This window comes from Klebsiella sp. CN_Kp113 (assembly GCF_040064585.1).
GTDB lineage: Bacteria > Pseudomonadota > Gammaproteobacteria > Enterobacterales > Enterobacteriaceae > Klebsiella > Klebsiella michiganensis.
Genome location: NZ_JBEAID010000069.1, coordinates 1 through 56,717 on the forward strand (window position 1 = coordinate 1; position 56,717 = coordinate 56,717).

General features: G+C 56.6%; 53 protein-coding genes, 1 tRNA gene, 1 pseudogene and 1 riboswitch (1 of these 56 running past the window's edge). Of the genes and pseudogenes, 22 read left to right on the forward strand and 33 right to left on the reverse strand.

The window, feature by feature from the left end:
• Positions 1-133 precede the first annotated feature (133 nt).
• The 4 genes from ABLV30_RS27005 to dhaK form a co-directional block, all read right to left on the reverse strand.
• Entirely contained in the window at positions 134-1,783 is a 1,650-nt protein-coding gene (locus ABLV30_RS27005; RefSeq protein WP_348865700.1) for a glycerone kinase, read from the reverse strand.
• A gap of 67 nt (positions 1,784-1,850) precedes the next feature.
• On the reverse strand, positions 1,851-3,269 hold the full coding sequence (dhaM, locus tag ABLV30_RS27010; RefSeq protein WP_134897546.1) for a dihydroxyacetone kinase phosphoryl donor subunit DhaM: 1,419 nt from the start codon (positions 3,267-3,269) through the stop codon (positions 1,851-1,853).
• A 10-nt stretch (positions 3,270-3,279) separates the two neighbouring features.
• Complete coding sequence (gene dhaL / locus ABLV30_RS27015) at positions 3,280-3,912, reverse strand: dihydroxyacetone kinase subunit DhaL (protein ID WP_014226902.1); 633 nt, start codon at positions 3,910-3,912, stop codon at positions 3,280-3,282.
• Positions 3,913-3,923: 11 nt separating this feature from the next.
• Entirely contained in the window at positions 3,924-4,994 is a 1,071-nt protein-coding gene (gene dhaK / locus ABLV30_RS27020; protein ID WP_046876560.1) for a dihydroxyacetone kinase subunit DhaK, read from the reverse strand.
• A gap of 596 nt (positions 4,995-5,590) precedes the next feature.
• Here dhaK and ABLV30_RS27025 point away from each other — a divergent pair.
• From ABLV30_RS27025 to ABLV30_RS27035, 3 genes are all read left to right on the forward strand, one after another.
• The gene (locus ABLV30_RS27025) at positions 5,591-6,688 is read left to right on the forward strand and encodes a glycerol dehydrogenase (protein WP_009651847.1); all 1,098 of its coding nucleotides are present in this window, start codon (positions 5,591-5,593) and stop codon (positions 6,686-6,688) included.
• Positions 6,689-6,792: 104 nt separating this feature from the next.
• On the forward strand, positions 6,793-8,706 hold the full coding sequence (gene dhaR / locus ABLV30_RS27030) for a dihydroxyacetone kinase operon transcriptional regulator DhaR (protein ID WP_219539031.1): 1,914 nt from the start codon (positions 6,793-6,795) through the stop codon (positions 8,704-8,706).
• A 139-nt stretch (positions 8,707-8,845) separates the two neighbouring features.
• Positions 8,846-9,169 (forward strand): DUF1889 family protein, encoded by a 324-nt coding sequence (locus ABLV30_RS27035; RefSeq protein ID WP_071532228.1) that lies wholly within the window; start codon positions 8,846-8,848, stop codon positions 9,167-9,169.
• Between the two features lie 95 nt (positions 9,170-9,264).
• Here ABLV30_RS27035 and ABLV30_RS27040 read toward each other — a convergent pair.
• A tRNA-Ile gene (locus ABLV30_RS27040) sits at positions 9,265-9,340 on the reverse strand.
• Positions 9,341-9,464: 124 nt separating this feature from the next.
• Between ABLV30_RS27040 and mug the strand changes: the two genes are divergently transcribed.
• Positions 9,465-9,971, forward strand: coding sequence for a G/U mismatch-specific DNA glycosylase (gene mug / locus ABLV30_RS27045; RefSeq protein ID WP_009651862.1), 507 nt, complete (start codon positions 9,465-9,467; stop codon positions 9,969-9,971).
• A 69-nt stretch (positions 9,972-10,040) separates the two neighbouring features.
• Here mug and ABLV30_RS27050 read toward each other — a convergent pair whose 3' ends face one another.
• The 4 genes from ABLV30_RS27050 to rpsU all read right to left on the reverse strand — a co-directional run bounded on the left by ABLV30_RS27050 (position 10,041) and on the right by rpsU (position 15,260).
• Positions 10,041-10,703 carry a TetR/AcrR family transcriptional regulator gene (locus ABLV30_RS27050; protein WP_064358278.1) on the reverse strand — a complete coding sequence of 221 codons (663 nt, stop codon included), beginning with the start codon at positions 10,701-10,703 and terminating at the stop codon, positions 10,041-10,043.
• Between the two features lie 244 nt (positions 10,704-10,947).
• Entirely contained in the window at positions 10,948-12,792 is a 1,845-nt protein-coding gene (gene rpoD, locus ABLV30_RS27055; protein ID WP_004105908.1) for an RNA polymerase sigma factor RpoD, read from the reverse strand.
• Between the two features lie 273 nt (positions 12,793-13,065).
• Positions 13,066-14,811: a DNA primase gene (gene dnaG, locus ABLV30_RS27060; RefSeq protein ID WP_014226898.1), complete on the reverse strand. Its 1,746-nt coding sequence runs from the start codon at positions 14,809-14,811 to the stop codon at positions 13,066-13,068.
• A gap of 233 nt (positions 14,812-15,044) precedes the next feature.
• Positions 15,045-15,260: a 30S ribosomal protein S21 gene (gene rpsU, locus ABLV30_RS27065; protein ID WP_001144069.1), complete on the reverse strand. Its 216-nt coding sequence runs from the start codon at positions 15,258-15,260 to the stop codon at positions 15,045-15,047.
• Between the two features lie 237 nt (positions 15,261-15,497).
• Between rpsU and tsaD the strand changes: the two genes are divergently transcribed.
• Positions 15,498-16,511: a tRNA (adenosine(37)-N6)-threonylcarbamoyltransferase complex transferase subunit TsaD gene (tsaD, locus tag ABLV30_RS27070; protein ID WP_025105907.1), complete on the forward strand. Its 1,014-nt coding sequence runs from the start codon at positions 15,498-15,500 to the stop codon at positions 16,509-16,511.
• A 47-nt stretch (positions 16,512-16,558) separates the two neighbouring features.
• Here the strand turns inward: tsaD and ABLV30_RS27075 are convergent, their stop codons facing one another.
• The 8 genes from ABLV30_RS27075 to ABLV30_RS27110 form a co-directional block, all read right to left on the reverse strand.
• Positions 16,559-18,166, reverse strand: a complete 1,608-nt coding sequence (locus ABLV30_RS27075) for a cytosine permease (RefSeq protein WP_025105908.1) — start codon at positions 18,164-18,166, stop codon at positions 16,559-16,561.
• A 151-nt stretch (positions 18,167-18,317) separates the two neighbouring features.
• Entirely contained in the window at positions 18,318-18,935 is a 618-nt protein-coding gene (gene ureG / locus ABLV30_RS27080; RefSeq protein ID WP_004105899.1) for an urease accessory protein UreG, read from the reverse strand.
• Positions 18,936-18,943: 8 nt separating this feature from the next.
• Positions 18,944-19,618, reverse strand: a complete 675-nt coding sequence (locus ABLV30_RS27085; protein WP_014226895.1) for an urease accessory protein UreF — start codon at positions 19,616-19,618, stop codon at positions 18,944-18,946.
• Complete coding sequence (gene ureE / locus ABLV30_RS27090) at positions 19,619-20,092, reverse strand: urease accessory protein UreE (RefSeq protein WP_148849810.1); 474 nt, start codon at positions 20,090-20,092, stop codon at positions 19,619-19,621. It abuts the gene before it with no gap.
• Between the two features lie 9 nt (positions 20,093-20,101).
• Entirely contained in the window at positions 20,102-21,805 is a 1,704-nt protein-coding gene (gene ureC / locus ABLV30_RS27095) for an urease subunit alpha (protein WP_014839580.1), read from the reverse strand.
• Positions 21,798-22,118: an urease subunit beta gene (locus ABLV30_RS27100; protein WP_014226892.1), complete on the reverse strand. Its 321-nt coding sequence runs from the start codon at positions 22,116-22,118 to the stop codon at positions 21,798-21,800. Before ABLV30_RS27100 ends, ureC begins: the two co-directional genes overlap by 8 nt.
• A 9-nt stretch (positions 22,119-22,127) precedes the next feature.
• Positions 22,128-22,430 carry an urease subunit gamma gene (locus tag ABLV30_RS27105; RefSeq protein WP_025105909.1) on the reverse strand — a complete coding sequence of 101 codons (303 nt, stop codon included), beginning with the start codon at positions 22,428-22,430 and terminating at the stop codon, positions 22,128-22,130.
• 9 nt (positions 22,431-22,439) lie between these two features.
• Positions 22,440-23,264 carry an urease accessory protein UreD gene (locus tag ABLV30_RS27110; RefSeq protein WP_048260458.1) on the reverse strand — a complete coding sequence of 275 codons (825 nt, stop codon included), beginning with the start codon at positions 23,262-23,264 and terminating at the stop codon, positions 22,440-22,442.
• On the opposite strand from ABLV30_RS27110, the pseudogene ABLV30_RS27115 reads away from it, so the two are divergent.
• A pseudogene (locus tag ABLV30_RS27115) lies at positions 23,254-23,337 on the forward strand (short-chain dehydrogenase); the annotation flags it as partial. The gene ABLV30_RS27110 and the pseudogene ABLV30_RS27115 sit on opposite strands and share 11 nt — an antisense overlap.
• Positions 23,338-23,433: 96 nt before the next feature.
• Here ABLV30_RS27115 and plsY read toward each other — a convergent pair.
• Positions 23,434-24,054 (reverse strand): glycerol-3-phosphate 1-O-acyltransferase PlsY, encoded by a 621-nt coding sequence (gene plsY, locus ABLV30_RS27120; RefSeq protein WP_004854283.1) that lies wholly within the window; start codon positions 24,052-24,054, stop codon positions 23,434-23,436.
• 221 nt (positions 24,055-24,275) lie between these two features.
• On the opposite strand from plsY, the gene folB reads away from it, so the two are divergent.
• Together folB and bacA are read left to right on the forward strand one after the other, a co-directional pair.
• On the forward strand, positions 24,276-24,659 hold the full coding sequence (gene folB / locus ABLV30_RS27125; protein ID WP_014226889.1) for a bifunctional dihydroneopterin aldolase/7,8-dihydroneopterin epimerase: 384 nt from the start codon (positions 24,276-24,278) through the stop codon (positions 24,657-24,659).
• Positions 24,660-24,861: 202 nt separating this feature from the next.
• Entirely contained in the window at positions 24,862-25,683 is an 822-nt protein-coding gene (gene bacA, locus ABLV30_RS27130; RefSeq protein ID WP_004854277.1) for an undecaprenyl-diphosphate phosphatase, read from the forward strand.
• A 10-nt stretch (positions 25,684-25,693) separates the two neighbouring features.
• On the opposite strand, the gene ABLV30_RS27135 is transcribed toward bacA, so the two are convergent.
• Complete coding sequence (locus ABLV30_RS27135; protein WP_014226887.1) at positions 25,694-26,935, reverse strand: multifunctional CCA addition/repair protein; 1,242 nt, start codon at positions 26,933-26,935, stop codon at positions 25,694-25,696.
• A 60-nt stretch (positions 26,936-26,995) separates the two neighbouring features.
• A complete protein-coding gene (locus ABLV30_RS27140) occupies positions 26,996-27,616 on the reverse strand; it encodes a TIGR04211 family SH3 domain-containing protein (protein ID WP_014226886.1) in 621 nt (206 codons plus the stop codon).
• Between the two features lie 214 nt (positions 27,617-27,830).
• On the opposite strand from ABLV30_RS27140, the gene ABLV30_RS27145 reads away from it, so the two are divergent.
• The 4 genes from ABLV30_RS27145 (at position 27,831) to glgS (ending at position 33,962) form a co-directional block, all read left to right on the forward strand.
• Positions 27,831-29,129 carry an inorganic triphosphatase gene (locus ABLV30_RS27145; protein WP_014226885.1) on the forward strand — a complete coding sequence of 433 codons (1,299 nt, stop codon included), beginning with the start codon at positions 27,831-27,833 and terminating at the stop codon, positions 29,127-29,129.
• A 23-nt stretch (positions 29,130-29,152) separates the two neighbouring features.
• Complete coding sequence (gene glnE, locus ABLV30_RS27150; protein ID WP_148851155.1) at positions 29,153-31,987, forward strand: bifunctional [glutamate--ammonia ligase]-adenylyl-L-tyrosine phosphorylase/[glutamate--ammonia-ligase] adenylyltransferase; 2,835 nt, start codon at positions 29,153-29,155, stop codon at positions 31,985-31,987.
• A gap of 58 nt (positions 31,988-32,045) precedes the next feature.
• Positions 32,046-33,479, forward strand: a complete 1,434-nt coding sequence (gene hldE, locus ABLV30_RS27155) for a bifunctional D-glycero-beta-D-manno-heptose-7-phosphate kinase/D-glycero-beta-D-manno-heptose 1-phosphate adenylyltransferase HldE (protein ID WP_014226884.1) — start codon at positions 32,046-32,048, stop codon at positions 33,477-33,479.
• Between the two features lie 273 nt (positions 33,480-33,752).
• Positions 33,753-33,962 (forward strand): cell surface composition regulator GlgS, encoded by a 210-nt coding sequence (gene glgS / locus ABLV30_RS27160; protein WP_004854266.1) that lies wholly within the window; start codon positions 33,753-33,755, stop codon positions 33,960-33,962.
• 53 nt (positions 33,963-34,015) lie between these two features.
• On the opposite strand, the gene ubiK is transcribed toward glgS, so the two are convergent.
• Entirely contained in the window at positions 34,016-34,297 is a 282-nt protein-coding gene (ubiK, locus tag ABLV30_RS27165) for a ubiquinone biosynthesis accessory factor UbiK (RefSeq protein ID WP_004854265.1), read from the reverse strand.
• Between the two features lie 120 nt (positions 34,298-34,417).
• Positions 34,418-34,569: riboswitch (FMN riboswitch) on the forward strand.
• A 106-nt stretch (positions 34,570-34,675) separates the two neighbouring features.
• Here ubiK and ribB point away from each other — a divergent pair.
• The gene (gene ribB / locus ABLV30_RS27170) at positions 34,676-35,329 is read left to right on the forward strand and encodes a 3,4-dihydroxy-2-butanone-4-phosphate synthase (RefSeq protein WP_004854262.1); all 654 of its coding nucleotides are present in this window, start codon (positions 34,676-34,678) and stop codon (positions 35,327-35,329) included.
• 85 nt (positions 35,330-35,414) lie between these two features.
• Here ribB and ABLV30_RS27175 read toward each other — a convergent pair whose 3' ends face one another.
• From ABLV30_RS27175 to zupT, 5 genes are all read right to left on the reverse strand, one after another.
• Complete coding sequence (locus ABLV30_RS27175; protein ID WP_025105915.1) at positions 35,415-36,467, reverse strand: pilus assembly protein; 1,053 nt, start codon at positions 36,465-36,467, stop codon at positions 35,415-35,417.
• Between the two features lie 2 nt (positions 36,468-36,469).
• Positions 36,470-37,207: a molecular chaperone gene (locus ABLV30_RS27180; protein WP_032751302.1), complete on the reverse strand. Its 738-nt coding sequence runs from the start codon at positions 37,205-37,207 to the stop codon at positions 36,470-36,472.
• Positions 37,208-37,220: 13 nt separating this feature from the next.
• On the reverse strand, positions 37,221-39,653 hold the full coding sequence (locus ABLV30_RS27185; RefSeq protein WP_265801095.1) for a fimbria/pilus outer membrane usher protein: 2,433 nt from the start codon (positions 39,651-39,653) through the stop codon (positions 37,221-37,223).
• 184 nt (positions 39,654-39,837) lie between these two features.
• The gene (locus tag ABLV30_RS27190; RefSeq protein ID WP_032751300.1) at positions 39,838-40,410 is read right to left on the reverse strand and encodes a fimbrial-like protein; all 573 of its coding nucleotides are present in this window, start codon (positions 40,408-40,410) and stop codon (positions 39,838-39,840) included.
• Positions 40,411-40,855: 445 nt separating this feature from the next.
• On the reverse strand, positions 40,856-41,626 hold the full coding sequence (zupT, locus tag ABLV30_RS27195) for a zinc transporter ZupT (RefSeq protein ID WP_025105919.1): 771 nt from the start codon (positions 41,624-41,626) through the stop codon (positions 40,856-40,858).
• A gap of 193 nt (positions 41,627-41,819) precedes the next feature.
• Here zupT and ygiD point away from each other — a divergent pair, with 193 nt between their 5' ends.
• Positions 41,820-42,611, forward strand: a complete 792-nt coding sequence (ygiD, locus tag ABLV30_RS27200) for a 4,5-DOPA dioxygenase extradiol (RefSeq protein WP_014226877.1) — start codon at positions 41,820-41,822, stop codon at positions 42,609-42,611.
• Between the two features lie 45 nt (positions 42,612-42,656).
• Here ygiD and ABLV30_RS27205 read toward each other — a convergent pair whose 3' ends face one another.
• The 3 genes from ABLV30_RS27205 to tolC form a co-directional block, all read right to left on the reverse strand.
• Positions 42,657-43,817: a glutathionylspermidine synthase family protein gene (locus tag ABLV30_RS27205; protein ID WP_025105920.1), complete on the reverse strand. Its 1,161-nt coding sequence runs from the start codon at positions 43,815-43,817 to the stop codon at positions 42,657-42,659.
• Between the two features lie 5 nt (positions 43,818-43,822).
• Positions 43,823-44,491 (reverse strand): DUF1190 family protein, encoded by a 669-nt coding sequence (locus ABLV30_RS27210; RefSeq protein WP_004125303.1) that lies wholly within the window; start codon positions 44,489-44,491, stop codon positions 43,823-43,825.
• Positions 44,492-44,660: 169 nt separating this feature from the next.
• Positions 44,661-46,109, reverse strand: coding sequence for an outer membrane channel protein TolC (tolC, locus tag ABLV30_RS27215; RefSeq protein WP_004854252.1), 1,449 nt, complete (start codon positions 46,107-46,109; stop codon positions 44,661-44,663).
• Positions 46,110-46,304: 195 nt separating this feature from the next.
• On the opposite strand from tolC, the gene nudF reads away from it, so the two are divergent.
• From nudF to parE, 5 genes are read left to right on the forward strand one after another with little or no spacing between them, the layout of a single operon-like run.
• Positions 46,305-46,937, forward strand: coding sequence for an ADP-ribose diphosphatase (nudF, locus tag ABLV30_RS27220; RefSeq protein ID WP_004854249.1), 633 nt, complete (start codon positions 46,305-46,307; stop codon positions 46,935-46,937).
• Complete coding sequence (locus tag ABLV30_RS27225; RefSeq protein ID WP_004854247.1) at positions 46,934-47,356, forward strand: DUF1249 family protein; 423 nt, start codon at positions 46,934-46,936, stop codon at positions 47,354-47,356. The genes nudF and ABLV30_RS27225 overlap by 4 nt, the downstream gene beginning before the upstream one ends.
• 24 nt (positions 47,357-47,380) lie before the next feature.
• Positions 47,381-48,208 (forward strand): 3',5'-cyclic-AMP phosphodiesterase, encoded by an 828-nt coding sequence (cpdA, locus tag ABLV30_RS27230; RefSeq protein ID WP_004854245.1) that lies wholly within the window; start codon positions 47,381-47,383, stop codon positions 48,206-48,208.
• Entirely contained in the window at positions 48,208-48,783 is a 576-nt protein-coding gene (gene yqiA, locus ABLV30_RS27235; protein WP_004854243.1) for an esterase YqiA, read from the forward strand. Before cpdA ends, yqiA begins: the two co-directional genes overlap by 1 nt.
• Positions 48,784-48,813: 30 nt before the next feature.
• Positions 48,814-50,709, forward strand: a complete 1,896-nt coding sequence (gene parE / locus ABLV30_RS27240) for a DNA topoisomerase IV subunit B (RefSeq protein WP_004854242.1) — start codon at positions 48,814-48,816, stop codon at positions 50,707-50,709.
• 41 nt (positions 50,710-50,750) lie between these two features.
• Here parE and ABLV30_RS27245 read toward each other — a convergent pair whose 3' ends face one another.
• From ABLV30_RS27245 to qseB, 4 genes are all read right to left on the reverse strand, one after another.
• Positions 50,751-51,065: a putative quinol monooxygenase gene (locus tag ABLV30_RS27245; RefSeq protein WP_004125281.1), complete on the reverse strand. Its 315-nt coding sequence runs from the start codon at positions 51,063-51,065 to the stop codon at positions 50,751-50,753.
• A 91-nt stretch (positions 51,066-51,156) separates the two neighbouring features.
• Positions 51,157-51,738 carry an NAD(P)H-dependent oxidoreductase gene (locus tag ABLV30_RS27250; RefSeq protein ID WP_014226872.1) on the reverse strand — a complete coding sequence of 194 codons (582 nt, stop codon included), beginning with the start codon at positions 51,736-51,738 and terminating at the stop codon, positions 51,157-51,159.
• A 106-nt stretch (positions 51,739-51,844) separates the two neighbouring features.
• Positions 51,845-53,194 carry a quorum sensing histidine kinase QseC gene (gene qseC / locus ABLV30_RS27255; RefSeq protein WP_265801098.1) on the reverse strand — a complete coding sequence of 450 codons (1,350 nt, stop codon included), beginning with the start codon at positions 53,192-53,194 and terminating at the stop codon, positions 51,845-51,847.
• A complete protein-coding gene (qseB, locus tag ABLV30_RS27260; protein ID WP_014226870.1) occupies positions 53,191-53,850 on the reverse strand; it encodes a quorum sensing response regulator transcription factor QseB in 660 nt (219 codons plus the stop codon). The genes qseC and qseB overlap by 4 nt, the downstream gene beginning before the upstream one ends.
• Positions 53,851-54,000: 150 nt before the next feature.
• Between qseB and ABLV30_RS27265 the strand changes: the two genes are divergently transcribed.
• The 3 genes from ABLV30_RS27265 to parC all read left to right on the forward strand — a co-directional run.
• Positions 54,001-54,408, forward strand: coding sequence for a YgiW/YdeI family stress tolerance OB fold protein (locus ABLV30_RS27265; protein WP_014839568.1), 408 nt, complete (start codon positions 54,001-54,003; stop codon positions 54,406-54,408).
• 77 nt (positions 54,409-54,485) lie between these two features.
• On the forward strand, positions 54,486-55,355 hold the full coding sequence (locus ABLV30_RS27270) for an AraC family transcriptional regulator (RefSeq protein ID WP_009651841.1): 870 nt from the start codon (positions 54,486-54,488) through the stop codon (positions 55,353-55,355).
• A 122-nt stretch (positions 55,356-55,477) separates the two neighbouring features.
• Positions 55,478-56,717, forward strand: partial view of a DNA topoisomerase IV subunit A gene (gene parC, locus ABLV30_RS27275; protein ID WP_014226868.1) — the 5' portion only. It continues 1,019 nt past the right edge of the window; 1,240 of the gene's 2,259 nt are visible here — the first part of the coding sequence; its start codon is at positions 55,478-55,480; its stop codon lies off the right edge, out of view.

Here is a 56,717-nt window from a genome sequence, read left to right on the forward strand (position 1 = left end):
AGCGCCGCCCCCGGGAGCAGAGCGCAGAGTGGCAGAATTTCCCGGAGGCGATGCTTACGCATCTGTCCGGGCTACCGGCCCGCAGACGGCTGCGAACCCGTAGCCCTGCTAAGCGCAGCGCGAGCAGGGGAGACTATTTCTGCGCCAGCGCTTTAAATACCATGGCCACCGCGTGGGCGCCGGGGTCCATATTGCCGCGCAGGCTATCGCTGTTCAGGTACGATGCGCGCCCGGCGCCCGCTTTGCTGGCGTGAAGCGTACGATCCGCGCCCGCCTGCGCCGCGGCGAAAGCCGCCTGCAGGTTATCCGGTTCGGCCAGCAGCGCCGTTAGCGCCGGCTGCAGGGCGTCAATCATGGTCCGGTCGCCTTCATCCGCACCGCCGTAAAACTTCATCTGCGCCAGACCGGCGTTTAATGCTTCGGCGACGCTTGCCCCCTGTTCCAGCTTCTGCCCGGCGGCGGTAAAGAAAATCGACATCAGCACGCCGCTGGAGCCGCCCATCACAACCGTCAGACGCTCGCCAATCAGGGCAAACAGCGTGGCGAGGTTAGCCAGCGGCAGCTGACGACGCTGAAGTAAGTCGGCGATGTCGCGCGCGCCGGCGGCGAAGGTGGAGCCGGTATCGCCGTCGCCGACTTTCGCATCCAGCGCGTTAAGGTCTGCTTCCAGCCCGGACAGCGTGCCGGTCACACGTTCCACGTAGCCCGCAACTTCGCCGTTCTCCGAGGGCGCAAACTCCACCCGCGTACTGCGCAGCGATGATGGCATCACGCTGACCGCGCGCGGCTGTACCGGCGTCTGCCAGCCGGCGGTTTCTACCGCGGAAAGCAGCGCCTTCTCAATGCTCTCTTCCAGCACGATGGCAGTGAGGGAGAAGCCTTTCATATCCAGCGCGGTGACCAGCGACGCCGGGCCTATCAGCCAGTCGATACGCTGATGCAGCGGAGTATTGGCCAGCTCGCGGGTCAAAATCGCCATTTCGGCAATCGACACGCCGCCGAGATTATTGATCATCACCGCCAGGCGGCCGGTTTCCGGCAGGGCGGCGCTGAGCTTCTCTACCATCAGCGTAACGATTTCCGCGCTGTTCTGCGTGGCGATAACCGAAGCGCCCGGTTCGCCGTGGATCCCCATCCCCAGCTCGGCCTGATCCGGATGATGGCGCGGAGTCGTTTCCGCATCCTGCGGCAGATGACAGCTGGAAAGGGCCAGGCCAAGGCTGAAGGTGTGTCTGGCGGCATACTGCGCCTCGCGCAGCACGGTTGCCAGATTGTGGCCGCGTTCGGCGAAGTAGCCGGCCACTTTATGCACCAGAATCGTCCCGGCAATGCCGCGCGGGTGTTTGTTATCCGGCAGCGAAATATCATCGCCGACGATCAGCATTTCGACGTTATAGCCCATACGGCGCGCTTTCTCCGCGGCGAGGCCGAAGTTCAGACGATCGCCGGTGTAGTTCTTGACGATCAGCAGGCATCCGGCATCGCCGGTCACGGCCTGGATGGCGGTCAGCACCGCATCGACGCTTGGCGAGGCAAACAGATCGCCGCAGACGGCGGCGGTCAGCATGCCTTTACCGACAAAGCCCGCGTGGGCCGGTTCGTGACCGGAACCGCCGCCGGAGATTACCGCCACGTTGTTTTTGTCGAGATCGCGACGCACCACCATGCGAATGGCGGGATCGCTCTCCAGCCGCGCCAGGTTATTCCACGGGCTGGCGATAATGGTCCCTTCAATCACTTCGTTGACGAGGTTGGCGCGCTGATTAAAAAAGAATTGAGACATAACGGATCCTGAAAGTTAAGCGAGTTCCCGGAGGGGACAGCCTCCGGGGCGGAAAGGTTAGGGCAGGTTAGCCGCGAATCACGCGTTTGCCGGGAATATCAAGGATGACGTTCTCGCCATCTTGCAGCGTCAGGGCACCGCTCTGCTGGCACAGCATCGCGATACCCGCCTGGCGGGCGATAATGGCGCCGTGAGAGAGCTCGCTGCCGGCCTGCAGGCAGATCCCCTTCACCTGCTCTGCGTTAAGCTGCAGGACGGTTGAAGGGAAGATATCGTCGGCAACGAGGATCGAAGGCGCGCTAAACTGCGGCAGCGCTTCATCGCGCTCGTTAAGGTGACGCAGCGTGCGGTGCAAAATATCTTCAATATCAATATAGCGCGCCTGCAGGTAAGCATCGTCGAGATGGCGATATTGTTGGCTTAAATCGCTCAGCACCTGTTGCCAGGCCCACGCCGCGCTGCACTGCTCGTCGCGTATGATGTCGCACGCCGCTGCGTATAAATCAGGGTCATCGAGCAGGGTATGATGCCCGGAGAAGATCGCCGCGATGTCGGCGGAAAACGTCGCCTCTGCCAGAGTCGTCAGCGCGCTAAGGTCTTCCAGCGTCCGGTCGATGGCCCGTTTCAGCCGCAGCTGCTGCTGGCCGATGGCGGCGCTCGTTTCCCGCGAGATCCTGTCCTGCGGCTGGGGATAAAGCACGACCTTACCCTCAACGCGGTCGGCGCTGGCGGGCCGACGCGCGGGCGCCGCCTCGGTTGGCTCGCCGAAGTTCTCCGCCGCCAGCGCCTGGAACGCCGCCAGCGCGGCGTCGGCGTCCGGGCCGCGGGCAAGCAGCCTTAAGGTATCGTTCCGGCGCACCTGAAGCAGGGCGATTTGGTTGAGGCTGTCCGGCGTGACGCATTTACCCCCTTTCTCCAGCACCAGGTCGGCATTGAATCCCGCCAGCGCGGCGACCAGCTTTGACGCCGGACGAACGTGCAGGCCGTTGTGGTTTTGAATCACCACGGAAACCGAGCGCGCGTCGCGGTCGTCGACCGGCGCGGCGGTCAGCGAAGCGTGTTGCGGTTGCGATGGTAACCCCAGCTGTACGCGTTTTGCCTCCAGCGCGTTCATGGCGTCTTCGATCACCTTGTCGATGCCGGCTCCGGCGGCGGCGCTCACCGTCGCCGCCAGAGTCCCTTCCACCAGCGGCGCCGCGCACAGGCGAACCTTCGCCGCAATGGCCGGATCGAGGAGATCCAGCGCGGTTTCGGCGCTCAGCAGGGCGCTGCCGATATCCATCATCACCAGGATATGATCGGCGTCGGCGACGGACTCGATGGCTTCCATTACCTTAATGGGATCGGTGCCGATCGGACTGGCGGGATCGTCAATTCCGGCGGCGATCGCCAGCTTACAGCCATCGTTCATTAACATCTGCCGGGCCAGTTCTCCGACACCTTCGCCCAGACGGGCGCTATGAGAAACAATAACCAGGTTTACCATCGCGTTTTCCTTACTCTTTGGCCGCTGCGGCCAGCATCTGAACCATCAACATCACCGAGGTCGCGCCCGGATCCTGGTGCCCGATGCTGCGTTCGCCCAGGTAGCTGGCCCGCCCTTTGCGAGCCTGCATGGCGATCGTGGCGTGGACGGCGGCTTGCGCCTGTTCGCAGGCAGCATCAAGGGCGCCTGGTATCGACAGGTGCTGTTCGCTGGACTGGCGCAACGATTCCACCACCGGCAGCCAGACGTCGCACATGGTTTTATCGCCCGGCTCTGCTTTGCCGCGATTCACCACCCCTTCCGCGCCTTCGCGAAAGGTCTGATAGAGCTCCTCCAGGGTCAGGCTCTGGTGGGCCTGGGTCACCTGAGCGGCGCGAATAAAGAAGGTGCCGAACAGCGGGCCGCTGGCCCCGCCGACGTTGGAGAGCAGCGTCATACCGGTATTTTTAAGAATAAAACCAATGTCTTTATCGGCAATCGACGGCAGCTTTTCCACCACCTTGCTAAAACCGCGATGCATATTCAGTCCGTGGTCGGCATCGCCGATTTCCCGGTCCAGACCGGTCAAAAAATCGCTCTCTTTGGTGAAGATATCGCCGCAGCGATAGAGCCAGTCTACGATTTGCGTTCTGCTTAATGACATGTCGTTGCTCCTTATTTGCCCCAGTTCAGCGCCGGGGTGTGGACCGGGGCGTCCCATAATGCCAGCGTCTCTTCATCGGCCTTTAGCAGGGTGATGGAAAAGCCCACCATATCCAGAGAGGTACAGTAGCTGCCGATAAGGTTGCGCGCGATAACGATACCGGCCTCCTCGCAGCGCTGCGTCAGACGGTTATAGACGCCGTAGAGTTCGGACAGCGGCGTGGCGCCGAGGTTGTTGACCAGCGCGATAACCCGATCGCCTTTTTGCAGCGCCTGCTTGGTCTGCGTGACCTCCTGCCACGCGCCTTTCACGTTGTCCCAGTGGCGCAGCGTGCGGCTATAGGCGCCGTTTTCCAGCAGGGTATCGAACATTTCGTCAACGGTGCGATCGAGAGAGGTGAAGCGGCGGCGGTCGATGCCCGGTTCGCCGTGAATGCCGACGCCGAACTCCATCTCATCGTCCTGCAGTTCGAATGAGGGTTGCCCGGCGGCCGGAACGGTGCAGGCGCCGAGCGCGATGCCGATAGAGTGGCCGAGGTTGTTGAGCTTGCGCCCCAGTTTGGCGCAGGCTTCCAGCGAGTCGCCGCGTTCGGCGGCCGCGCCCACCAGTTTTTCAATCAGCACGGTATTCGCCACGCCGCGCCGCCCGGCGGTATAGAGGCTGTCTTTCACCGCCACGTCGTCATCGACTACCACGGTGGTAACCTTGACGCCGCTTTCGTGCAGCAGCTCGGTGGCGGTTTCGAAGTTAAGAATATCGCCGGTGTAGTTTTTGATAATCAGCAGCACGCCTTCGCCGCCGTCGATGGTCATGGCGCACTCAAACATTTTATCCGGCGTCGGGGAGGTGAAAATTTCTCCCGGGCAGGCCCCGGAAAGCATGCCCTGGCCAATATAGCCGCAGTGCATCGGCTCGTGGCCGCTGCCGCCGCCGGAGAGCAGCGCCACTTTCCCGGCCACCGGCGCATCGGCGCGGGTGACGTAGACCGGATCCTGGTGCAGCGTCAGTTCAGGGTGGGCTTTTGCAAGGCCAGCCAGTTGTTCACTCAGGACATCTTCGACACGGTTAATCAGTTTTTTCATTGTTTATGCTCCGTCGGAGTTTCGATGCGGCCTCTCTGCTGACGGAGGCGATCATCGTGTAGGGGTACCGCCTGACGATATGCGATATCGGGCGATGTATTGATTCTGGCTGAGTTGGCGGGAAAAAAAATCGCCATAAAATGAGTTTCATTACGAAACGTAATTATTAATTGTTGTTCCTTAATGAAACATTTTTGCGCAAGGAAAGGGAAAAATGCGAAGTAAGGCGCCTCTTTCACCTCGCTTCATCAGCGTGGAAAGCCCGCTCAGAGAAATAATTTTGCCCCTTCTTGCCGCCCGTGGTGGTGAAAAACGTCGACGATCGTCCGGCTGGTGACCTTCTTTTGCGCCAAAGGGGCGGATCGAGATCGCAATCCCATCGTTTCACATGAATTCATGTTTCAATATGAAACAATATAATTTATGTCCTGTTTCATATCGGGACAAAAAGGGGAAAGATTTTTTTGCCCGCGGCTCGCCCTACAGTGATGGCATCGCTCAGGTAGCGCTTTCGTCCCCGCCTTTGATGTAAGGCCGGACGGAGAAACACCGGGGCTCATCATGTCAAAACATGCACTTATTTGAGGGTGAACGGAATGCTAAAAGTTATTCAATCTCCAGCCAAATATCTCCAGGGACCAGATGCATCCACGCTGTTTGGGCAATACGCCAAAAACCTGGCGGACAGCTTTTTCGTGATTGCCGATGACTTCGTGATGAAGCTGGCGGGAGAGAAAGTGCTGGAAGGTTTGCACAGCCACAACATCAGCTGCCATGCGGAGCGCTTCAACGGCGAATGCAGCCACGTTGAGATCAATCGCCTGATCGCCATTCTGAAACAGCACGGCTGCCGCGGCGTGGTGGGCATCGGCGGCGGCAAGACGCTCGATACGGCGAAAGCCATTGGCTACTACCAGAAGCTACCGGTGGTGGTGATCCCGACGATCGCCTCCACCGATGCGCCAACCAGCGCGCTGTCGGTTATCTACACCGAAGCCGGCGAGTTTGAAGAGTATCTGATCTACCCGAAAAATCCGGACATGGTGGTGATGGATACGGCGATTATCGCTAAAGCGCCGGTGCGCCTGCTGGTGGCCGGGATGGGGGATGCGCTTTCAACCTGGTTTGAAGCCAGGGCCTGCTATGACGCCAGAGCCACCAGCATGGCGGGCGGTCAGTCGACGGCAGCGGCGCTGAGCCTGGCGCGCCTGTGCTATGATACGCTGCTGGCGGAAGGCGAAAAAGCCCGCCTCGCCGCCCAGGCCGGCGTGGTGACCGATGCGCTGGAACGCATCGTTGAAGCGAATACCTACCTCAGCGGTATCGGCTTTGAAAGTAGCGGTCTGGCCGCCGCGCACGCCATTCACAACGGTTTCACCATCCTCGAAGAGTGCCACCATCTGTACCATGGCGAGAAAGTGGCGTTTGGTACCCTGGCGCAGCTGGTGCTGCAAAATAGCCCGATGGAAGAGATCGAAACGGTGCTGAACTTCTGCCATACCGTCGGGCTGCCGGTTACGCTGGCGCAAATGGGCGTTAAAGAGGGCATCGATGAGAAAATTCAGGCAGTCGCCAAAGCGACCTGCGCGGAAGGTGAAACCATTCATAACATGCCGTTCCCGGTCAGCGCGCAGAGCGTGCATGCGGCGATTCTGACCGCCGACCTGCTCGGACAGCAGTGGCTGGCGCGCTAATTTAGCGTCGACCTGCCCCGTCTCATTTAAGCGATGAGACGTTTTCTCCCCCTCTGGCGGTAGCCGCCGGAGGGGTTGTCGTTTATGAAACAGCGGATAGGGATATGACTGTGCAGACTCAGAGCTTTCCTTTGGTGATAACCCAGTCGTGGCATCGCTGCAGCAAGTTTATGCAGCGGGAAACCTGGCAGACGCCGCATCAGGCGCAGGGGCTGACGTTTGAATCGATTTGCCGGCGCAAGACCGCGCTGTTGACGATTGGTCAGGCGGCGCTGGAGGATGCCTGGGAGTTTATGGATAACCGCCCCTGCGCGCTGTTCATCCTCGATGAGTCCGCCTGTATTCTTAGCCGCTGCGGCGATCCGCAGACCCTCGACCAGCTGGCGGCGCTGGGATTTCGTGACGGCAGCTACTGCGCGGAAAGCATTATCGGCAGCTGCGCGCTTTCGCTGGCCTCCATGCTCGGGCAGCCGGTCAAAACGACGGGCGAGGAGCATTTTAAACATGCGCTGCACGGATGGTCGTTTAGCTCCACGCCGGTGTTTGATAACCACGGGCGTCTGTTCGGTTCCATTTCCCTGTGCTGCCTGACGGAAGAACAGGCTTCGTCTGACCTCTCCCTGACCCTGGCTATCGCCCGGGAAGTCGGCAACTCGCTGCTCACTGATAGCCTGCTGGCCGAGTCGAATCGCCATCTTAACCAGATGTACGGTCTGCTGGAGAGTATGGATGACGGGGTGATGGCGTGGAACGAGCAGGGGATTTTGCAGTTTCTTAACGTGCAGGCCGCGACGCTGCTTCATCTTGATGTCCAGGCCAGCCAGGGGAAAAATATTAATGAGCTGGTGACGCTGCCGGCCCTGCTGCGTCGGGCCATTAAGCACGCGCGCGGGCTGAACCATGTGGAGGTCACCTTCGAAAGCCAGCATCAGTTTGTCGACGCCGTGATTACGCTCAAGCCAATCGTTGAAGAGCAGGGCAACAGTTTCATTCTGCTGCTGCATCCGGTCGAGCAGATGCGCCAGCTGATGACCAGCCAGCTTGGCAAAGTGAGCCATACCTTTGAACAGATGTCGGCGGACGACCCGGAAACCCGGCGGCTGATTCACTTTGGCCGCCAGGCGGCGCGCGGCGCTTTCCCGGTGCTGCTGTGTGGTGAAGAGGGGGTGGGTAAGGAGCTGCTCAGCCAGGCGATTCACAATGAGAGCGAGCGGGGCGGCGGGCCGTATATCGCGGTCAACTGTCAGCTGTATGCCGACAGCGTCCTGGGCCAGGATTTTATGGGCAGCGCGCCGACGGACGATGAAAACGGCCGCCTTAGCCGTCTTGAGCTGGCCAACGGCGGGACGCTGTTTCTGGAAAAAATCGAATACCTGGCGCCGGAGCTGCAGTCCGCGCTGCTGCAGGTGATCAAGCAGGGGGTTTTAACCCGTCTGGATGCCCGCCGCTTGATTCCGGTAGACGTTAAAGTGATCGCCACCACCACCGTCGATCTGGCCAATCTGGTGGAGCAAAACCGCTTTAGCCGCCAGCTTTACTACGCGCTGCACTCCTTTGAAATCGTTATCCCACCGCTGCGCGCGCGGCGTAACAGTATTCCTTCGCTGGTGCACAATCGCCTTAAGAGCCTGGAAAAGCGCTTTTCCTCGCGACTGAAAATGGATGAAGATGCGCTGGCGCAGCTGGTGGCCTACTCCTGGCCGGGCAACGATTTTGAGCTGAACAGCGTGATTGAAAATATCGCCATTAGCAGCGATAACGGCCATATCCGGCTGAGTAATTTGCCGGAATATCTGTTTGCCGAGCGGCCCGGCGCCGACGCGGGCTCCTCGCTGCTGCCCGCCAGCCTGACCTTTAGCGCCATTGAGAAAGAAGCGATTATCCATGCCGCCCGCGTGACCAGCGGGCGTGTGCAGGAGATGGCGCAGCTGCTGAATATTGGCCGCACCACGCTGTGGCGAAAAATGAAACAGTACGATATCGATGCCGGCCAGTTTAAGCGCGGACGTATGGAGTAGTTTCCTGTGGGGAGTAGTACGGAATAGTCGAGCAGAAAAGCACCACGCAAGCGTTTAGCTGCGGTCTGAATCAAAGAAAGGCAACGATCTCTTTGATATCCCGGCGAAGATGGGTCCATAGTGTCATCATGTTCATTACGTGGTTAATTTTAAGGATAAGAGTATGCCAACAGCAATCGATAAAGCCCTGGATTTTATTGGTGGTATGAACACATCGTTGTCGGTGCCGAATACTATGGATGAAAGTACCGCTAAGGGAATTTTGAAGTATTTGCATGAACTAGGCGTACCGGCAAATCCTGCCGACGTCATGGCCCGGGGGGAAAAGGAGGGATGGGATGCCGGGTTCACGGAAAAAGTGGCCGGCTGGGCGGAAAAAATTGCCTCCGGTAACCGGATCGTCATTAAAAACCCGGAATTCTTCACCGTCTATATGCGCGAACAGCTGCAGGCGCTGGTGTAAGCCGCCTGTCGCGAACCTCACGTTAAGCTGCGGCGCCCCGAGGGGGCCGCACAATGCAAAAGGGCCGGAGATTTCTCTCCGGCCCTTGCTGTATCTGGTGGCCCCTGCTGGACTTGAACCAGCGACCAAGCGATTATGAGTCGCCTGCTCTAACCACTGAGCTAAGGGGCCGTGGCGAGGGATTATAAAGTAACTGTTCCCCGCAATCCAGCCTAAAAATCACGCCTGCTGTTTTTATAAACAACGCATTTTCAATCCTTTATAATTACCTTTTAGGCATTGAGCTGGGGAAAACATGATTAACGATATTCTGGCGCCGGACCTGCGGGTGGTCTTTTGCGGTATCAATCCGGGGAAGTCTTCCGCCCATACCGGTTTTCATTTCGCCCATCCGGGCAATCGCTTCTGGAAAGTGATTCACCAGGCCGGCTTTACCGACCGTCTTCTGAAACCCGAGGAGGAACTCCAGCTGCTGGATACCCGCTGCGGGATCACGATGCTAGTCGAACGCCCGACGGTGCAGGCCAGCGAGGTTGAGCTGCTGGAGCTCCGCGACGGTGGTCGTGAACTGGTCAGAAAAATGGAAGAGTATCAGCCGCGCGCGCTGGCGATCCTGGGTAAACAGGCCTTCGAGAAAGCGTTTCAGGTGCGCGGCGTAAAATGGGGCAAGCAGCAGGTGACCATTGGGGCGACGGAAGTTTGGGTGCTGCCGAATCCCAGCGGCCTCAACCGGGCGACGCTGGATAAACTGGTGGAGGCCTACCGGGAGCTTGACGAGGCGCTGGCCACGCGAGGGCTTTAATGCATTTCCGACGACAAAAGGGTTACGGCTTTCACCCCGGTCGCCGGCGGCTGGCTTAAGCCTGAGGCTTTAGTCAGCTTTTTCGCAATCGCTAATATTCCCTTTTTCTATCATGAATAAGAGGGCGTCAAAAGCGAAGTCGAGAAAGGCTTTACGGTCTTTCTCAAGGTGACGTAAAAGACATTCTTCTCTGTACGAGGACTTTTCCACTAGCCCGGTCAGGCAGAGCCAGAACAGCATCATGACGTCCGCGACGGGAGCATTTAATCCAATCTCTTTTTTTTCGGCGGCGTCTGTGATTCGCTTTGCGATAATCTGGTGGATCTGTTCTCCAGTCATAGCGATATTTTTCAACGCCTTATTGTTTTTAGTGATTTTTTCAGAACAGGCGATCTTCCCGGCTATCGCGGAAAAGTAGGCAAGGCTTGTTTCGTGGAGAGCCATCAGCGCATGGCACAGCTCGCGATAAAATTCGCGAAATGAATTTTGCCGATTAGCGATTGGTATGAGCTCCTGATAGAAACGCGCCATTACCTCCAGGATAAGATGATCCAGAATATCCTTTTTATTGTCGAAATAGGTATAAAGCGTGGTTTTACTAAAACCGGCTTCATGTGCGATCTCATCCATGGTGGTACTTTCTATTCCACGGCTTAGAAATAATGTATTAGCGGTGGTTAAAATAACCGTTCTATTAAAATCAGCTAGCTGAATTTTACGCTTGCTATTCATTTCATTTCCCTATGATTTGCCTGCAGTTTTAGGCGTAAATACGCCCCATCAACCAACCAATAGTACAATCGTAAAACTATGAGTCCAGCGGTTTAATGGTACATAAATAAATAATAAGAATAAGACCTGGATATATATTGATGGATTTTATATTGGGGTTTTAATATTTATTAAATAAATGGTTTCTGCTTAGACATAAAAAAAGCCAGTCATGTGACTGGCTTTTCAGGGGACGCGGCGATAATTAATCGTCGAGGAAGCTACGCAGCACTTCAGAACGGCTCGGATGGCGCAGTTTACGCAGCGCCTTCGCTTCGATCTGACGAATACGTTCGCGGGTTACGTCAAACTGTTTACCCACTTCTTCCAGCGTGTGATCGGTATTCATGTCGATACCAAAGCGCATACGCAGGACTTTCGCTTCACGGGCGGTCAGGCCAGCCAGAACGTCGTGGGTGGCGGCGCGCAGGCTCTCGGTGGTGGCAGAGTCCAGCGGCAGCTCGAGGGTGTTATCCTCGATAAAATCTCCCAGATGCGAATCTTCATCGTCGCCAATCGGCGTTTCCATGGAGATAGGCTCTTTGGCGATTTTCAGCACCTTACGAATTTTGTCTTCCGGCATCAGCATGCGTTCTGCCAGTTCTTCCGGCGTCGGCTCGCGGCCCATCTCCTGCAGCATCTGGCGGGAAATACGGTTGAGCTTGTTGATAGTCTCAATCATATGCACCGGAATACGGATGGTGCGCGCCTGGTCTGCGATAGAGCGGGTGATCGCCTGACGGATCCACCAGGTTGCGTAGGTGGAGAACTTGTAGCCGCGGCGGTATTCAAACTTATCAACCGCCTTCATCAGACCGATGTTGCCTTCCTGGATCAGATCGAGGAACTGCAGACCGCGGTTGGTGTATTTCTTGGCGATCGAGATAACCAGACGCAGGTTCGCTTCAACCATCTCTTTCTTCGCACGGCGCGCTTTCGCTTCACCGATGGACATACGACGGTTGATATCTTTTACCTGCTCGATGGTCAGGCCGGTCTCTTGTTCAATCTGCTGCAGTTTCATCAGGCCGCGCTGAACGTCTTCTTTCACGTCAAGCAGCTTCTCTGACCACGGCTTGTTCATGGCGATGGCCGCATTGAACCAGGTTTCGCTGGTTTCGTTGCCGGTGAACAGAGTGATGAAGTTTTTCTTCGGCATTTTGCACTGCTCAACGCACAGCTTCATGATGATACGTTCTTGAGTACGAACGCGATCCATCATGATACGCATGCTGTTAACCAGGTAATCGAACTGCTTCGGTACCAGACGGAACTGTTTGAACACTTCGGACAGCTTGAGGATCTCTTCCTGCGCTGCGGCGTGGCTACGACCTTTCGCTTTGATGGTGTCGCGGGTCAGTTCGTACTGCGTACGCAGCTCGGCGAATTTCTCGCGCGCCAGCTCGGGGTCGATGCTGTTGTCGTCATCGCTGCTGTCGTCGTCTTCTTCTTCATCTTCGTCTTCGTCGTCATCCATCTCTTCCTGAGAGAGTTCAGAACCGACGTGCGTCGCCGTTGGCGCCATATCTTCTTCGGCGTTCGGGTCGACAAAACCGGTGATCAGATCGGACAGACGCGCTTCTTCCGCTTCAACGCGATCGTACTGCTCCAGCAGATAGGTGATCGCTTCAGGGTATTCAGCCACCGAGCACTGAACCTGGTTAATGCCGTCTTCGATACGTTTAGCGATGTCGATTTCGCCTTCGCGCGTCAGCAGTTCGACGGTACCCATTTCACGCATGTACATGCGCACCGGGTCGGTTGTGCGTCCGATTTCAGACTCAACGCTGGAGAGAACCTGCGCCGCAGCTTCTTCCGCATCTTCGTCAGTATTGTTGTTCGTTTCAGCAAGCAAAAGATCATCGGCATCCGGTGCTTCTTCCATCACCTGAATACCCATGTCGTTGATCATTTGGATGATGTCTTCGATCTGGTCGGAGTCGACGATATCTTCCGGCAGATGGTCATTGACCTCGGCATAGGTCAGATAGCCTTGCTCCTTACCACGTTGGACAAGAAGCTTCAGCTGTGACTGCGGGTTTTGCTCCATAAGACGGTATCCACACTTAATTCGTTTGATTGGTGTAAGCAGGCGAACTGCCAACATTTAAAGCGAGGGCGTACTTATATTATTGCCGCTGCGCCTCGAGCGGCTGTCGGGGTCTTCCCGAACGATATTCGGCACTTAAGCCGTTCAATGCGTTATCTTTCAAGTTGTCTCTGCGTTAGCTACGTTCTCTCATCCTGGTCATGTGCTTGTGCGCACTCCCGGGGATTCGTTCTCTTGCTGCCTTGATACAACTTGAATGAGTTTGTCTTTCGTTTATTTTTTGGCCAGTTCCTGGCTGATGGTCCAGAGTTCCCGGCGCTCTTCACTGCTTAAGCCGTGCGTGCGGTCGCGAGCTATCAACTCTTCTTGCCGCAGCTCCAGCAGTGAATCAAACATATGGTTGAGCGAGTCGGTGAAGGTTTTTTCAGCAATATCCTTATCTGCTATATCGTCCCACATCGACAGTTTTTCAAGGGTTGCGGCCTCATTTGTGCCGCGATACTGCTCTAACAGCAGCCCGGTGGTCAGGCCCGGCTGTGCCAAACAGGTTTTAACCAGTTCGTTGAACAACCCAAGCCCCGGCATTTTACGCGGGTCCAGCCCTTCCAGGGGCGGTACCAGCGGCGCCAGATCCGGGTTTTGTACCAGTAACCCTATCAGTATACGCATGGTCGTGCGTTTTAGCTGCGGAGCAGGGCGCTGGATGCCATTTTCAGACTGTTTTGGCATTAAACGTTCAAGCTGCGCATCATCTAAAATCCCCAGCTTATTGCCTAACTCCTGGCGCAGGTAAATGCGCAGCGTTTCACCCGGCACCTGCGTTATCAGCGGCAGCGCTAAGGTACTCAGCTGCGCGCGTCCGTCCGGGGTGCTCAAATCCACCTGCGGTAGCAGGCTGTTGAACAAAAACGTGGAGAGCGGCTGAGCCTGCTCCATCCGCGCTTCAAATGCGGCTTTCCCTTCTTTGCGCACCAGCGTATCCGGGTCTTCGCCATCCGGCAGAAACATAAAGCGCAGCTGGCGCCCGTCGGTCATATACGGCAGCGCCGTTTCCAGCGCGCGCCAGGCGGCATCGCGGCCGGCCCGGTCGCCGTCGTAGCAGCAAACCACCTGATTAGTGACCCGGAACAACAGCTGAATATGGTCAGCGGTCGTCGACGTCCCCAGCGATGCAACGGCATAGTTAATGCCGAACTGCGCCAGAGCCACCACGTCCATATAACCTTCGACCACCAGCAGGCGGGGCGGTTCAGCGTTATCCTGCTGCGCTTCATAAAGACCGTACAGCTGGCGGCCTTTATGGAAAATATCGGTCTCCGGGGAGTTCAGATACTTCGGCATGGCGTCACCCAGCACGCGACCACCAAAACCAATCACCCGGCCTCGCTTATCGCGGATGGGGAACATCACCCGTTCGCGGAAGCGGTCGTAACTGCGTCCCTGATCGTTAGTGACCAGCATGCCCGCATCAATCAGCGACTGGCGGTTTTCTTGATTACCGCCAAAACGTTTTAAAACGTTGTCCCAACCGGGAGGGGCGTAGCCAATCGCGAAGCGCGTAATCACCTCGCTGCTTAAGCCGCGTTTTTCCAGATACTGGCGCGCGGGGCCGGCGGCGGGTTGCATCAGAGACTGTTGATAAAACGTGTTCAGACCATCCATCAGCTGATAGAGATTTTGCCGCTGATGGCGCTCAATCTGGCTGGGTCCGCTACCTGCTTCATACGGCACGTCTAGATTATGCATGGCAGCCAGCTCTTCGACGGTTTCCACGAACTCGAGCTTGTCGTAGTTCATCAGGAAGTCGATAGCGTTGCCGTGCGCACCGCAGCCGAAGCAGTGGTAAAACTGTTTTTCACCGTTGACGGTGAAAGAGGGGGTTTTTTCGTTATGGAACGGACAGCACGCGTGAAAATTTTTGCCCTGCTTTTTCAGCTTTACCCGGGCATCGATCAGATCGACGATATCGGTGCGCGCCAGCAGGTCATTGATAAATACTCGTGGAATTCGTCCAGCCATATGCCCCGTTTTATACACGTTACCCTTCAAGCTGCCTCTGCGTTGGCTTCGCTCGTTCACCCTGTCACTTACTTCGGTAAGCTCCGGGGACTCACTCCCTTGCCGCCTTGATGCATCTTGAATGATTGAGTGTATATGCTAATGCATAAACGAAAATAAGCCGCGCATTCCTTTCGGAAGCACGGCCTTACAACTACAACTCGGTCTGAATTGAGAGCCTGGCTCCCAACAGATTAGTACAGACGAGTGCGGCGTGCGTTTTCGCGAGCCAGTTTCTTCGCGTGACGTTTCACTGCGGAAGCTTTAGCGCGTTTACGTTCGGTAGTCGGTTTTTCATAGAACTCACGACGACGAACTTCCGCCAGAACACCTGCTTTTTCGCATGAACGTTTGAAGCGACGCAGCGCTACGTCGAACGGCTCGTTTTCACGTACTTTAATTACCGGCATGTAACTCTCACCTTTGATAAATTCGGTTTGCCGCTGGCATCAGCGCCAGCTTATTTCAAAATGGTGCGGAATTTTACTGCAATTGCTGCTGCTTTGTAAAGCACCGACGCGATTTTTGAAAGGGACTTTTATAAGGACAGGGAGTATACACGAAGTGAACGCCAGGGGTGAGGAAAGTTTTACATCAACCCGCATTGGTCCTACACTGCGCGGTATTGAAACGAGGTAAAACTAGCCATGCGTGTACTGGGAATTGAAACATCCTGCGATGAAACCGGCATCGCCATTTATGACGACGAAAAAGGTCTGTTAGCCAACCAGCTGTATAGTCAGGTGAAATTGCACGCTGACTACGGCGGCGTGGTGCCCGAACTGGCCTCGCGCGACCACGTACGTAAAACCGTCCCCCTGATTCAGGCGGCGCTCAAGGAAGCCGGGCTGACGGCAAAGGATATCGATGCCGTTGCGTATACGGCGGGCCCCGGCCTGGTGGGCGCGCTGCTGGTCGGCGCAACGGTTGGCCGTTCGCTGGCGTTCGCCTGGAACGTGCCGGCGATCCCGGTACACCATATGGAAGGGCATCTGCTGGCGCCGATGCTGGAAGATAATCCGCCGCAGTATCCTTTTGTCGCCCTGCTGGTTTCCGGCGGCCATACCCAGCTGATCAGCGTCACCGGCATTGGCCAGTATGAACTGCTGGGCGAATCGATTGACGACGCGGCGGGCGAAGCCTTCGATAAGACAGCGAAACTGCTGGGGCTGGATTATCCCGGCGGCCCGATGCTGTCGAAGATGGCCTCCCAGGGCACCGAAGGGCGCTTTGTCTTCCCGCGCCCGATGACCGACCGCCCCGGGCTGGATTTCAGCTTTTCTGGCCTCAAGACCTTTGCCGCGAACACCATTCGCAGCAACGGCGATGACGATCAAACCCGCGCCGATATCGCCCGCGCTTTCGAAGATGCGGTCGTGGATACGCTGATGATTAAGTGCCGCCGCGCGCTGGATCAAACCGGCTTTAAACGGCTGGTGATGGCGGGGGGCGTCAGCGCGAACCGTACGCTGCGCGCAAAGCTGGCGGAAATGATGAAAAAGCGCGGTGGTGAAGTCTTCTACGCTCGTCCTGAATTCTGTACCGATAACGGCGCGATGATTGCCTATGCGGGGATGGTCCGTCTGCGCTCCGGCGCTAAAGCGGAGCTCGGCGTCACCGTTCGTCCGCGCTGGCCGCTGGCCGAGCTTCCGGCGGCATAACGTCTGATATTTCACTGGCCGACGTCCTGTCGGCCTGCCTTCGCGACTTATTCCATACTCTTACACAGCGAGCAAATCGCCCCCTGGTGCTTGTGCGAATGCATCACGTCAGGACGTTCGTACTCTTCCCGGCAGCTCAGGCAGCGGTAAACGGTGATCGACGCGTTACCCTGCGCATCGTAGCGCGGCTCGGCGATACCATCATCGTGCTGTTTAATGTAATAGCGCCCGCGGGTGGCGATCCCCATGACCGGCGTCATCACGAAAGCCACCGCCAGCGCAATCAGCGGCGAGAACGGCGCCAGCGTTTCGCCCAACAGGCCGAAGAAGGCGCTAATCGAAAGTCCTGCCGCGAGGGCAAAAGAGACCACGCCTACCGGGTTGACGTTGTAGATCATCCCGCGGCGATACTCCGGCTGCGCCGGCGCCAGCTTCAGCACCCCTTTGTTGACGGTGATGTCGGTGGCGACCACCACCACCCAGGCGATGGCAAAGTTAGAATAGAAGCCGAGGATCCACGCCAGAGCGCTAAACATGTCGCCTTCCATCAGGGCAAGGGCAATCGTCAGGTTGACGATGACGAAAATAATCCGCCCCGGATAACGTTTGGTGGTGCGCGTCCAGGCGCTGGTCCACGCCAGAGAGCCGGAATAGGCGTTGGTGACGTTAATTTTAATCTGCGAGATAACCACCAGCACCACCGCGAGGGTGAGCGCCAGCCAGCCGGGGACCAGGTTATCGAAGACGCTGACGAACTGTTGCACCGGTTCGGTGTTGTGCACCGCCGGGAAGCGGGTCAGCAGATAGAAGCCGAGGAAAGCGCCGATAATCTGTTTAATCGCGCCTAATACGACCCAGCCCGGGCCGGCGGAGAACACCGCCAGCCACCAGCTTTTGCTGTTTTCCGCGGTCTTCGGCGGCATAAAGCGCAGATAGTCGATCTGCTCGCCAATCTGCATGATCAGCGACAGGCAGACCCCCGCGCCGAGCATAATGGCGGTTAAATCTACCGTTGAGGCGTTGTTTTTACCGGCGAAGTTCATAAAGCCGTCCACCAGATCCGGATCTTTGGCGATAAGCCACGCCACCGGAACCACCATCAGGACCAGCCACAGCGGTGTCGTCCAGACCTGAAGGCGAGTCAGCGCCTTCATGCCGTAGACCACCAGCGGCAAGACCATCAGCGTGGCGATGAGGTAGCCCATCCACAGCGGGATCCCCAGGCCCACCAGCAGCCCCTGCGCCATGATCGAGCCTTCAAGCGCGAAGAAGATAAAGGTAAATCCGGCGAAGATAATGCTGGTGATCACCGAACCAAAGTAGCCGAAACCGGCGCTGCGGGTGATCAGGTCGAGGTCGATGTTATAGCGCGCGGCGGTAATCGCCAGCGGAATACCGGTAAGAAAAATAACCAGTGCCGCCAGCAGGATCGCGTAAATCGCATTGGTGGTGCCCCAGGCCATGCCGATGCTGGCGCCGATAGAAAAGTCAGCCAGATAGGCGATGCCGCCCAATGCGGTCACCGCGACAACCCCCGGTCCCCAGCGGCGAAAGCTCAGCGGAGCATAGCGAAGGGTATAATCTTCCAGCGTTTCTTTGGAGCCGGAGGCACTGGTTTGCGCAGGTAAATCAGTTTTTATATCCAGTGATGACATAGTCATTCCTTAATGGTTAGGCATGACTGGAATTAGCAAACCTTATGCCACATCGCAGGGCAGGCGCTATCAGGGCTTCATGAAGGGGATGGTTAAAGAGAGGGCAGGGTATGCACCATCCCGACACCTCTGCGCCGGGATGGTGCAGGGGTTACTTGCCGAGCATGCCTTTGTCTTCGATAAAGGCGATGATATTTTGCAGGCCGTCGCCGCTTTTCAGGTTGGTGAAGCTCCACGGGCGTTCGCCGCGCATGCGCAGGGTATCGCGCTCCATCACTTCCAGAGACGCGCCCACGTACGGTGCAAGATCGGTTTTGTTGATCACCAGGAAGTCGGATTTGGTGATCCCCGGTCCGCCTTTGCGCGGGATTTTTTCCCCTTCCGCCACGTCGATGACGTAGATGGTGAGATCCGCCAGCTCCGGGCTGAAGGTGGCGCTCAGATTATCGCCGCCGCTTTCTACAAAGATGAGATCGAGATTGCCGAATTTCTCGCTCAGCGCTTCCACCGCGGCAAGGTTCATCGACGCATCTTCCCGAATAGCGGTATGCGGGCAGCCGCCGGTTTCGACGCCGACAATTCGTTCAGGCTCCAGGGCGCCAGCCTCGGTGAGAATGCGCTGATCTTCTTTGGTGTAGATATCGTTGGTCACCACCGCCAGCTGCCAGGTGTCGCGCATGGCTTTGCAGAGGGCTTCCAGAAGCGCGGTTTTTCCGGAGCCGACCGGGCCGCCGACGCCGACGCGCAGCGGTTGCTTAATCATGTTCATACCTTCTCCTAAGAACGGAATAATCGGGAATACTGGGTTTCGTGCCGGGCGGAAGCGATAGCCGCAAGCGGCGTCGCCGAACCGATGGCGTCGTCCGGGGTCGCCAGGGCGCTGTCCATGTCCGCCGCGTAGCGGTCGCACAGGCGAAGAATCAACTGCTGGGCCGCCTGCTGGCCAAAGGGCACCAGCTTGACGCCCGCCATCACCGCGCTTTCAATCCAGCTATAGCCAAGGCTCAGGGCCAGGTCAGGAATGGCGATTTGCCAGCGTACGCCGAGCCACGCCATGCCGGTTAGCTGACTTTGCTGGCACAGCTTGCGCCACTCGGGCGGGCAGTCCGGCTGCCAGTCGGCCAGCAGCCGGGTGAAGGCCGCGCCGCGGTTGCGCTCTTCATCGCGCAGCTCACGGGTTTCCCGGCAGGCGAGCAGATAAGCGGTCCAGCGCCGGGCGCAGGCCAGATCGCCCGCTTCGCAGGCCCGGTAGAGGCGGGCAAACAGCGGCAGGTCGACGGTAAAAAAGCTCTGCTCCATTTGGCGCAGCTGCCAGCGCTCAAAGGCGGCGGTATCCGCTACCCAGCCCGCTTCCACCGCCCACTCCAGCCCCTGGGACCAGCTGTAGCCGCCAACCGGGAGGCTGCTGCTGGCAAGCTGCATCAAGCGCAGACGTTTTTCCGGCGTCGGCATTTAGTGGCTGTGCTCACGATCGTGATGGTGGTGGTGATGGCCGTGCGATTCGCTGGCGTAGGCGCCGGCTTCCGGTTCAAACGGCAGATGCGCGAAATCCACGGCCAGGCCAAACTGGCGCAGCATATCGTCCAGGACGTGATCGTGATGATAGCGCAGCTCGCCGGGCATAATCTGTAGCGGCACGTGGCGATTGCCAAGGTGATAGCAGGCCTTCGCCAGCATAAAAGGATCGGCGCAGCGTACGACCGAAACGGCTTCATCAGCGGCGATCACTTCAACGAATTCGCTGCCGTTTTCGTTACTGAGAATGTCGCCGCCGCGCAGCAGCAGACCGCGCGGCAGCAGCAGGCCCGCCTGACGGCCATCGTTAAGCGTGACTTTAATGCGGCTTTTTACCCGCACGTCAATCGGCAGGGTAACGCTGGCCGTGGCCTGCGCCGGGGTCTCCACCCGTTGGGTCAAATAAAGCATTTGCGCTCCTTAAAACAGGAAATAACGTTGCGCCATCGGTAACACGTCCGCCGGTTCGCTGGTTATCAGTTCGCCGTCGATGCGCACCTCGTAGGTTTGCGAATCCACGGTAATAGTGGGCAGCAGGCCGTTGTGGTGCATATCGCCTTTTTGTACCGTGCGGCAGCCTTTAACCACCGCCGTCGCGCTGTGCAGGTTCAGCCGTTCAGCGACGCCGTTTTCCGCCGCCGCCTGCGACAGAAAGGTCAAACGGCAGCGGTGGCGAGCGCTGCCCAGCGCGCCGAACATCGGGCGATAGTGCACCGGCTGCGGCGTCGGGATAGAGGCGTTGATGTCGCCCATCGGCGCCATCGCGATCATGCCGCCTTTGACGATCGTCGCCGGCTTCACGCCGAAGAACGCCGGGGACCACAGCACCAGATCCGCCAGTTTCCCCACTTCAATCGAACCGACTTCATGGGCGATACCGTGGGTTAACGCCGGATTAATGGTGTACTTGGCGATATAGCGCTTCACGCGGAAGTTGTCGTTATCGCCGCTCTCTTCCGCCAGCGGGCCGCGCTGGACCTTCATCCGGTGCGCCACCTGCCAGGTGCGCAACACCACTTCGCCGACGCGGCCCATCGCCTGTGAATCAGACGAGGTGAGGGAGAAGGCGCCCAGATCGTGCAGGACGTCTTCCGCGGCAATGGTTTCCCGCCGAATGCGCGATTCGGCAAACGCCACGTCCTCGGCGATATCCGGGTCGAGATGATGGCAAACCATCAGCATATCCAGATGTTCGTCAATGGTGTTGACGGTATAGGGCAGCGTCGGGTTGGTTGACGAGGGCAGAATATTGGGGTGCGCGCAGGCGGTAATAATATCCGGCGCATGGCCGCCGCCCGCGCCTTCGGTATGGAAAGTATGGATAGTGCGCCCGCCGATGGCCGCCAGGGTATCCTCAACGAATCCGGACTCATTGAGGGTGTCGCTGTGCAGCGCGACCTGCACGTCCATTTCGTCGGCCACCGTCAGCGCGCAGTCGATTGCCGCCGGGGTCGCGCCCCAGTCTTCGTGAATCTTCAGGCCGATAACCCCGGCCGCAACCTGCTCACGCAGCGCATCCGGATTCGAACCATTGCCTTTACCCAGCAGGCCAATATTGACCGGCAGGCTGTCCGCGGCCTGCAGCATCCGCGAGATGTACCACGGCCCGGGCGTGCAGGTCGTGGCGTTGGTGCCCGCCGCCGGGCCGGTCCCGCCGCCGATCATGGTGGTGACGCCGGAGACCAGCGCCTCTTCCGCCTGCTGCGGACAGATCCAGTGAATATGCGTATCGACGCCGCCGGCGGTGACGATCTTGCCTTCCGCCGCAATAATTTCCGTGGCCGCGCCGATCGGGATCGTGACGTTGGGCTGAATATCCGGGTTGCCGGCTTTGCCGATCGCGAAGATCCGCCCGTCTTTGACGCCAATATCGGCTTTGACGATCCCCCAGTAATCGACGATCAGGGCATTGGTCAGCACCAGATCCACACACCCGGCGGAAAGCATCTGTCCCTGGCCCATACCGTCGCGGATCACTTTGCCACCGCCGAATTTGACCTCTTCGCCGTAGGTGGTCAAATCATCTTCGACCTCGATCCACAGCTCGGTGTCCGCCAGGCGAACTTTATCGCCGGTGGTGGGGCCGAACATGTCGGCATAGGCCTGACGTGAAATGTCACTCATCGTTTGCCTCCAGCGCGCCCATAACGTCTCCGCGGAAACCGTACACCGCGCGGGTTCCAGCCAGCGCCACCAGCTCCACCTCGCGCTTTTGGCCCGGTTCGAAGCGCACTGCGGTGCCGGCGGCGATATTCAGGCGATAGCCGGTCGCCTGCTGGCGATCGAACTTCAGCGCCGGGTTGACCTCGGCGAAGTGGTAATGCGAGCCGACCTGAATCGGCCGGTCGCCGTGATTTTCAACGATAATGCAGCAGGTGGCGCGGCCGACGTTAATCGCTATCTGGCCGGGTTTTACCTGATATTCTCCTGGGATCATCGCGCTACCTCAGATTATCGGGTTATGGACGGTAACCAGCTTCGAGCCGTCCGGGAAGGTGGCTTCGACCTGGATATCGGGGATCATTTCCGGCACGCCTTCCATGACCTGGTCGCGGCTCAGGACGTGGCGTCCTTCTTCCATCAGCGCCGCGACGCTTCTGCCATCGCGCGCGCCCTCCATAATAAAGGCGCTAATCAGGGCCACGGATTCGGGATAGTTGAGCTTCAGACCGCGGGCCAGGCGACGCTCCGCCACCAGCGCGGCGGTAAACAGCAACAGCTTGTCTTTTTCTCTGGGTGTCAGTTCCATAGCGTTCTCTTAAGTCAGCCAGATTCGGGGGAGTACCGGAGATTTGCCGGTCAGGTGCGGGCGCATAAATTGCCAGATATCGCGCATCGCCCGCTGGCAAAGCAGATTATCGTCACTTAGAAAGCGTACCGTCAGCAGACCGTCGGTGAGCGTCGCGCCGGCGTAGTTTGCCAGCGGCGTAAGTTTTTCGCGTACGCCTTCGAGCAGCGTTTCGTTCGCCGGGTAGAACAGCATCGTTCCCACCCACGGCTGCTGCGCGACGCAGGCCAGCTGTCCATCGGCCAGGCTCAGGCGCTCAATCAGCAGCGGAGAGCCGCCGACCCACACCTCCAGGCGATTGGCGAGCGCGCCGTGGCTAAAGGCTTCGCCGATGACCGGCCGGCCAAGGCACAGCAGGTCCCACGCCAGCAGCGTGCTGGAGGCGGCGAGATGAAAGGCGGTAGACAAAGCGGCGTTGGCGCCGGGAAAGAAGATCGCGTCCTGCGGCAGCCACTCGAGCGTTGAGTTTTCGGCCAGCGTCAGGGTTTGCTGAAGACGCGCCTGCGCGCCGCTGCTGCGATAGAACTTGCTGGCGCCGGGCATGGTGATCAGCGTGTGGCACCCGGGATCCATCGTCGCGCTAATGGTGAGCTCATCGCCGCCGACGATACCGCCGGGCGGATGAAGCAGATAGAGGTGGCAGGTCTCTTCTTCGGGATAAAACGGGCGCTGAACGGTGAGGGGACCAACATGACGACGGGAGGCGAGCGTGGTTTTCCCGCCGAGAAATTGAAACTGGAGGTCCAGCGAGGCCTGCCAGCCTTTTTTATTCTGTGGTAACACGGTGCCGTGCAATGTCGCGCCCCTGCAAAATCAAGATAAAACAGCAGCGAAGAGTATTGATCGGGGGCCAACCATCCCGGTCATATGAAAAGCTTATGCCCGTCATACTTCGAGCCGCAGCCGCGTTGGTTTACTTTAATCACCTGGGACTCACTTGCCGTGAGTTGCGGCGCAGCAACGTTTATTTCTGCTCCGGCGTTTTTTTCTTCTTTTTGAGCCGGGTCCAGATGCGGGTTTCCTGACGACGCCACAGACGCTGTATGTTGTCGTGATGGCGCAGCAGAATCAGGCATGACAGCATCGAAACCGGGAAAGTGTACTGCGGTTTGAACCACCAGACATAGAACGGCGCAATCAGCGCGCTCACGATAGCCCCCAGCGAGGAGTAGCCGCTGAGCAGAATCGTCAGCAGCCAGGTTCCGGCCATCACGCCGGTGAGATCCCAGCCGATAGGAGCAATGGCGCCGAAAGCGGTGGCCACGCCTTTACCGCCGCGAAAGTTAAAAAATACCGGCCAGATATGGCCCACGCAGGCGGCGATCGCCACCAGGCCGAGCCAGAACGGCGTCAGGCCTAATGCCCACGCGCCCCAGACCGGCAGCATGCCTTTCAGTACGTCAAAAATAAGCACCGCTACGGCTGCGCCCTTGCCGCCAATTCGCAGGACGTTCGTCGCCCCTGGATTGCCGGAGCCGCTGTCGCGAGGGTCGGGAAGGCCAGCGAGGCGGCAAACGAGAATGGCGCTGGAGATTGAGCCGCAGAGGTAGGCGAGGATAACCAGTCCAGGCGCGATTGCACTCATCAGCTGTTCCATTTTGAAAGTGTCGTTTTATCCCCTGCGCACTGCGCGTTGTCCGCGCATTGGCTCGCCGGGACCCATAGCGACGCTATGCTCCTGGAGCCTTGCCGCGTCGCTGTCTTCCTGCAACGCAAATTATTTAGGGGATGTCTTTGCATCTGTGGATAATACGCATAATTGGCCGGAAGTGGTATCCGGTTTAGCCAAAAAGCAGGCAGGTCGTGATGGATATTGTATTTATAGAGCAACTTTCGGTAATCACCACAATTGGTGTTTACGACTGGGAACAGACCATCGAACAGAAGCTGGTGTTCGATATCGAAATGGCGTGGGATAACCGCAAAGCGGCGGCCAGCGATGATGTCAGCGATTGTCTCAGCTATGCTGATATCAGCGAGCTGGTAATCAGCCACGTCGAAGGCGGGCGTTTTGCGCTGGTGGAACGCGTGGCGGAAGAAATTGCCGACCTGCTGCTGGAAAAGTTTCAATCTCCATGGGTACGTATTAAAGTCAGCAAACCTGGGGCGGTAGCCCGGGCGGCTAACGTCGGCGTCATTATTGAACGTGGCCTTAATCTGAAACAAAACTTTTCAGGTCATACTCGTTAAACAAATTGCGTTTATACCGGTCATAGAATCCGGCCATCAGGCTATTTTCTTTGCCGTTTTGCCCTGTGATAGCGCTCGAAATCCTTGCGTACAACCTGTACGCTCACTTTTCTGCGCGCTGTCTGTGGCCAAATAAGCACGCCTGATAGCTCGGTTCTTCGTTCCTGGTTTTTTCATTTTACTTTTTAAAGGGTTTAATTGGATGAGCGATATACACTCGCTGCTGATAGCGGCAATATTGGGTGTGGTTGAGGGTTTGACAGAATTTTTACCTGTCTCCAGTACTGGTCATATGATTATTGTCGGTCATCTGCTGGGTTTTGAAGGCGATACCGCGAATACGTTTGAAGTCGTCATTCAGCTTGGTTCCATTCTGGCCGTTGTGGTGATGTTCTGGCGCCGCCTGTTTGGTCTTATCGGCATTCATTTTGGCAAAAAGCCCGAGCATGAAGGCCAGGGCAGCGGTCGCCTGTCGCTTATCCATATTCTTTTGGGGATGATCCCGGCGGTGGTGCTGGGGCTGATTTTCCACGATACCATCAAGTCGCTGTTTAACCCGATAAACGTGATGTATGCGCTGATTGTGGGCGGCGTGCTGCTGATCGCGGCGGAAGTGCTGAAGCCGAAACAGCCGCGCGCGGTGGGCATTGATGATATGACCTATCGTCAGGCGTTCGTCATCGGCTGCTTCCAGTGTCTGGCGCTGTGGCCGGGCTTCTCGCGTTCCGGGGCGACGATTTCCGGCGGGATGCTGATGGGCGTCAGCCGCTATGCGGCCTCTGAGTTCTCGTTCCTGCTGGCAGTGCCGATGATGATGGGCGCAACCGTACTGGATATGTACAAGAGCATTGGCTTCCTGAACGCCGGCGATATTCCGATGTTTGCCGTCGGTTTTATCACGGCATTTATCGTCGCGCTGATTGCGATTAAAACCTTCCTGCAGCTGATTAAACGTATTTCGTTTATCCCGTTCGCCATCTACCGTTTTATCGTTGCGGCAGCGGTCTACGTGGTCTTCTTCTAAGCGCCCGCCCTCAGTCCCGCGGCTGAGGGCAACGCTTTTCTTTCCAGCGGGCGACGGCCTGAATCCGCCGACGCGTCAGCTCTTCACGAATTTCAACGCCCTGAAAACCTTCCGCCACCACCTCTTTTGTTGAAACCGACCGGGCAACATCCCAGGCTTCCAGCAGCAGGCGACCCTGCGGATAATCGCAGGCTTCAAAGCCGGTGCGCCCGCGCACGTCGGCCTCGCTGGTTAACGCGATTTGCCTGACACGATGCGGCTTGCGCCAGGCGTCGATATTATCGAACAGCTTGACCAGCGTTTTCGGCTGCAGGATGGGCAGCGTATGAATCAGATCGTGAAATTCGGCGACCAGTTTTGCCAGGTCGCGCAGCTCGTTTGGCACCCGCAAACGGGCGCAGAGCTGCTCGACCAGCTTAACGCCAGCCGGACCGTGACCATGATGGCGCGGCCAGAGCGCTTTCGGCGTCAGCCCTTTCCCGAGGTCGTGGCATAGGGTGGCAAAACGGACATCCACTTCGGGCGAGAGCATCGCCGCCATGGTGACGGTCATCAGCGTGTGCAGGCCAGTGTCGATTTCCGGGTGCCATTTAGCCGGGGCCGGTACGCCATAAAGAGCGTCGACTTCCGGGAACAGCACCTTGAGCGCGCGGCAGTCGCGTAATGTCTGGAAGAAGACCTGCGGATTGCGGGTGGAGAGGGCGCTTTCCGTCTCTTTCCACACCCGCTCGGGCGTGAGGTGCGCCAGCTCGCCGGCATCGGCCATCGCCCGCATCAGCGCCATGGTTTCATCGGCGATGCGGAACCCCAGATGAGCGTAGCGGGCGGCAAAACGCGCCACGCGCAGGACGCGTAGCGGGTCCTCGCTAAAGGCGGGCGAGACGTGGCGCAGCAGGCGCTGGCGTAAATCAGCCTGGCCGCCGTAGGGATCGATAATCTGGCCGTCGGCGTCCTGGGCCAGCGCGTTGATCGTCAGATCGCGGCGCAGCAGGTCTTGCTCAAGGGTGACGTCAGCGGCGGCATAGCAGGTAAAGCCGGTGTAGCCGGAGCCGGACTTGCGCTCGGTGCGCGCCAGCGCATACTCTTCGCGGCTTTGCGGATGCAGGAACACGGGAAAATCACGGCCTACCTGCTGGTAGCCCGCGTCGAGAAGTTGCTGAGGCGTGGCGCCAACCACGACCCAATCTTTGTCTTTAACCGGTAGCCTTAATAACGCATCTCGTACTGCACCACCGACCAGATAAACCTTCACGCCTCACTCTCCCGTCTTTATTTTCTTACGATGATACGTAAGTCTGGCAGAGAAGACGAATTAGTTCATCCAGCGGTCTTTGCGTTTGCGGCTCGGTACCAGGTGCGGCAACACCAGTCCGAGGATCAGGCCGACGCCCAGCACGCCGCCGCCGTACATAAACCACTGCATGATAATGGTGCGCTGTTTGTCATCAAGCTGCAGATTTGCGGCGTTTACCTTTTTCTGCGCGACAACCAGCTCATTTTTCAGCTTTTGGTTCTCTTCTTTCAGACCGTTTATCACGGCGTCGCTACCGGCGACTTTCTTCTGCATGTCCGCCGTGCGCTGATTCCAGGTGGTGTCGATGTTGTTGAGTTTGTCGGTCAGGGTTTTGACCTGGTTTTCCAGATCCGGCACGCGGGTGCGCAGGCTGGGCTCGTTGCTCAGCTCTTTTAAGGGGATCCAGGCGGTACGGCCGCTGTTGTCGCGTACCTGAGCATAGTTCGTGCTGTCGTTGGTTTGCAGCACCGCGACTTCTTCACCGGCGTTGATGGTGCCCACGAGACGATAGTTATCGCCCGGACCGCTGCGCACCCAGGTATTCAGTTCATCTGAAACGTAACGTTTTTCTTCCGCGTGGACCGCCGTGGCGGCGCTCAGCGCCAGCAAAGTCAATGTAATAAGGCGTAATTTTGGCATCAGGTCATCGTTTGGTCATAAAAAGTTGAACGATAGTAGTGGCATCGCCGAAGCGACGCAAAGTTTTCCGCCACAATCGGAATCATCCAGGAGGTGGCCCGGCAAAATGCGCATTGCATGGCGATTCGCCGCAAAATACTATTTACTGACAAGAAATATCGTTGTTAGTTCGCCGCAATTTCCCGGCACAGCATATAAGCGGAAGAATTCAGTCATGGCTCAAGAAATCGAATTAAAGTTTATCGTCGCTCAGGATGGCGTTGACGCGCTGCGTCAGCACCTCAACGCGCTGGAGGCAAAGCATACGCCAGCGGGTCAATTGCTGAATATTTACTATGAAACGGCGGATAACTGGCTGCGCCGCCACGACATGGGGCTGCGCATTCGCGGCGACCAGGGGCGCTATGAAATGACGCTGAAAATCGCCGGGCGCGTCGTCGGCGGCCTGCATCAGCGTCCGGAATACAACATTCCGCTGGACACCCCGGAGCTGGCGCTGGAGAAACTGCCGGCTGAGGTCTGGCCGCAGGGGGAACTGCCGGCGGCGCTCGCACAGAACGTACAGCCGCTTTTCAGCACCGATTTTGAGCGTGAAAGATGGGTGGTCAAAGAAGGCGACAGCGAAATTGAAATCGCGCTTGACCGCGGCGAAGTTAAAGCCGGCGAGCATCAGGAACCGATTTGTGAACTGGAGCTGGAACTGCTGTCCGGTACTACCCAGGACATTCTGACCCTTGCCCGTCGCCTGCTGGATACCGGCGTACTGCGTCAGGGCAGCCTGAGCAAGGCGGCGCGCGGTTATCATCTGGCGCAGGGCAATGAAGAACGTCCGCTGACCGCGTTAACGATCCTTCGCGTCGCGCCGAAGGCCAGCGTCGAGCAGGGTCTGGAAGCGGCGCTGGAAAGCGCGCTGGCGCACTGGCTGTATCATGATGAACTCCTCAATCGCGGCAATGCAAAAGCGAAAGCGGAGATTTTGCACGCTATCGCCCGCGTGCGGCACGCGCTGGTGCTGTTTGGCGGTATTGTCCCGCGCAAGGCCACCACGCTGCTGCGTGAGCGTCTGAGCGAAGCTGAGGCGGCGCTGGCGGAGGCCGAAACCGCCCAGGCGGCGCTTTTCAGCGTGGCGACCGTCAGAGCCAAGCTGACGCTCACCGATCTGTTGATAAACCGCGGCTGGCGTCCCTTCCTGAACGCAGCCGGAGAGCAGAAAATTGCCGGTTCGTTTAAACGCTTCGCGGATATTCAGCTCTCCAGAGCGGCGGCGGAGCTGAAAAACGCCTTCCGCCAGCCGTCCGCTGACGGTTATGTCGATCAGCTTCCGCGCCTGACCCGTGAAATTGACACCGTTCAGCTGCTATCCGGCGCTTATATCGACGCTGCCGCGCCGTGGCTGGAAAACTGGCAAGAAACCCGCCGGGCGATTGCGCATAACGACAGCAGCGTTATCGAATATTTTCGTCGCCAGGCGCTGGCCGCGGAGCCGTTCTGGCTGCATAGTGGAAAACGATAATTTCAGGCCAGGGAGCCCCTAAGATGCCGCTTTCTTCGCAATTACAGCAGCACTGGCAGACGGTCGTAGGCCGGCTACCAGCGGATTTTCCCGTATCGACGTTGAGCGATCGGGCGCAATCGGTCATGGCCTTTAGCGATTTCGTCGAACAGAGTCTGATCGCGCAGCCGCAGTGGCTGGCAGAGCTTGAAAGTGCGCCTCCCGAGGCGCAGGAGTGGCATCACTATGCCGACTCGCTGCAGGTTCGCCTGGCCGAGGTCAATGATGAAGCCGCGCTGATGCGCGAGCTGCGCCAGTTTCGCCGTCGGATCATGGTGCGTATCGCCTGGGCCCAGGCGCTATCGCTGGTCAGCGAAGAGAGCAGCCTGCAGCAGCTAAGCGCGCTGGCGGAGACCTTAATCGTCGCCGCGCGCGACTGGCTATACGCCGCCTGCTGCCGTGAATGGGGCACTCCGTGTAATGCTGAAGGTACGCCGCAGCCGCTGCTGATCCTCGGGATGGGCAAGCTCGGCGGCGGCGAGCTGAATTTCTCCTCCGACATCGATCTGATTTTCGCCTGGCCGGAGCATGGCGCCACGCGCGGCGGCCGTCGCGAGCTGGACAACGCCCAGTTTTTTACCCGCCTCGGGCAGCGCCTGATTAAGGTGCTGGATCAGCCCACCCAGGATGGCTTTGTCTACCGCGTGGATATGCGCCTGCGCCCGTTTGGCGACAGCGGCCCGCTGGTGCTGAGCTTTGCCGCGCTGGAGGATTATTACCAGGAGCAGGGGCGCGACTGGGAGCGCTACGCGATGGTGAAAGCGCGAATCATGGGCGATAACGATGGCGTTTACGCCAGCGAACTGCGCGCCATGCTGCGGCCGTTTGTCTTCCGCCGCTATATTGATTTCAGCGTGATTCAGTCTCTGCGCAACATGAAGGGAATGATCGCCCGTGAGGTGCGCCGTCGGGGACTGAAGGACAATATCAAGCTCGGCGCGGGCGGCATCCGCGAAGTGGAGTTTATCGTCCAGGTCTTCCAGCTGATTCGCGGCGGACGCGAACCGATGCTGCAACAGCGGGCTTTGCTGCCGACGCTGGCCGCTATCGAAGAGCTGCACCTGCTGCCGGAAGGGGATGCGCAGAGGCTGCGCGAAGCCTATCTGTTTTTGCGTCGCCTGGAAAACCTGCTGCAAAGCATCAACGACGAGCAGACGCAAACCCTGCCGCAGGATGAACTTAATCGCGCCCGGCTGGCCTGGGGGATGGGGGCTGCCGACTGGGATACGCTCAGCGCGCGGCTGGCGGAGCAGATGGCCAACGTGCGGCGCGTGTTTAATGAATTGATCGGCGACGATGAAACCCAGTCGCCGGATGAACAGCTTGAAGAGTACTGGCGCGAACTGTGGCAGGACGCGCTGCAGGAGGATGATACCAGCCCGGCGCTGGCGCATCTCGCCGACAGCGATCGCCGCAGCGTGCTGGCGCTGATCGCCGATTTTCGTAAAGAGCTGGACCGGCGCACGATTGGCCCGCGCGGCCGTCAGGTGCTCGACCAGCTCATGCCGCATCTGCTCAGCGAAATCTGCTCGCGCGCGGATGCCCCGGTGCCGCTGGCGCGCATTACGCCGCTGCTCACCGGGATTGTCACCCGCACCACTTACCTGGAGCTGCTGAGCGAATTCCCCGGCGCGTTAAAGCACCTGATTAGCCTGTGCGCGGCATCGCCGATGGTCGCCAGCCAGCTGGCTCGCCATCCGCTGCTGCTGGACGAGCTGCTGGACCCGAATACGCTTTATCAGCCAACGGCCACCGATGCCTATCGCGATGAACTGCGCCAGTATCTGCTGCGCGTACCGGAAGATGATGAAGAGCAGCAGCTGGAGGCGCTACGCCAGTTTAAGCAGGCGCAGCTGCTGCATATCGCCGCGGCCGATATCGCCGGAACTCTGCCGGTGATGAAAGTGAGCGATCACTTAACCTGGCTGGCGGAGGCGATGATTGACGCGGTGGTCCAGCAGGCCTGGCTGCAGATGGTGGCCCGCTACGGGCAGCCGACGCACCTGCACGATCGCCAGGGGCGCGGTTTTGCGGTGGTTGGCTACGGTAAGCTGGGGGGCTGGGAGCTGGGCTACAGTTCCGATCTCGATCTGGTGTTCCTCCACGATTGTCCGATGGAGGTGATGACCGACGGCGAGCGCGAAATCGACGGTCGTCAGTTTTATCTGCGGCTGGCGCAGCGCATCATGCATCTTTTCAGCACTCGCACCTCGTCGGGCATTCTGTACGAAGTGGACGCTCGCTTACGTCCTTCTGGTGCGGCGGGCATGCTGGTGACCACCGCCGATGCCTTTGCTGATTATCAACAAAATGAGGCATGGACCTGGGAGCATCAGGCGCTGGTTCGCGCCCGCGTAGTGTATGGCGATCCTGAGCTACAGGCGCGCTTTGACGCCATTCGTCGTGATATTCTTACGACCCCGCGAGAAGGCGAAAAACTGCAGACCGAAGTGCGGGAAATGCGCGAAAAAATGCGCGCTCACCTGGGGAATAAGCATCACGATCGCTTTGATATTAAAGCCGATGCCGGGGGTATCACGGATATTGAATTTATTACCCAGTATCTGGTCCTACGCTATGCCAGTGATAAACCGAAGCTCACGCGCTGGTCCGATAACGTCCGTATTCTGGAACTGCTGGCGCAGAACGACATTATGGACGAAGCAGAGGCGAGGGCGTTAACTCACGCTTACACCACGCTGCGCGATGCGCTCCATCACCTGGCGCTGCAGGAGCAGCCGGGGAACGTGGCGCCAGAAGCGTTTAGCCAGGAGCGTGAACAGGTCAGCGCCAGCTGGCAGAAGTGGTTGATGGCTTAACTAAAAAACCGGGTGTGCTATTATCGCGCGCAAAGTTTGCGTCTCGCAGGAGAGAGGAATGAAAGTAACGCTGCCAGAGTTTGAACGTGCAGGAGTGTTGGTGGTTGGCGATGTGATGCTGGACCGCTACTGGTATGGTCCCACCAGCCGTATTTCGCCGGAAGCGCCGGTGCCGGTGGTGAAGGTGGAAAATATCGAAGAACGTCCTGGCGGCGCGGCAAACGTGGCGATGAACATTGCGTCGCTCGGCGCGACCTCTCGTCTGGTTGGCCTGACCGGGATTGACGATGCCGCCCGCGCGTTAAGCAAGGCGCTGGCCGACGTCAACGTGAAGTGCGACTTTGTGTCCGTCCCGACCCATCCGACGATTACCAAACTGCGCGTGCTGTCGCGCAACCAGCAGCTGATTCGTCTCGATTTTGAAGAGGGTTTCTCCGGCGTCGATCCGCAGCCGATGCACGAGCGTATTCAGCAGGCGCTGAGCTCCATTGGCGCGCTGGTGCTGTCTGATTACGCCAAAGGCGCGCTGACCAGCGTCCAGACCATGATTAAGCTGGCTCGCGACGCGGGCGTCCCGGTGCTTATCGACCCGAAGGGTACGGATTTTGAACGCTATCGCGGCGCCACCCTGCTGACGCCTAACCTCTCAGAGTTTGAGGCGGTCGCGGGTAAATGTAAGGATGAAGAAGAGATCGTTGAGCGCGGGATGAAAATCATCGCCGATTTTGACCTCTCGGCGCTGCTGGTGACCCGTTCCGAGCAGGGGATGACGCTGCTGCAGCCGGGGCGACCGCCGCTGCATATGCCCACTCAGGCCCAGGAAGTCTATGATGTTACCGGTGCGGGTGATACGGTCATCGGCGTGCTGGCGGCGACGCTGGCCTCCGGCAATACTCTGGAAGAGGCCTGCTACTTTGCCAACGCGGCGGCGGGCGTCGTGGTCGGTAAACTCGGTACCTCTACCGTTTCGCCTATCGAACTGGAGAACGCGGTGCGCGGGCGCTCCGAGACCGGTTTTGGCGTGATGAGCGAAGAAGAGCTGAAGCTGGCGGTTGCCGCGGCGCGCAAGCGCGGCGAGAAAGTGGTGATGACCAACGGCGTGTTCGACATTTTACACGCGGGCCATGTTTCCTACCTGGCTAACGCGCGCAAGCTGGGCGATCGGCTGATCGTTGCGGTGAACAGCGACGCGTCAACCCGGCGTCTGAAAGGCGACTCTCGCCCGGTCAACCCGCTGGATCAGCGGATGATCGTGCTGGGCGCGCTGGAAGCCGTCGATTGGGTGGTCTCTTTTGAAGAGGATACCCCGCAGCGTCTGATTGCCGGAATTCTGCCGGACCTGCTGGTAAAAGGCGGCGACTATAAGCCGGAACAGATCGCCGGTAGCGAAGAAGTCTGGGCAAACGGCGGCGAGGTGCTGGTGCTCAACTTTGAAGATGGCTGCTCGACGACCAACATCATCAAGAAGATCCAGAAAGATAACAAACAGTAATGTTTTCTCTTCGCACCGTAGCGGCGGTATGTCCGGAATTATCGCGCTAACCGAGGCGTAACCGGCGATAACGCTGCAAAACAGGACAAAAGAGGCCCGCGATCGCCTAATCGCGGGCCTCTTTTTATTTAATGACGGCATAAATGATTTGGCTCAACAAATCGCCATTTGAGGCGCATTTTTCGTACAAAAAAAGCTAAGGTAAGGATAAATACTGAAGTCAGTAAAAAGCATATGACCAATCAGAACACCAACGGCTGAAGGAGTATGCGTATGAAGAAAAACGATATGTATTTAATGAAGAATTTTGATTTTCTGGCCCAGAGCTTCGCCAGAATGAACGCACAAGGTCAGCCCGTCGATCTTCAGGCCATTGTTGGTAATATGGATGAAGCGCATCGCGAATGGTTTTGTCAACGCTATGAACTTTACTGCCGCCAGGCGAATAAAACCATGACGCCAGAAGCGGAGCTGGAGCACTAATCTACTTACCGCAGTACAGATACGACAACGGGCCTGACGGCCCGTTGCTTGTTTTACGGCTTCTCTTCGACGTCCGGCGCTGCCGGCGCGCTCGGCGAACGGTTTTCCAGATCGTTAAGACGCTGCTCCAGAAGCGCCAGCTTTTCACGCGTGCGCAACAGCACCTGCGTCTGCACGTCGAACTCTTCGCGGCTTACCAGGTCCAGGCGAGTTAACTGCGACTGGAGCACCTGACGGATTTTTTTCTCCACGTCTTCCCCCAGATCGCGGAGCCCCTTCGGCATTGATTCATGAACCTGACGGGCGATTTGTTCAATTTTTTTCGGGTCAATCATGGTGGTTTCCTGCTCTGGTCGGTTATCCGCTCATTGTAGTGCGATCGTCGGCGCCTATAAACCATAAATGTTTGAAGCTTATGCATTGCCGACGATAGTCAATAGCGTTATAGTTGCTTTGCTTATTCTCAGGGCGGGGCGAAATTCCCCACCGGCGGTAAATCAACCATAGCGTTGAAAGCCCGCGAGCGCTTTCTGCGAATGCAGAAAGGTCAGCAGATCCGGTGTAATTCCGGGGCCGACGGTTAGAGTCCGGATGGGAGAGAGTAACGGCTCAGCCGGGTTTGTACCCGCTTGCGTTGACTTTTGCCGCTAAACCGGCGCTCCTAAGACTGCCCTGATTCTGGTAACCATACAATTAATGAGGTTTTTTTTACCATGAATCAGACGCTACTTTCCTCTTTTGGTACCGCTTTTGAACGTGTAGAACGTGCTCTGGATGCACTGCGCGAAGGCCGCGGTGTGATGGTGCTTGACGATGAAGACCGTGAAAACGAAGGCGATATGATTTTCGCCGCTGAAACCATGACCGTTGAGCAGATGGCGCTGACCATTCGCCATGGCAGCGGCATTGTCTGCCTGTGCCTGACGGAAGATCGCCGTAAACAGCTCGACCTGCCAATGATGGTTGAGAACAACACCAGCGCCTACGGTACCGGTTTTACCGTGACCATCGAAGCCGCTGAAGGCGTGACCACCGGCGTTTCCGCCGCTGACCGCGTGACCACCGTGCGCGCGGCAATTGCCGATGGCGCGAAGCCGTCCGACCTGAACCGCCCTGGACACGTTTTCCCGCTGCGCGCGCAGCCGGGCGGGGTTCTGACCCGCGGCGGCCATACTGAAGCAACCATCGATCTGGTCACGCTGGCTGGCCTCAAACCGGCGGGCGTACTGTGTGAACTGACCAACGACGACGGCTCTATGGCGCGTGCGCCGCAGTGCATCGAGTTTGCTCAGCAGCACAATATGGAAGTGGTCACGATTGAAGATTTAGTGGCCTACCGTCGCGAACACGAGCGTAAAGCCAGCTGATTGCAGTCGTTGCGCTAAAAGTTGCGCTAAAAAATGAGAAAGCCGGGATATCCCGGCTTTATTGTTGAATAGCTCCAAAAGAAAGCTACTGATAGTTAATCTTTATAATCACATCTTTGCTAAAAGGGCCATCCTTGACTGAGACGGAGGGATTTTGGGTCAGCTCAGCAATATAGTTATGCGTGACGGTTGATGGTCGTCCCGGAATATAGGTAGCGAATGGCATATATTGGTTGAATATAACGTTAGTACTAGCCGTGCTATCATAGATATTCAATAGAAAGCCATTATTCATATCCAAATGAGTAATATCGTATAGGGTATCATTAGTATAGAAGCTGGTCGTGATATCGAATTGTTCAGTACAGCCTGCCGCCTGATCCCGGATGGTGGAGAGGCTGAACGTTTTTTTCAGCGCTGGCATGTCGGTTTTATAAGCATGAATGACGCCAAAATCCACTGTCTGACTTTCAGGGAAAAGCTTAACGGAAGCTGTACAGGTCAAAAACCGCACGTTATCTAATCCAGTAATATAATAACGTAAATTTTTGGCATCACTGAGCAGGTTTGCTCCCCCTTCGCCATCAAATTGCAGTACGTTAATGTCACCAAAATTATAGACTGTTGAGCTATCGGGAGGAATCGCTTTAACTTTAATATACAGGCGGAAGCGGGCGTTAAAGGATACATTTTTTTGCAGTACCGAACCATTACATACCGGGTCATGATAGATATTTGGCAGCGGTTTCTGATCTATTCTATCCAGACAGGCGCCTGTCTTGATGCCTTGATTAATGCCTTCGTAATCGACACCATCGTATGTTACGCCAAAAGTAAAATAAGGATTATTGAGTACCTCACTGCTATTAAACGCCGAGAGTTTTATCCAGGCATAAAGCTCTTCCGTTGGGGCAGCGCGACTCCAGTGGGAGGCTTTATCGCAGTACACGGTAATATTAATGTCGGAACTTTCCCAAATTTTCTTGCCAGGCGTAATGTCGTTAGGAATGGTAAAGGAAGGAAGTGTAGCAATGTAAGAAAGCGCTCCTCCTTCGTTATTTTGATAGCAATTTACTGCCCATGATGGCACAGAAAACAGGCTGATTAATAACGTTAAAAAACTTAGTAGTCTTTTCATTATTATCCCTTTTTCACCGGTTCAGACTGACAGACCACTTGTACAGAATTACAGCTGACTTTAAACATATTCAGGCCGCCGTAATCGCCAATAAAGCCTACCTGGAAATTAGCCGGCAGGTCTTTAATCTCCTGCGACGCCAGGCCAAACGGTTCAGCCATCATGCTGGATGTTTTTGGCAGCAGCGTTTTGCCATTCGTGCCGATATAACCCACGGTGATAAAGTAGGGGGAGTTGTTCTTTAACGTTAACCCGCTGGCCGTTCGGCTAATATCGAATTTACCGGTCAGATTCACCTGCCCGTTCTTCACTTCGACTGCCTTTGGTCGCCAGAAAATTTTAATGCGGCTCTGCATGGCAATTTGCATGACGTTTTTCTGTTCCGAGCGCGGCGGAATTTCGCGCACGTTGAAATAAAACAGCGATTCCCTGTCCGCCGGAAGCTGCGTCAACGTTGGCTGAGGAATCAGGCGAACCTGTACTTGCTCACCCGCCTCGAGGCGCACCATTGGCGGAACAGCAGTAATATAGTTTCGGGATTTTTTATTATCCTTATCCTCAATCCATGATTGGGCAAGGAAAGGGGCCGTTGTGCTCTGGTTGGTCAAGCGCACGGAGACGCTCTTATCCGACTGGTTAAGAATAATGCGGGTTCTGTCGGGCGACACGGCGGCATTTACCGCAAAGCTGGTACTCAACAAACAGAATAGTCCTTTCGCAAATGTCTTAATTTTCATCATCATTCATCCTGAATTAATGTGCGGGCTTACATGGTAAAATAATGGCCTGACCATCGAGATTGCTATGGTTAGGCGGTGTCAAATCACACACGTTGTCGTTCCATTTTAGCGTCAGGATGCTGTTTTCCTGTATTCCGCTCAGGTATACAAAGCCGTCATCAGCGACTAAACCTATATCGCGACCGGTTGCTTTGTCGGTTACGGTCACGCCCAGCGGTGGATAGCGTCCGTCTTCCTGGCGGATGACGCCGATGATCTGATAGCCTTTGGTCGCGCTCAGGGGCATATAGCCAATAGCGCCTTCGGTCAGCGTGGTGCGGATTACCGAGTTGGTTACATCCACGCCATCCGGCAGGTTGTTGTTGTTCACCATCACCATCGCCGTTGTGTAGTTACCCACTGACGGAACCACGGAAATACCAAACATATTGGTCATACTACGATGATTGTTTACCTCAACACCGGCTATTCCATCCGCATCCACCATGACGCGAGAACTGTTGCCAGTGTTGTAATCATGTAATGCCGCACCGTAACGGGTTGCCGTGAACGAGCCGTTCCAGCCAGCGCTGAGCGAGCGATAGCTGCTTGGCTTCACGCTACCGTTTACATTCAACCGGCCATAGGGTGAATAGTGCTGATAGTATCCGCGCATGGCCGCTTCGCCATCGCCAAACTCTTTATCTGTGCCTGAAACGGACATATTCCACGGGTTATTACGATCTGAACCATCGTACCAGGTTGCCGTTTGCGTCGTTGCGTCGTCGCCATAGCGCTGCAGGCTGTACATAATATTGCGATTATTTTCCAGCGGCAGGGTGAGTGAAAAGTAATATTGATTCTCTTCATCATCATTCCAGCGCACGCGGCTCATCGCCAATGAAGCTGAAATATTTTTAAACGCACCAATATCAAAGCTCCGGCTCAGAGAAAACGAGTAGTTCGTATTGGTTTCACTGTTCCAGTAGGTATTACGTGTGACACTCAGATAGGTATTTAGCTCCAGCGGCGCAACGAACTGATTAAAGGAGAGCACATAGCTCTCTTTCTCATTGGAGCTGGAGTCGGAGCCATCGCGCGAGCTGATATATTCGCTCATCGTGACGTACTCTTTATCTGAGAACCGGTAACCCGCGAAGGTTACCTGACTGTTTGTTTCTTCAAAACGTTTGGCATAGTTAGCGCGATAGCTGAAGCCGCGCTGTTTACCTTGATCGTCATTACGTAGATTAGCCTCGGCGCGGGTAATATCAAGGGAGAATGAGCCAAAACGGTTAAGGTTAAAGCCAACCCCACCGGTTGCCGCCTGATAGTCATCGGCGGTGACGATAGCGCCGCCGTAGAGAGAAACATCACTCAACCAGCCCCAGGAAGCCTCCCCGGTCCAGAAAAGGGGGTTATTCACATCATTGTGGGTCGTTGATGTGGGTTTACCCACTGAACTTTTATAACGTACCTGCCCTTTACGCGTCAGGTAAGGGATAGAGGCGGAACCAACCTGGAACGTACTTTTGCGTCCGTCTTCTTCCTCGATCGTTACATCCAGCTGCCCCTGCAAGGTTGTGCCCAGATCGGCGATGGTGAATGGCCCGGGGGAGACGGTCGTTTGATAGAGCGTGCGGCTGTTTTGCGTAACGGTGACTTTAGCGTTGGTCTGCGCGATGCCGCTTATTTGCGGCGCATAGCCGCGTAAATCTGGCGGCAGCATTTGTTCATCACTTTCCAGAGAGGCGCCGGTAAAGTGAAAAGTATCGTAGAGGCCTGAGCTCAGGTCGTACTGGCCCATCGTGAATTTTGACGTCAGGGACGGAATCGGGCGGAATAAATAGGTACGCGGCAGGCTGCTGCTGGTACCCGTTGATTTCCGCTCAGTAAACGATTGATCGTACTGATAATCGCTACGTAAGCGCCATGCACCGAGGTTGAAACCCAGTGTGCCATATGAGTTGACGCTCTGGTTGCTGTCGCCGTGGCTCGGCGTGTACTGGCTGGCGTAAAGGTTATAATCCAGCATAAGCCCAGCGATACCGTCGTCCCAGTACTCCGGCGGCGTCCAGTTTTTAGCCTGATATTTCATCCATGCCTGGGGTACGGTTAACGTCAGTACCATGTTCGCTTTATCCAGACGAATAATCAGCTCTGGCTGATGGCTGAGATCGAGACAGCCTTTTTGATTCCACATTTGTAGCGGTTCAATAAACGCATCGGCAAAGCCGAACTCTGCCAGGCGCTCTTTAGTGAGGCAAAGCTGAGATCCGCTTTCGTTATCAGCTTTTATCCACTCCAGGTGATAGGCTTTTGGTAAGGTATTTTTGTTGATCTGTACGCGTGCTACATAGGTGCCGACAGGAATATAGTCTTTTTTTTCAAATTGCGAGAGATCGATGTTTTTCCTGTCCTCAGCATCAATCATATCGGTATTGAATTCTATTGCATAAAGCGGCATTGATAGTGATGCGGTAAAACATACTGAGCAAAGGGTATGCTTTATTAAAAGGAATAACTTTCCTGGCATTAAACCGCTATGAATAATAGTGCGCATAAAATCCGTTTCTTTTAATAAAATAGACCAGGAAAGCCGGTGAATCCATCACCGGCTTGAATCGATAAAAATTAAGCGAAAGCGATAATTATTTATAAGCCAGGACGTAGTTTGCCTGAGCGTAAACATCACCCTCGGTTGCATTTTTACCTTTAGATTCCATGCGGGCGTGGAAGTCCAGGTTCTGAGTCGGGTTGGTATCGGTAAACACTACCGGCACTGCGGATCCCAGGGTTACGGTGTTGTAACCTGCGTCCATAATACGTACGCCAACGCCGGTAGCGCCGCCGTAGTTGCTTTCTTTGGTATTTACCATCAGGCTGGCGTCATTGCTGTCGACGTTGGCAGAAGTGAAGGTCACGTTCACTTTATCCGTTGTCGTTTTCACGCCTTTATCATCCGTTGTGCTCAGAATACAGTCGCGCAGTTTGATAGAGAAATCTGCAGGCTGAGAGTACTGGCCGCCGTTCAGTACGCTATCGGCAACCTGGCCGAGATCGACATCAATCTGAGAGCTTTCCGGTGTCACAGAGCAAGGGGCGGTAATAACGGTACCGGAGAAGGTGACAATACCGTGGCCCTGATCTTCAGCGCTGGCATTAAAAGCAGTCGCAGAAAAAACAGCGGTAGTGACAACAGCGAGCAGCGTTTTTTTAAACATGGAATATAGTCCTTTATAGATGATCAATATTAAATATGAGGTTTACGACAACTGGTATGGGATTGGGTTTGCTTGAATTAATATTAATTCAACGCGTAAAAACTATCATGCTGCTCACTGTTACGCATGTTAATTGTAATTAAAGGTAACTCGCAGTTTTCCTTAATGTATGCATTTTAGTGCGCTTTTTTTAGGATATTTCGCAATGTAATATCTCTTTTGACGGTGGCTTTACCTGTATTGATTGTTGATGTGAATAAATTTCGTTTGATACCCGCAGAATTAACGTCAAATTAATGCCAAAGCAATGAGGGCGAATGCTGTGAAAAGGCTATTTACGCATGGTCTTAATTGACTAAAGGTTAAATTTAATACCTGTTCTCAATTCATCATTAATGATGAATTCATGTAATGAATTGACAAGTGAAATAATGGGGGCATTGACTCAGCCAATGCCCACCGTTTGCAAAACCACCAGGCTTAATCCCATCACTGACATCCCGCACAGCACGCCATAGCTCGGGTTGCTTTGTGGATCGAGCTCTTTCGCCAGCGGCATAAGCTCATCAACCGACAGCGCAATCATGATACCGGCAACCGCGGCCATAACGGCGCCCATCATCACCGGGGATATCGCGCTGCCCAGCACCAGCCAGGCCAGCACGCCGCCGAAGATTTCCGCCATGCCGGAAAGACCCGCCCAGAACACCGCTTTACTTCTGGAGCCCGTGGCGGCATATACCGGTCCGGCTACCGCCAGTCCTTCCGGGATGTTGTGTAGTGCAACGGCTAACGCGACCCCCATGCCCAGCTCGAGATTATTGCTGGCCGTCACGAAGGTCGCAATGCCCTCGGGGAAGTTATGCAGGCTGATGCCTAAGGTCAGTAAAATCGCCGTACGGCGCAGGTTACGCGGGCGGGAAATGCCGGGAGACATCAGATCCTGCGGGTGGGCGTGAGGCAGCATGCGGTCAAGCGCAAAGTAGCCCAGAAGGCCGATAATAAACATGCCGTAGCCGAGCAGGGGGGACATGCCTTCGGTAGCCAGCGCGGCGGGCAGCATCTCCATCAACGAAATCAGCAGCATGATCCCGGCGGCGAATCCCAGCGAGAACCCCAGTAAGCGATTCGAGGGTTTCTGCCCGATAACGCCGAAAATGGCGCCAATAAAGGTAGCGCTCCCTGCCAGCAGGGTCAAAATGACGGGTGAGGACAACATTCACCTCCTTATGAAAATGATTCTTATTAAGAGTATCGTGATCCATTGACGATCGCGAGCGCGCGGATTCACTCTTTACCGCCGCTTACATTCAAATTTTCTGACGATCATCATCATGCTTATCTGAGTTTATCCTCCATAGAAAGAGCGTAATGTAAATACATCAACTTTCTTAATAAAGGATATCACTATGTCCCGTACCCGCATGCCCGCGCTGTTTTTAGGTCACGGTAGCCCGATGAACGTGCTGGAAGATAACATCTATACTCGCGCCTGGCGGCATCTGGGCGAGACGCTGGCGCGGCCTAAAGCCATTGTGGTGATCTCCGCGCACTGGTTCACTCGCGGTACAGGAGTGACCGCGATGGAGGCGCCGAAAACGATTCATGATTTTGGCGGTTTTCCCCAGGCGCTCTACGATACGCATTATCCGGCGCCGGGTTCGCCTGAGCTGGCCCAGCGTCTGGTCGAGCTGCTGGCGCCGGTGCCGGTGACGCTGGATAAAGAAGCCTGGGGCTTTGACCATGGTTCCTGGGGCGTGTTGATTAAAATGTATCCCGATGCCGATATTCCGATGGTACAGCTGAGTATTGATAGTACGAAGCCCGCGGCATGGCATTTCGAAATGGGGCGTAAGCTGGCTCAGCTGCGCGATGAGGGCATTATGCTGGTGGCAAGCGGCAACGTGGTGCATAACCTGCGTACCGCACGCTGGCACGGCGAAAATACACCTTATCCCTGGGCGGCGTCGTTTAATGACTACGTGAAGGCGAACCTGGACTGGAAAGGTCCCGTAGCGGAACATCCGCTGGTGAATTACCTGGCGCATGAAGGCGGATCTTTATCGAACCCGACGGCCGATCACTTTCTGCCGCTGTTGTACGTGCTGGGCGCCTGGGACGGTGAAGAGCCGATTACGATCCCGGTTGAAGGAATGGAAATGGGCTCCCTGAGCATGCTGTCGGTGGTCATTGGCGCCTGAAAATAGATAAACCCCGGCAGTAAACAATGCCGCCGGGGTTTGCTGTTACTCGACGAAAATGTGCGGATAAAAGCGCGACAGATCCTGAGTGATCAGCGCCCGGTCTTCGCGAATGCCAATTCCCGCCGGCTGGTCGTTAATCAGCCAGCTGCCGATGAGCGTGTAGCTGTCGCCAAACTTCGGCAACGGATAGAACGCCTGCACGATGGTGCCCTCTTCACCGTACGGCCCTTCTACCGCCTCCAGCACTTTGCCATTCTCCACGATAGAGACGTTAGCGCCTTCGCGGGAGAAGATCGGTTTGATAACGTACTTCTCCAGCTCCGGATGCGCATCTTCGCTGAAATAAGCGGCCAGCAGGTTCGGATGGTTGGGGAACATCTCCCACAGCAGCGGCAGCAGCGCTTTGTTGGAGATAATGCTCTTCCACGCCGGCTCCAGCCAGCGCACGCCCGCATCTTCCAGCTTGGTGGAGAACACCTCGCGCAGCATGTACTCCCATGGATAGAGCTTGAACAGATTACCAATCACCTGATCCTGCAGGTCGGTAAACTGGCCTTTTTCGCCGAGACCAATATCTTCGATGTAGAGGAACTCGGTCGCCACGCCCGCTTCTGCGGCGCAGTCCTGTAAATATTGCACGGTACCACGGTCTTCAACGGTATCGCGACAGCAGGCCATATGCAGCAGCTGGAAGCCGAACTGCTCGCGCAGCTCGCCAAAGCGATCGATCAGCTTCTCCTGCAGGCTGTTGAACTGATCGCTGCCCGCCGGCAGCTGACCGGCGTTCAGCTGATCTTCCATCCAGATCCACTGGAAGAATGCCGCTTCATAGAGGGACGTTGGCGTATCGGCGTTGTTCTCCAGCAGCTTCGGTTCACCCACGCCGTCCCACGCGAGATCGAGACGCGAATACAGCGAGGGCTGATGGGTTTTCCACGACTGGCGTACGAAGCCCCAGGTGTGTTTGGGGATGCGAAATTTGGCCATTAACTCATCGCTGGCGATGACTTTTTCCACCGCCTGCAGACACATCTGATGCAGCTCAGCGGTGACCTCTTCAAGCTTTTCAACCTGCGCCAGCGTCAGTTTGTAATAGGCTTCTTCGCTCCAGTATGGCTCGCCATACATGGTGTGAAAGTTAAAGCCATATTCTGTCGCCTTTTCGCGCCAGTCCGGGCGCTCGGTAATGCTGATTCTTTCCATGTCGCTTAGCCGCCCATCGAGCGTGAAGAAGAGGAGCTTGCTGAGCTACGCTGCATGGTTGATTGCTTAGCGACCGAGTCGCCAAACCCGCCGCGCGTCACGGTGCTGGTGGTGGCTGGTTTTGGCGCCATCGCAGTTTTCGGCACGGTCATGGTACGGCCCGGCTGCGCTGCGCCGTAGCTCTTACCGCCCGCGTCGGTGTATTTACCATAGGCCGGGCTGGCCGGGTTTTTTGAGCTGAACAGCGGCTGCTGAGCGCCCATTCCGCCGCCCATCATCCGGCCCATCATGTAGCCCGCCATCAGCGGCATCCAGAAGCTGCCGCTGCTTTGCGCCTGGGCCTGGTTTTCCGGAGCCATGCCTGCCTGAGCCGGCGCCTGCTGGCACTGACCTTCACCGAATTCGGCGACGCAATCTTCACGAGAGGCGTATTTCGGCGCGGTACGTTCTGCTTCTTTGAGTGCGTTGTTGTAAGCGGTGGTGCACTCTGCGGATTTGCTCGGGTTAGCGGCAGAGCAGTCATCGGCGTTTTGATACAGAGAAACCGTTTCATCGCTTTGTTCACAGCCGGCGAGCATAAATACCGCCGTCACGGCGAGCGCAACGGGAGTTAAATGACGAGCGCTCCAGCTTTTGCGGAAGGAGGCGTGTTTAATATTTTTTGTCCGTTTCATGTTTGTCTTCCTGGACCCAGTGGTATGCGTTTTGTTAACGCTCAGGATAGAGGATGAGTGGTGGAAAATGAAGCGAATAGGGGCGGAAAGCGGGGGATCTTTACGTTGCCTTACGTTTAACGCTTCGCTTACCCGCGGGGTAAGCGAAGCGTGGAGTGCGCAAGCTTAATTACTGGCGGAACGGATTGCTGCCGCTGGTGCTGCGTGCGGAAGCCGGTTTTGCCGCGGCGGTGTTGCTGTAGCCGTCAGCGCTGGCATCCTGCTGCGGATTTTCCGGCGCCACGCTGTCCGGCGAGGTCGGAATCGCTTTACCCAGCGTGTTGTTCAGCGCAACCAGGTCCTGCTCGTTCAGCGTACCGAGCGCGGACTTGATGTTCAGCTCGTTAATCAGGTAGTTATAACGCGCGTTGGACAGCTGCTGTTTTGCGTTATACAGCGTGGTGGTCGCGTCCAGGACATCGACGATGGTACGCGTACCCACTGAATAACCGGCTTCCATGGCATCCAGTGAACTTTGGGCAGACACCACGGCCTGTTTGTAGGCATTGATGCTGCTGATGGACGCGTTCACGTTGTTAAAAGAGGAACGAACGGTCTGCACCACGCTACGATGCGCGCTTTCCAGCTGCTCGCTGGCGCCGACAAAGTTGTACTGCGCCTGTTTAACCTGGGAGTTCACCATCCCGCCCTGATACAGCGGCAGGGAGAAGTTCAGGCCGATTTGGTTCTGCCCGATATCTCTGTCCTGCGTGGTGTTTTTAGAACCACTGTAGCTGTTATTAGATACGCTACTGGACGCGTTTAAATTCAGGGTCGGCAGATGCCCATCCTGCGCCTGGCGAATTTGCTCGCGCGCCAGGTCCTGGCTGAGTCGGGCCTGCAGCAGCGACAGGTTGCGGTTTTCCGCTTCTTTCAGCAGCGCGTTCACCGCCGATGGTTTAGTGGTTTTAAAACCATCAACGTTCAGCGAGGCCAGCTCCGGATAGTAGTTGCCGGTCACCTGGCGCAGCCCTTCTACGGCGTTATCGAGGTCGTTGCGCGCGGTGACTTCATTCGCCAGCACGGCATCGTACTGCGAACGGGCGTTCTGTACGTCAGTAATCGCCACCAGGCCAACGTTAAAGCGCTGGGTGGTCTGATCTAACTGGCGGTAAATAGCCTGTTTCTGCGCTTCGGTATAGGAGAGCGTATCGATCGCGGCCAGCACTTTAAAATAGGCCGTCGCGGTGTTCAGAATCAGCGTTTGCTGATCCGTCTGATAGGTGACGTCCTGAATGCCGGCGTTCTTTTCCTGCAGCGTCAGCGCACGCCATTTCGACATATCAAACAGAACCTGCGTGAGCTGCAGCGATCCGCTGGTGACGTCGGAATTCTGGTCTTTAGCATCACGGAAGCCGCTGGTATAGGTATAATCTGCACCCAGACCGAGCTGTGGCAATAACGGGCTACGCGCTTCGTTGATCTTCTCGAATGCGGCATCACGATCGGCTGCTGATTTACGCAGATCAGGGTTGCTGACACGCGCCTGCTGATAAACCTGCAGCAGGTTTTCAGCCTGGCTCATGGCGCTGAAGCCAGTCAGGCCCAGGCCGATAAGGATGGGAAAGAGTTTCTTCATTTGCATTCCTTGTTGTGAAGCATTTAGCGCTACTCAAATTCTAAAAATAATCACTGATTGTATAGAGTCTGTTACCGTAAAAAGTTGGCGTTATGTGCCATGGGGCGGTAATTTGCACCAATCTAGCATACGAGCCGTAAAACGGTAGCCACACCGCCTATAAATTCATAACTTCATGTTCTACAGGATATCGAAATGAGCGACGTCAATCAGCAGGGGATTACCTTCTCTAAAAACGATGTAGAAATTATTGCACGCGAAACGCTTTATCGCGGTTTTTTTTCGCTCGATTTATATCGTTTTCGCCATCGCCTGTTCAACGGTGGGATGAGCGGCGAAGTGACCCGCGAAATTTTTGAGCGCGGCCACGCCGCAGTCTTGCTACCCTTTGACCCGGTACGCGATGAAGTTGTGCTCGTCGAGCAGATCCGTATTGCGGCGTATGATACCAGCGCGAGCCCGTGGCTGCTCGAAATGGTCGCCGGTATGATAGAAGAAGGCGAGTCTCCTGAAGATGTCGCCCGTCGTGAAGCGGTGGAAGAGGCCGGGCTTATTGTTGGCCGGGTTAAACCGGTCCTCAGCTACCTGGCCAGCCCCGGCGGCACCAGCGAAAGGCTGTCTATTATGGTGGGTGAAGTCGATGCAACGACGGCAAAAGGAATTCATGGACTGGCCGACGAAAACGAGGATATTCGCGTTCATGTGGTGAGCCGGGAACAGGCTTACAGATGGGTGGAAGAGGGGAAAATCGACAACGCAGCCTCTGTCATCGCGCTGCAATGGCTGCAACTGCATTATCACAATTTACGAAACGAGTGGACAAAATGAAGCGTTATACGCCTGACTTTCCTGAAATGATGCGCCTGTGTGAAACCAACTTTGCCCAGCTGCGCCGCCTGTTGCCGCGAACGGATGCAGCGGGAGAAAAGGTGAGTTACCAGGTGGGCAACGCGCAATACCGATTAACCATCGTCGAATCGACCCGCTACACTACGTTAGTGGCGATTGAACAGACGGCGCCGTCGGTGAGCTACTGGAGTCTGCCGTCAATGACGGTACGGCTCTATCACGATGCAATGGTCGCTGAAGTGTGTTCAAGTCAGCAGATCTTTCGCTTTAAAGCGCGGTATGATTATCCTAATAAAAAGTTGCATCAACGCGACGAAAAGCATCAAATTAATCAGTTTCTGGCCGATTGGCTGCGATACTGTTTTGCACATGGAGCGATGGCGATTCCGGTTTGTTAGCGTCGTGAAACCTAAGGACACCATTTGGAAAGCCTGTTAAACCTACCTTTGGCTGGTGAGGCCAGAGTCAGGATATTACAAATTACCGATACTCACCTGTTTGCTGAAAAACATGAAACGCTGTTAGGTATCAATACCTGGGAAAGCTATCAGGCCGTACTGGATGCGATCCACGCCTCACAGCGAGAGTGCGACCTGATCGTTGCTACAGGCGATTTGGCGCAAGATCACTCTGCCGCGGCCTACCAGCATTTTGCTGAAGGCATCGCGAGTTTTACTGCACCCTGCGTCTGGCTACCGGGTAATCATGATTTTCAACCGGCAATGTACAGCACGCTGCAGGAATCCGGCATCTCTCCCGCTAAACGCGTATTGCTGGGCGACCACTGGCAAGTATTGCTGATGGATAGCCAGGTGTTCGGCGTGCCGCACGGCGAGCTGAGCGATTTCCAGCTGGAATGGCTTGAGCAGAAGCTGACCGAAGTTCCGCAGCGCTATACGCTGCTGCTGTTGCACCATCATCCCATGCCGTCAGGCTGTAGCTGGCTGGATCAGCATAGCCTGCGCAATGCCGGGGCGCTTGATTGCGCGCTGGCCGCTTTTCCTCGCGTTAAGCATCTGCTCTGCGGCCATATTCACCAGGAGCTGGACCTTGACTGGAACGGACGGCGCATGATGGCCACGCCATCCACCTGCGTGCAGTTTAAGCCGCACTGCGCGAACTTCACGCTCGATACCGTCTCCCCAGGCTGGCGCTGGCTGGAACTGCATCCTGACGGCACATTGACCACTGAAGTTTGCCGCCTCGAAGGCGTGAAATTTCACCCGGATATCGCTTCAGAAGGATACTGATGTCTACGCTTCTCTATCTGCATGGTTTTAACAGCTCGCCTCGGTCGGCAAAAGCGACTGCGCTGAAAGCGTGGCTGGCGCAGACCTATCCTGACATCTCGATGGTGATACCGGAGCTCCCGGTTTATCCCGCGCAGGCGGCTGAGCATCTGGAGTCTATCGTGCTGGAGCATGGCGGTGAACCGCTGGGCGTTGTCGGGTCGTCGCTGGGGGGATATTACGCGACCTGGCTATCGCAGTGCTTTATGCTGCCCGCCGTGGTAGTGAACCCCGCGGTGCGCCCGTTTGAGCTGTTGAACAATTTCCTTGGCCCCAATGAGAATCCATACACGGGGCAGCAATATGTGCTAGAGTCTCGCCATATTTACGATCTCAAGGTCATGCAAATTGACCCGCTGGAAGCGCCGGATTTAATCTGGTTATTGCAGCAAACGGGTGATGAAGTGCTTGATTACCGCCAGGCCGTGGATTATTTCGCCTCCTGCCGACAAACGGTAGAGGAGGGCGGTAATCACGCATTTGTTGGCTTTGAAGATCATTTCACTCAGATTATCGATTTTCTGGGCCTGCGCTGAGCGGTTCGGAACGACCTACGAATACACACCATGACGCAATCTTCATATAACGCTGATGCCATTGAGGTACTCACCGGGCTAGAGCCGGTTCGCCGCCGTCCGGGAATGTACACTGATACCACACGTCCAAACCATCTTGGTCAGGAAGTTATTGATAACAGCGTGGATGAGGCCCTGGCCGGTCACGCGAAACGCGTGGAGGTGATTCTCCATGCCGATCAGTCGTTGGAAGTTATCGACGATGGACGCGGAATGCCGGTGGATATCCACCCTGAAGAGGGGGTTCCGGCAGTTGAACTGATTCTTTGCCGCCTGCACGCCGGGGGGAAGTTCTCCAATAAGAACTACCAGTTCTCCGGCGGCCTGCACGGCGTAGGGATTTCGGTGGTCAACGCCTTATCGAAACGCGTTGAGGTGAACGTGCGCCGCGACGGCCAGGTCTACAGCATCGCGTTTGAAAACGGCGATAAAGTAGAAGATCTCCACGTGACGGGTACCTGCGGTAAGCGCAATACCGGGACCAGCGTGCACTTCTGGCCGGACGAAAGCTTTTTCGATAGCCCGCGTTTTTCCGTCTCGCGCCTTTCTCATTTATTAAAGGCCAAGGCCGTTCTCTGCCCGGGCGTAGAGATTGTTTTCCGCGATCTGGTTAACGACAGCGAACAGCGCTGGTGCTACGCCGATGGTCTGACCGACTATCTTAGCGAAGCGGTTAACGGCCTGCCGCTGCTGCCGGAAAAACCGTTCGTCGGCACCTTCTCCGGCGATACCGAAGCGGTTGACTGGGCGCTGCTGTGGCTGCCGGAAGGCGGTGAACTGCTGACCGAAAGCTACGTCAACCTGATCCCGACGATGCAGGGCGGTACCCACGTTAACGGCCTGCGCCAGGGGCTGCTGGACGCCATGCGCGAGTTCTGCGAATACCGCAATATTCTGCCGCGCGGCGTGAAGCTGTCGGCGGAAGATATCTGGGAGCGCTGCGCCTACGTCCTGTCCGTGAAGATGCAGGACCCGCAGTTTGCCGGGCAAACGAAAGAGCGCCTCTCTTCACGTCAGTGCGCCGCGTTTGTTTCAGGGGTGGTCAAAGATGCCTTCAGCCTGTGGCTGAACCAGAACGTTCAGTCGGCAGAGCTGCTGGCGGAAATGGCGATTTCCAGCGCCCAGCGTCGCCTGCGCGCGGCGAAGAAAGTGGTGCGTAAAAAGCTGACCAGCGGTCCGGCGCTGCCCGGTAAGCTGGCGGACTGTACCGCCCAGGATTTGAACCGAACCGAACTGTTCCTTGTGGAAGGGGATTCGGCGGGCGGATCGGCCAAGCAGGCGCGCGATCGCGAGTATCAGGCGATCATGCCGCTGAAAGGTAAAATCCTGAACACCTGGGAAGTCTCTTCCGATGAGGTGCTGGCTTCTCAGGAAGTGCATGATATTTCCGTCGCTATCGGTATCGATCCGGATAGCGACGACCTGAGCCAGCTGCGCTACGGCAAGATTTGTATTCTGGCGGATGCCGACTCCGACGGCCTGCACATCGCGACGCTGCTGTGCGCGCTGTTCGTCAGGCACTTCCGCACGCTGGTTAAGCAGGGTCACGTCTATGTGGCGCTGCCGCCCCTGTACCGTATCGACCTCGGCAAAGAGGTGTATTACGCGCTTACAGAAGAAGAGAAAACCGGCGTGCTGGAGCAGCTTAAGCGCAAGAAAGGCAAGCCGAACGTGCAGCGCTTTAAAGGGCTGGGTGAGATGAACCCGATGCAGCTGCGCGAGACCACGCTGGATCCGAATACCCGCCGTCTGGTACAGCTGATTATCAACGATGAAGACGAGCAGCAGACGACCGCCATGATGGATATGCTGTTAGCGAAGAAGCGTTCTGAAGATCGGCGTAACTGGCTGCAGGAGAAGGGCGATCTGGCGGAGCTGGACGGATAATAAAAAATCGGCCGGGAAACCGGCCGATGTCGTTTGCTTGCTTAAATACCCGCTTCAAGAATACGAATATTCATTTCCAGCACGTCGCCTTTCACGGCTTCGCCGTAGGCTTTCATGTGCGGCGTCTGCAGGTGCGCTTCAAGATGCGCGACGCTTTCCCACTGCTCGACCATCACGATGGAATCCGGTGAAGTAGTCTGAAAACTGACGCCAGCGGCGTGATCCACCAGCGGCGCATAGCCGTGGCAGCCTTCTTCCTGGAGAACGGTCGGGGTAATTTTTGCGAACTGATCCAGCACCGCCTGACGATGGTGTTGGCCCGGACGAGTGCGAATTTCAGCGATCACTGTCAACATGGTTAACTCAACTCCTTCTGTATATTCTCATCATACTTCAAGCCGCCGCTAAAATGAGCCGCGCTTGTCGTCTTTTCATAACTCACTACAGTTAACCAAAAATTTCCGCCAGATGCTTGCGATATTCTGCCGTATAACGCGGAACATCGGGCATTTTGATCACATCGTTGGCGATGAAGGTGGGCAGGGCGCTCATCCCAAGGAACTGGTTGGCCTTATGAAATGGCAGGTACACGCCGTCGACGCCAACGCCGTGGAAGAACTGATCTTTCTCGGTGAAAGCTTCCATCGGCGCGTTCCAGGTCAGGGACAGCATATATTTTTTCCCCTGAATCAGGCCGCCGGAACCATATTTCTTACTGGCGTCGGAGCGGGTGCGGCCATCGCTGGCATACAGCGCGCCGTGACCTTCGGTAAAGACATCATCAATGTACTTTTTCACCGTCCACGGTGCGCCCATCCACCAGCCCGGCATCTGCCAGATAACCACATCTGCCCAGAGAAAATTCTGCACTTCTTCTTTTATGTCGTAGTCGCTCTCGGCGCGGACGACCTTAACATCATGCCCGGCGTCGCGCAGATAACCATCCGCGACCTCGGTCAGGGTGTCGTTCAGCTGGCCGTTAGAGTGGGCGAATTTTTTCGCACCGTTAATAATCAGGATGTTGCTCATTTTTTATCCTCAACTTTTCAATTTTGAGGCTAATTTTACCCCGCAGGGCAAAGCGGTAAAATGAGCAAAATGTGCAAAGTCTTTTGCTTTTTTAGCAATAATGTCGCTACCAGCGAATGCGCGCCTCGAATCCGCCGTCCCGGGCGTTGTCGAAGCTGGCCGTCATCCCGTGCAGCGCGGCGATGCGTTTGACGATGGAGAGCCCAAGGCCGCTGCCGGGCTGTTCCTGGCCGGGAGGGCGATAAAAGCGCTCGCCGATGCGCGTCAGGGCCTCGGCGCTGATGCCCGGGCCGTTATCGCGTACGCGAAATTCACCCGCATCAAGGATGATGTCGACCTGGCTTCCGGCGGCGCTATAGCGCACGGCGTTATCCAGAAGATTGCGCACCAGCAGGCTCAGCAGCAGCGGCTGGCCGGTGCGCGTGATGTTTTTCGCGTTCAGGTGCAGGCGTAGCTCAACGCCGGCCTGCTGGGCGGGGTGGTACATCTCCATGACCGCCGACTGCAGCAGTTCATCAAGGGCGATAGTCTGGAGATCGTCCAGCAGCGCCAGCGAATCCAGACGCGACAGGGTGAGCAGCTGGTCGACCAGGCGAGTGGCGCGATCGATTCCCTGGTGAAGCTGCGCCAGCGCTTTATCCAGCCCTTGCGGATCGTCCGTTGAGAGCTGAGCCACTTCGGTCTGCACCTTCAGCGCCGCCAGCGGGCTGCGCAGCTCGTGGGCGGCATCGGACGTGAAGCGACGCTCGCGGATCATGGTGTCATGCGTCCGGGTAAAGAGCTGATTTAGCGCGTCGACCAGCGGGCGAACTTCGCTGGGCACGTTCTCGCTATTTAGCGTTTCGGCGGAGTCCGGCGCCCGGGCGCGCAGCGTGGTGGCCAGCTTTTTCAGCGGCGCCAGCTCCCGGCTCAACAGCACGATGAGCAGCAAAAACATCAGCGGCAGCGCAACCAGCCAGGGCGTAAGCTGGGAGGTGACGATATCCAGCGCCATCTCGCGGCGATAATCCCACTCCTGACCGACGGCGATACGATGGCGACCGTCGCGGGTGGTAAGCCACAGGAAGCGCCACTCGTCATCGTCGCCGCGCAGGTAGCCATCGCTGAACCCCTCCCGATGGTTACCCCACGGGATATCCTGGCCATTTTCGCCATCGTTAAGCACCATTTTGCCATCGGCGGTAAAGATAGCGAAAGCCAGCGCATCGTCATCGAGATGGCCATGTTTGACCTTTTTCTGCTCCCGCTCCTGCGGAGCGAGGGTATGGAGTTCGTCAACATTCATCGCGCTCAGGCGGCGGGCGAACAGCAGCTGCTGGGTATCGAACAGCTTATCCAGTTTGTCGGCGGTTTGTTGCCAGGCCACAAGGCTGGCAATGCCCCAGGCGGCGCTGGTCAGCAGCAGAAAAAGCAGCGTCAGGCGGACGCGCAGGCTCAGTCTACCCAGTCGTTTCATGCATCCCCCAGGGTATAGCCGATGCCGTGCACGGTGCGAATGAAGCCGCTGCCGAGCTTACGGCGCAGATGATGGACGTGCACTTCTACCGCGTTACTGGAGACATCGTCATCCCAGCTATAGAGCTTTTCCTCAATCAGCTTACGCGGCAGCACGCGTCCGGCGTTGCGCATCAGGAGTTCCAGCAGAGCAAACTCCTTTGGCTTGAGCGGCAGGCTCTCGCCGTTTAGCGTGGTCGTGAGTCGGCCTGGATCGAGAACAACATTGCCGTGCCGCAGCTCGCTGCTGCTGTGGCCGTGGGCGCGACGCATCAGCGCTTCCAGACGCGCGGCGACTTCAACCAGTGCGAAAGGTTTGCAGAGGTAGTCATCGGCGCCGAGACGTAACCCTTCAACGCGCTGGCTGAGCGCGTCGCGGGCGGTGAGGATCAGTACCGGTTCGTGGCGGCCTTTGTCGCGCCATTCGCGCAGAATATCCAGCCCATCGATGCCGGGCAGGGTCAGGTCCAGAATAATGGCGTCGTAAGGGGCGTGGTACAGCGCGGCTTTGCCCTCTTCGCCGCGGGTAAACCAGTCGACGCTGAAGCCCAGCTTGGTCAGGCCGGTTTTAAGGCCGTCGCCGATCAGTTTGTCGTCTTCCACCAGTAAAATGCGCATTTTCTGCTCCTGTGTCCCTCGGATATTCCCGCAGTAAAGCGCGTTGCGGCGCGCGCTGTACAGGAATAAAATTTATTTTTTCCGCTTAAGAAGTCGTTAAGTTTTGCCCGGTGTAATAGTGACGATATAAACACAAAGGGAGAACACATCATGAAGAAAATCGCCGCAATGACCGCTATCATCGCCTTAGTTTCCATGCCGGTACTGGCCGCCGGGCAGGGCGGATTTTCCGGACCCGGCTCGACGCAAACCAGCCAGACGACCACGCAAAACGGCGGGTTCATTGGCCCGAACGGGAGCGTAACGACGGTTGCGAATGCGAAAAGCCTGCGTGACGATACCTGGGTGACCCTGCGCGGTAAAATCGTGGAGCGTATTTCCGACGACCTGTATAAATTCCAGGACAGCTCCGGCACCGTGAACGTCGATATCGATCACAAGCGCTGGAACGGCGTGACCGTGACCCCGCAGGATACGGTAGAGATTCAGGGTGAAGTGGATAAAGACTGGAACTCAGTGGAAATCGACGTAAAGCAGATTCGTAAAATCACGCCATAATTTTCTTATCATCTTAAGCAAGATCGGTCAGGAACCGCACTCCTCGCTCTGTCAGAGTATGTTTCCGGGAGGATGCGATGAACGATACTCAGGTAAGCCCGGCCTTTGCCGGGCGTTTTCAGCAAGTGTGCTTGTACATTGAACGCCATCTGGACACGCCGCTGTCGCTGGAGACGCTTAGTGCGATAGCCCACAGCTCGCCGTATCATTTTCACCGGCAATTCAGCGCCTATAGCGGGGTACCGCTCTATCGCTATATCCAGTGGCTACGTCTGCGTCGCGCCTGTTGGCGACTGGCGTTTAATCCACAGGAAAAGATTATCGATATTGCCCTTGATGCGGGGTTCCAGAATCCTGAGTCGTTCAGCCGTGCCTTCCGCAGCGCTTTCGCGCAAAGCCCCAGCCAGTTCCGTCAACAGCCGGACTGGCTGGAATGGCATCGACGCGTGCCGAAACATACGCTACAGGAGCAACACCCGATGGATGTTAAAATAATCCAGCTACCTACCACTCAGATCGCGAGGCTGCGGCATCGCGGCAACCCTGATTTAGTCAATGAGACCGCCGCGAAGTTTATCGCCTGGCGCAAGGTGAGCGGTCTGTCCCCGGTCGCCAGCTGCGCAACCTGGGGAATCTCCTGGGACGACCCCGCGGCCACGCCGGCTGACGATTTTCGTTTCGATATTGGCGGTACGGTCAGCCAGCCGGTGCCGGAAAACAGCTTCGGCGTGGTGAATGGCGAGATCCCCGGCGGACGTTGCGCAGTGGTGCGTCATCACGGATCTCTGGACACGCTCGCGCAGAGCATCTGGTTTCTTTATCGCGACTGGCTGCCCGCATCGGGAGAGTCGCTGCGCGATTTCCCTGTTTTCTTTCGCTACCTCACTTTCGTGCATGAAGTCGGTGAGCATGAGCTGCAGACGGACGTTTATCTTCCGCTGAAATGAAGGATGTCCACTGAATTCCTCAACCAGCCTAACGCCCTGTGACTCAGGGCGTCAGATAGGGTATTATCGCCGGTAGTTTTGCCGTCCGAACGGCCGGTACGCAGATTGAGGATTCACGATTAATGAGCGATATGGCAGAGCGCCTTGCGCTGCATGAATTTACGGAAAACGCCTACCTGAACTACTCCATGTACGTCATCATGGACAGGGCGCTGCCGTTTATTGGCGATGGCCTGAAGCCGGTCCAGCGTCGCATCGTCTATGCGATGTCTGAGCTGGGTCTCAACGCCAGCGCCAAGTTCAAAAAGTCCGCCCGCACCGTCGGCGACGTGCTGGGTAAATACCATCCGCACGGCGATAGCGCCTGCTATGAAGCCATGGTGCTGATGGCGCAACCCTTCTCTTACCGCTATCCGCTGGTTGACGGTCAGGGGAACTGGGGGGCACCGGACGATCCTAAATCCTTCGCCGCGATGCGTTATACCGAATCCCGTTTGTCGAAGTATGCTGAACTGCTGCTGAGCGAACTGGGGCAGGGCACCGTTGACTGGGTACCGAACTTCGACGGCACTTTGCAGGAGCCGAAGATGCTGCCTGCGCGCTTGCCTAATATTCTGCTCAACGGCACTACCGGCATTGCCGTCGGCATGGCGACGGATATTCCGCCGCACAACCTGCGTGAAGTCGCTCAGGCGGCCATTACCCTGATTGAAAAACCGCAGACCTCGCTGGACGATCTGCTGGATATCGTACAGGGGCCGGATTACCCGACCGAAGCGGAAATCATCACCCCCCGCGCCGAGATCCGCAAAATCTACCAGAATGGCCGCGGTTCGGTGCGGATGCGCGCGGTGTGGGCGAAAGAAGACGGCGCGGTGGTGATCAGCGCGCTGCCGCATCAGGTTTCCGGCGCCCGCGTGCTCGAGCAGATCGCCGCCCAGATGCGCAACAAAAAGCTGCCGATGGTGGATGACCTGCGCGACGAATCGGATCACGAAAACCCGACTCGCCTGGTGATCGTCCCGCGCTCTAACCGCGTGGATATGGAGCAGGTGATGAACCACCTGTTCGCGACGACCGATCTGGAAAAGAGCTATCGTATCAACCTGAATATGATCGGGCTCGATAACCGTCCGGCGGTAAAAAACCTGCTGGAAATCCTCTCGGAATGGCTGACTTTCCGCCGCGATACCGTGCGCCGTCGTCTCAGCTACCGTCTGGAAAAAGTCCTTAAGCGCCTGCATATCCTGGAAGGTTTGCTGGTGGCGTTTCTGAATATCGATGAAGTTATCGAAATTATCCGTCACGAAGATGAGCCTAAGCCGGCCCTGATGTCGCGCTTTGGCATCAGCGAAACTCAGG

Bases quoted from the DNA above. Each gene is read 5' to 3' on its own strand.
- ABLV30_RS27005 (WP_348865700.1), bottom strand. From the start codon at position 1,783: ATGTCTCAATTCTTTTTTAATCAGCGCGCCAACCTCGTCAACGAAGTG.
- dhaM (WP_134897546.1), bottom strand. From the start codon at position 3,269: ATGGTAAACCTGGTTATTGTTTCTCATAGCGCCCGTCTGGGCGAAGGT.
- dhaL (WP_014226902.1), bottom strand. From the start codon at position 3,912: ATGTCATTAAGCAGAACGCAAATCGTAGACTGGCTCTATCGCTGCGGC.
- dhaK (WP_046876560.1), bottom strand. From the start codon at position 4,994: ATGAAAAAACTGATTAACCGTGTCGAAGATGTCCTGAGTGAACAACTG.
- ABLV30_RS27025 (WP_009651847.1), top strand. From the start codon at position 5,591: ATGCTAAAAGTTATTCAATCTCCAGCCAAATATCTCCAGGGACCAGAT.
- dhaR (WP_219539031.1), top strand. From the start codon at position 6,793: ATGACTGTGCAGACTCAGAGCTTTCCTTTGGTGATAACCCAGTCGTGG.
- mug (WP_009651862.1), top strand. From the start codon at position 9,465: ATGATTAACGATATTCTGGCGCCGGACCTGCGGGTGGTCTTTTGCGGT.
- ABLV30_RS27050 (WP_064358278.1), bottom strand. From the start codon at position 10,703: ATGAATAGCAAGCGTAAAATTCAGCTAGCTGATTTTAATAGAACGGTT.
- rpoD (WP_004105908.1), bottom strand. From the start codon at position 12,792: ATGGAGCAAAACCCGCAGTCACAGCTGAAGCTTCTTGTCCAACGTGGT.
- dnaG (WP_014226898.1), bottom strand. From the start codon at position 14,811: ATGGCTGGACGAATTCCACGAGTATTTATCAATGACCTGCTGGCGCGC.
- rpsU (WP_001144069.1), bottom strand. From the start codon at position 15,260: ATGCCGGTAATTAAAGTACGTGAAAACGAGCCGTTCGACGTAGCGCTG.
- tsaD (WP_025105907.1), top strand. From the start codon at position 15,498: ATGCGTGTACTGGGAATTGAAACATCCTGCGATGAAACCGGCATCGCC.
- ABLV30_RS27075 (WP_025105908.1), bottom strand. From the start codon at position 18,166: ATGTCATCACTGGATATAAAAACTGATTTACCTGCGCAAACCAGTGCC.
- ureG (WP_004105899.1), bottom strand. From the start codon at position 18,935: ATGAACATGATTAAGCAACCGCTGCGCGTCGGCGTCGGCGGCCCGGTC.
- ABLV30_RS27085 (WP_014226895.1), bottom strand. From the start codon at position 19,618: ATGCCGACGCCGGAAAAACGTCTGCGCTTGATGCAGCTTGCCAGCAGC.
- ureE (WP_148849810.1), bottom strand. From the start codon at position 20,092: ATGCTTTATTTGACCCAACGGGTGGAGACCCCGGCGCAGGCCACGGCC.
- ureC (WP_014839580.1), bottom strand. From the start codon at position 21,805: ATGAGTGACATTTCACGTCAGGCCTATGCCGACATGTTCGGCCCCACC.
- ABLV30_RS27100 (WP_014226892.1), bottom strand. From the start codon at position 22,118: ATGATCCCAGGAGAATATCAGGTAAAACCCGGCCAGATAGCGATTAAC.
- ABLV30_RS27105 (WP_025105909.1), bottom strand. From the start codon at position 22,430: ATGGAACTGACACCCAGAGAAAAAGACAAGCTGTTGCTGTTTACCGCC.
- plsY (WP_004854283.1), bottom strand. From the start codon at position 24,054: ATGAGTGCAATCGCGCCTGGACTGGTTATCCTCGCCTACCTCTGCGGC.
- folB (WP_014226889.1), top strand. From the start codon at position 24,276: ATGGATATTGTATTTATAGAGCAACTTTCGGTAATCACCACAATTGGT.
- bacA (WP_004854277.1), top strand. From the start codon at position 24,862: ATGAGCGATATACACTCGCTGCTGATAGCGGCAATATTGGGTGTGGTT.
- ABLV30_RS27140 (WP_014226886.1), bottom strand. From the start codon at position 27,616: ATGCCAAAATTACGCCTTATTACATTGACTTTGCTGGCGCTGAGCGCC.
- ABLV30_RS27145 (WP_014226885.1), top strand. From the start codon at position 27,831: ATGGCTCAAGAAATCGAATTAAAGTTTATCGTCGCTCAGGATGGCGTT.
- glnE (WP_148851155.1), top strand. From the start codon at position 29,153: ATGCCGCTTTCTTCGCAATTACAGCAGCACTGGCAGACGGTCGTAGGC.
- hldE (WP_014226884.1), top strand. From the start codon at position 32,046: ATGAAAGTAACGCTGCCAGAGTTTGAACGTGCAGGAGTGTTGGTGGTT.
- glgS (WP_004854266.1), top strand. From the start codon at position 33,753: ATGAAGAAAAACGATATGTATTTAATGAAGAATTTTGATTTTCTGGCC.
- ubiK (WP_004854265.1), bottom strand. From the start codon at position 34,297: ATGATTGACCCGAAAAAAATTGAACAAATCGCCCGTCAGGTTCATGAA.
- ribB (WP_004854262.1), top strand. From the start codon at position 34,676: ATGAATCAGACGCTACTTTCCTCTTTTGGTACCGCTTTTGAACGTGTA.
- ABLV30_RS27175 (WP_025105915.1), bottom strand. From the start codon at position 36,467: ATGAAAAGACTACTAAGTTTTTTAACGTTATTAATCAGCCTGTTTTCT.
- ABLV30_RS27180 (WP_032751302.1), bottom strand. From the start codon at position 37,207: ATGATGAAAATTAAGACATTTGCGAAAGGACTATTCTGTTTGTTGAGT.
- ABLV30_RS27185 (WP_265801095.1), bottom strand. From the start codon at position 39,653: ATGCCGCTTTATGCAATAGAATTCAATACCGATATGATTGATGCTGAG.
- ABLV30_RS27190 (WP_032751300.1), bottom strand. From the start codon at position 40,410: ATGTTTAAAAAAACGCTGCTCGCTGTTGTCACTACCGCTGTTTTTTCT.
- ygiD (WP_014226877.1), top strand. From the start codon at position 41,820: ATGTCCCGTACCCGCATGCCCGCGCTGTTTTTAGGTCACGGTAGCCCG.
- ABLV30_RS27205 (WP_025105920.1), bottom strand. From the start codon at position 43,817: ATGGAAAGAATCAGCATTACCGAGCGCCCGGACTGGCGCGAAAAGGCG.
- ABLV30_RS27210 (WP_004125303.1), bottom strand. From the start codon at position 44,491: ATGAAACGGACAAAAAATATTAAACACGCCTCCTTCCGCAAAAGCTGG.
- tolC (WP_004854252.1), bottom strand. From the start codon at position 46,109: ATGAAGAAACTCTTTCCCATCCTTATCGGCCTGGGCCTGACTGGCTTC.
- nudF (WP_004854249.1), top strand. From the start codon at position 46,305: ATGAGCGACGTCAATCAGCAGGGGATTACCTTCTCTAAAAACGATGTA.
- ABLV30_RS27225 (WP_004854247.1), top strand. From the start codon at position 46,934: ATGAAGCGTTATACGCCTGACTTTCCTGAAATGATGCGCCTGTGTGAA.
- yqiA (WP_004854243.1), top strand. From the start codon at position 48,208: ATGTCTACGCTTCTCTATCTGCATGGTTTTAACAGCTCGCCTCGGTCG.
- parE (WP_004854242.1), top strand. From the start codon at position 48,814: ATGACGCAATCTTCATATAACGCTGATGCCATTGAGGTACTCACCGGG.
- ABLV30_RS27245 (WP_004125281.1), bottom strand. From the start codon at position 51,065: ATGTTGACAGTGATCGCTGAAATTCGCACTCGTCCGGGCCAACACCAT.
- ABLV30_RS27250 (WP_014226872.1), bottom strand. From the start codon at position 51,738: ATGAGCAACATCCTGATTATTAACGGTGCGAAAAAATTCGCCCACTCT.
- qseC (WP_265801098.1), bottom strand. From the start codon at position 53,194: ATGAAACGACTGGGTAGACTGAGCCTGCGCGTCCGCCTGACGCTGCTT.
- qseB (WP_014226870.1), bottom strand. From the start codon at position 53,850: ATGCGCATTTTACTGGTGGAAGACGACAAACTGATCGGCGACGGCCTT.
- ABLV30_RS27265 (WP_014839568.1), top strand. From the start codon at position 54,001: ATGAAGAAAATCGCCGCAATGACCGCTATCATCGCCTTAGTTTCCATG.
- ABLV30_RS27270 (WP_009651841.1), top strand. From the start codon at position 54,486: ATGAACGATACTCAGGTAAGCCCGGCCTTTGCCGGGCGTTTTCAGCAA.